The following is a 57,671-nucleotide window of genomic DNA, read 5'->3' as shown; positions in this document are numbered from 1 at the left end:
GACGGCACAACCGAGATCGTCTACACAGTAGATGAAGCGGAAGTTCCCGGCTTTGACAAGGTCATCAGCGGTACCAGGATTACGAATACGCTGAAGACAACCCAGGTTACCGTTGAGAAGATTTGGGACGATGATGACAACAAGAGCAATACACGTCCTGAAAAAGTTATGGTTCAGCTGCAGGCTGACGGAAATAACCTTGGCGCTGCTGTTGAACTGAATGAAGAGAATGGCTGGAAATATACCTGGAACGATCTGGTTAAGCTGGATAACAACAACGAGATCGTGTACACGGTAACAGAAGCCCAGGTGCCCGGATATAAGAAGCCGGTTATTACCAAAGTTTCTGAGAACGCATGGGCTTACACCATTACAAACAGTGTGACCCACGTAGAAGTGAAGAAGACTGACATTGCCAATGGCAAGGAAGTCGCGGGCGCGAAGCTGGTCGTTCTGGACAAGGACGACAAGGAATTCGATTCCTGGACCAGCACAGAGAACGGCAACCACATCATCGAAGGCCTGAAGACAGGCGAAGAAAACGTATACACACTGCGTGAGACCGTGGCACCGGAAGGCTACACCGTAGTAACCGACATCAAGTTCTGGGTGGACGAAACCGGTAAGGTAACGGTTGTTGGCGCGAGGACCGTGGACGAGAACGGCAAGACCGTGATCCTGGTTGAAGACGCCAAGACCCACGTGGAAGTGAAGAAGACTGATATTGCCAATGGCAAGGAAGTCGCGGGCGCGAAGCTGGTTGTTCTGGACAAGGACGACAAGGAATTCGATTCCTGGACCAGCACAGAGAACGGCAACCACATCATCGAAGGCCTGAAGACAGGTTCTGACAACGTATACACGCTGCGTGAGACCGTGGCACCGGAAGGCTACACCGTAGTAACCGATATCAAGTTCTGGGTGGACGAAACCGGTAAGGTAACGGTTGTTGGCGCGAGGACCGTGGACGAGAACGGCAAGACCGTGATCCTGGTTGAAGACGCCAAGACTCACGTGGAAGTGAAGAAGACTGACATTGCCAATGGCAAGGAAGTCGAAGGCGCGAAGCTGGTCGTTCTGGACAAGGACGACAAGGAATTCGATTCCTGGACCAGCACAGAGAACGGCAACCACATCATCGAAGGCCTGAAGACAGGCGAAGAAAACGTATACACGCTGCGTGAGACCGTGGCACCGGAAGGCTACACCGTAGTAACCGATATCAAGTTCTGGGTGGACGAGACCGGTAAGGTAACGGTTGTTGGCGCGAGGACCGTGGATGAGAACGGCAAGACCGTGATCCTGGTTGAAGACGCCAAGACCCACGTAGAAGTGAAGAAGACTGACATTGCCAATGGCAAGGAAGTCGAAGGCGCGAAGCTGGTTGTTCTGGACAAGGACGACAAGGAATTCGATTCCTGGACCAGCACAGAGAACGGCAACCACATCATCGAAGGCCTGAAGACAGGCGAAGAAAACGTATACACACTGCGTGAGACCGTGGCACCGGAAGGCTACACCGTAGTAACCGACATCAAGTTCTGGGTGGACGAGACCGGTAAGGTAACGGTTGTTGGCGCGAGGACCGTGGACGAGAACGGCAAGACCGTGATCCTGGTTGAAGACGCCAAGACCCACGTAGAAGTGAAGAAGACTGACATTGCCAATGGCAAGGAAGTCGAAGGCGCGAAGCTGGTCGTTCTGGACAAGGACGACAAGGAATTCGATTCCTGGACCAGCACAGAGAACGGCAACCACATCATCGAAGGCCTGAAGACAGGCGAAGAAAACGTATACACACTGCGTGAGACCGTGGCACCGGAAGGCTACACCGTAGTAACCGACATCAAGTTCTGGGTGGACGAAACCGGTAAGGTAACGGTTGTTGGCGCGAGGACCGTGGACGAGAACGGCAAGACCGTGATCCTGGTTGAAGACGCCAAGACCCACGTGGAAGTGAAGAAGACTGATATTGCCAATGGCAAGGAAGTCGCGGGCGCGAAGCTGGTTGTTCTGGACAAGGACGACAAGGAATTCGATTCCTGGACCAGCACAGAGAACGGCAACCACATCATCGAAGGCCTGAAGACAGGCGAAGAAAACGTATACACACTGCGTGAGACCGTGGCACCGGAAGGCTACACCGTAGTAACCGATATCAAGTTCTGGGTGGACGAAACCGGTAAGGTAACGGTTGTTGGCGCGAGGACCGTGGACGAGAACGGCAAGACCGTGATCCTGGTTGAAGACGCCAAGACCCACGTAGAAGTGAAGAAGACTGACATTGCCAATGGCAAGGAAGTCGAAGGCGCGAAGCTGGTCGTTCTGGACAAGGACGACAAGGAATTCGATTCCTGGACCAGCACAGAGAACGGCAACCACATCATCGAAGGCCTGAAGACAGGCGAAGAAAACGTATACACACTGCGTGAGACCGTGGCACCGGAAGGCTACACCGTAGTCCGACATCAAGTTCTGGGTGGACGAAACCGGTAAGGTAACGGTTGTTGGCGCGAGGACCGTGGACGAGAACGGCAAGACCGTGATCCTGGTTGAAGACGCCAAGACCCACGTGGAAGTGAAGAAGACTGATATTGCCAATGGCAAGGAAGTCGCGGGCGCGAAGCTGGTTGTTCTGGACAAGGACGACAAGGAATTCGATTCCTGGACCAGCACAGAGAACGGCAACCACATCATCGAAGGCCTGAAGACAGGCGAAGAAAACGTATACACACTGCGTGAGACCGTGGCACCGGAAGGCTACACCGTAGTAACCGATATCAAGTTCTGGGTGGACGAAACCGGTAAGGTAACGGTTGTTGGCGCGAGGACCGTGGACGAGAACGGCAAGACCGTGATCCTGGTTGAAGACGCCAAGACTCACGTGGAAGTGAAGAAGACTGACATTGCCAATGGCAAGGAAGTCGAAGGCGCGAAGCTGGTCGTTCTGGACAAGGACGACAAGGAATTCGATTCCTGGACCAGCACAGAGAACGGCAACCACATCATCGAAGGCCTGAAGACAGGCGAAGAAAACGTATACACACTGCGTGAGACCGTGGCACCGGAAGGCTACACCGTAGTAACCGATATCAAGTTCTGGGTGGACGAAACCGGTAAGGTAACGGTTGTTGGCGCGAGGACCGTGGACGAGAACGGCAAGACCGTGATCCTGGTTGAAGACGCCAAGACTCACGTGGAAGTGAAGAAGACTGACATTGCCAATGGCAAGGAAGTCGAAGGCGCGAAGCTGGTCGTTCTGGACAAGGACGACAAGGAATTCGATTCCTGGACCAGCACAGAGAACGGCAACCACATCATCGAAGGCCTGAAGACAGGCGAAGAAAACGTATACACACTGCGTGAGACCGTGGCACCGGAAGGCTACACCGTAGTAACCGACATCAAGTTCTGGGTGGACGAGACCGGTAAGGTAACGGTTGTTGGCGCGAAGACCGTGGACGAGAACGGCAAGACCGTGATCCTGGTTGAAGACGCCAAGACCCACGTGGAAGTGAAGAAGACTGATATTGCCAATGGCAAGGAAGTCGCGGGCGCGAAGCTGGTTGTTCTGGACAAGGACGACAAGGAATTCGATTCCTGGACCAGCACAGAGAACGGCAACCACATCATCGAAGGCCTGAAGACAGGCGAAGAAAACGTATACACACTGCGTGAGACCGTGGCACCGGAAGGCTACACCGTAGTAACCGACATCAAGTTCTGGGTGGACGAGACCGGTAAGGTAACGGTTGTTGGCGCGAGGACCGTGGACGAGAACGGCAAGACCGTGATCCTGGTTGAAGACGCCAAGACCCACGTAGAAGTGAAGAAGACTGACATTGCCAATGGCAAGGAAGTCGAAGGCGCGAAGCTGGTCGTTCTGGACAAGGACGACAAGGAATTCGATTCCTGGACCAGCACAGAGAACGGCAACCACATCATCGAAGGCCTGAAGACAGGCGAAGAAAACGTATACACACTGCGTGAGACCGTGGCACCGGAAGGCTACACCGTAGTAACCGACATCAAGTTCTGGGTGGACGAAACCGGTAAGGTAACGGTTGTTGGCGCGAGGACCGTGGACGAGAACGGCAAGACCGTGATCCTGGTTGAAGACGCCAAGACCCACGTGGAAGTGAAGAAGACTGATATTGCCAATGGCAAGGAAGTCGCGGGCGCGAAGCTGGTTGTTCTGGACAAGGACGACAAGGAATTCGATTCCTGGACCAGCACAGAGAACGGCAACCACATCATCGAAGGCCTGAAGACAGGCGAAGAAAACGTATACACACTGCGTGAGACCGTGGCACCGGAAGGCTACACCGTAGTAACCGATATCAAGTTCTGGGTGGACGAAACCGGTAAGGTAACGGTTGTTGGCGCGAGGACCGTGGACGAGAACGGCAAGACCGTGATCCTGGTTGAAGACGCCAAGACTCACGTGGAAGTGAAGAAGACTGACATTGCCAATGGCAAGGAAGTCGAAGGCGCGAAGCTGGTCGTTCTGGACAAGGACGACAAGGAATTCGATTCCTGGACCAGCACAGAGAACGGCAACCACATCATCGAAGGCCTGAAGACAGGCGAAGAAAACGTATACACACTGCGTGAGACCGTGGCACCGGAAGGCTACACCGTAGTAACCGATATCAAGTTCTGGGTGGACGAAACCGGTAAGGTAACGGTTGTTGGCGCGAGGACCGTGGACGAGAACGGCAAGACCGTGATCCTGGTTGAAGACGCCAAGACTCACGTGGAAGTGAAGAAGACTGACATTGCCAATGGCAAGGAAGTCGAAGGCGCGAAGCTGGTCGTTCTGGACAAGGACGACAAGGAATTCGATTCCTGGACCAGCACAGAGAACGGCAACCACATCATCGAAGGCCTGAAGACAGGCGAAGAAAACGTATACACACTGCGTGAGACCGTGGCACCGGAAGGCTACACCGTAGTAACCGACATCAAGTTCTGGGTGGACGAGACCGGTAAGGTAACGGTTGTTGGCGCGAAGACCGTGGACGAGAACGGCAAGACCGTGATCCTGGTTGAAGACGCCAAGACCCACGTGGAAGTGAAGAAGACTGATATTGCCAATGGCAAGGAAGTCGCGGGCGCGAAGCTGGTTGTTCTGGACAAGGACGACAAGGAATTCGATTCCTGGACCAGCACAGAGAACGGCAACCACATCATCGAAGGCCTGAAGACAGGCGAAGAAAACGTATACACACTGCGTGAGACCGTGGCACCGGAAGGCTACACCGTAGTAACCGACATCAAGTTCTGGGTGGACGAGACCGGTAAGGTAACGGTTGTTGGCGCGAGGACCGTGGACGAGAACGGCAAGACCGTGATCCTGGTTGAAGACGCCAAGACCCACGTAGAAGTGAAGAAGACTGACATTGCCAATGGCAAGGAAGTCGAAAGGCGCGAAGCTGGTCGTTCTGGACAAGGACGACAAGGAATTCGATTCCTGGACCAGCACAGAGAACGGCAACCACATCATCGAAGGCCTGAAGACAGGCGAAGAAAACGTATACACACTGCGTGAGACCGTGGCACCGGAAGGCTACACCGTAGTAACCGACATCAAGTTCTGGGTGGACGAAACCGGTAAGGTAACGGTTGTTGGCGCGAGGACCGTGGATGAGAACGGCAAGACCGTGATCCTGGTTGAAGATGACAAGACGCATGTCACGATCAGCAAGGTAGAAGTTGCCGGCGGACCCGAGCTGCCTGGCGCGGAGATTAAGATCCTGCGCGCAGCTGGCGAGAATGAACCCGAAGGCACCAAGTTCTATGGTGAAAACAATGAATATGTAATCGTTGAAGAGTGGACGTCCACGGAAGAGGCGCACAAGATTGACGGCCTGAAGACCGGCATCGAGTACATCCTGCGTGAGACGATCGCTCCGGACGGCTACACCATCGCTGCAGACACGAAGTTCACGATCGACGAGACCGGTAAGGTCAAGGCGAACGGAACAGAGGTCGCGGGCGGACATATTCTGATCGAAGACGCTCCGACAAAGGTGAAGGTCAGCAAGACCGACATCACGGGCCAGGAAGAACTGGAAGGCGCTGAGATCAAGATTCTGCGCGCAGCGGGTGAGAAGGAGCCCGAAGGCACTAAGTTCTATGGCGAAAACAATGAATATGTAATCGTCAGGGAATGGAAGTCCGGCAAGACTGCTGAAGTTATCACGGGTCTGGCGACGGGTGTTGAATACACGCTGAAAGAAACCGTTGCACCTCTGGGCTACACAATCGCTGCTGACACGACATTCACCATCGACGAGAACGGCGTTGTCCATTCCGGTGAAACCGTTGTTGAAGGCGGACATATCCTGATCAAGGACAGCCTGACGGAAGTCAAAATCAAGAAGACAGATGTTGTCAGCGGTGCTGAAGTTGAAGGCGCGCACATCCAGATTCTTGATTCCGAGGGCAAGGTAGTTGAAGAGTGGGATTCCAAGAAGGAAGCCCATGTCATCACGGGACTGCTGGTCGGCGAAGTTTATACACTGCATGAGACCATCGCTCCGAAGGATTACGCGATCGCCAGCGATACTACCTTTACTATTGATGCGAACGGCAATGTAACAGGCAGCGCTACCATCACCACCGGCGCGGACGGCAAGACTGTCATCCTGGTGGAAGATGATATGCTGACCCAGGTTACCGTGGAGAAGATCTGGGAAGACAGCGACAACAAGGAAGGCTTCCGTCCCGCAAGCGTGACAGTGAAGCTGCTGGCGGACGGTAAGGACGCCGGTACTGCGACACTGAACGCTGACAACGGCTGGAAGTACACCTGGACGGGCCTGCGGAAGTTTGCCGACGATAAGAAAGAAATCACTTATACGGTTTCCGAAGCTCAGCTGGCGAACTACAAGGTACCGGAAATCAAGAAGGTTTCCGAGAACGAATGGGCTTACACCGTAACCAATGCCCGTGACTACGAAGAGACCGAAGTGAAGGTCAACAAGGTCTGGGATGACAACGACAACGCAGAAGGCTTCAGGCCCGCCAAGGTCACAGTGCACCTGATGAAGGGTACAAAGGATCAGGGCTCTGTTGAGCTGAGCGAAGCTAACAACTGGAGTTACAGCTGGACAAAGCTGCAGAAGTACGAGAACGGCACTGCGGTGAACTACACGGTCACCGAAGATCCGGTCACGAACTATGGCACCAGTATTACGAAGGCTGATGACGGTACTTTCATCTACACGGTGACGAACAGCCGCACAACAGACAAGACTGAAGTCAGCGTAGAGAAGATCTGGGACGATAACAATAATATTGAAGGCTTCCGTCCTGACGATGTGACAGTGAAGCTGCTGGCAAATGGTAAAGAAGCCGGCACCGCTACGCTGAGCAAGGATAACAGCTGGAAGTACACCTGGACCAACCTGCAGAAGTTTGTGGGCGGCTCTGAGATTGATTACACAGTGGCCGAGGCACAGATCTCCGGATATAAGGTTCCCGTCATTGAAAAGGTGGCGGAAGATAAGTGGGCTTACACCGTTACCAACAGCCGCGACTACGTGGAGACCGAGGCTTCTGTGAAGAAGGTCTGGGACGATGCCAACAACCAGGATGGTATCCGTCCGACGAGCCTGACTGTGAAGCTTCTGGCTGACGGCGTTGATACCGGTAAGTCTGTGGTACTGAACGCGGAGAACAATTGGGAAGACAAGATTGAGCATCTGCAGAAGTACGCAGGCGGCAAGGTCATCAAGTATACCTGGTCTGAGGAAGGCCTGCCGACAGGCTACACGATGGTAAGCAATGATACTGTCGCGACAATCACTACTATTACCAATGAGCATATAACCGAAGAGACCGAAGTGAAGGTCACCAAGGTCTGGGACGACAGCAACAACAAGGAAGGCTTCCGTCCTGAAAAGGTAACGGTCCAACTGAAGAAGGGCAGCGAGGTTATCGACAGCGCTGAACTGAACGAAAAGAATCACTGGACGCATGCCTGGAGCGGCTTGGCCAAGTTCGACAACGGTCAGAAGATCATCTATACGGTTACCGAAGAGCAGGTGCCTGGCTACAAAGTCCCGGTCATCAAGCAGGTAAGCGAAACCGAATTCGAATATACCGTAACGAACAGCCGTGACTACGAAGAGACCGAAGTGAAGGTCACCAAGGTCTGGGACGACAACAACAACGAAGAAGGCTTCCAGCCTGCCAGCGTTACCGTCAACCTGCTGAAGAACGGCGGGAAAGTTGAGTCCGTTGTGCTTGATAAGAGCAACAACTGGAGCTACAGCTGGACGAAGCTGCAGAAGTACGAGAACGGTAAGGCGATCAACTACACGGTCACCGAAGATCCGGTTGCGAACTACAGCACGCAGATCACGAAGGCTGCTGACGGCACCTTCACCTACACCGTGAAGAACAGCCGCACCACCGAAAAGACTGAAGTCAGTGTTGAAAAGATCTGGGACGACAGCGACAACAAGGAAGGCTTCCGTCCCGCAAGCGTGACAGTGAAGCTGCTGGCGAACGGTGAGGAAGCCGGCGAAGCGACCCTGAACGCTGAGAATAAGTGGAAGCATACCTGGACCGGCCTGAACAAGTTCGAAGGCGGCGAGGAAATCACTTACACGGTTTCCGAAGCACAGCTGGCGAACTACAAGGAGCCTGTCATCACGAAGGTTTCCGAGAACGCATGGGCTTACACGGTTAAGAACAGCCGCGACTACGTGGAGACCGAGGCTTCTGTGAAGAAGGTCTGGGTCGACGCTGATAACCAGGATGGTATCCGTCCGGCAAGCCTGACCGTGAAGCTTCTCGCTGACGGCACTGATACCGGTAAGTCTGTGGTACTGAACGCGGAGAACAATTGGGAAGATAAGATTGAGCATCTGCAGAAGTACGCGAACGGTAAGGAAATCAAGTACACATGGTCTGAGGAAGGCCTGCCGACAGGCTATACGCTGACCAGCAACGAAACCGAAGGTACAATCACTACCCTGACAAATACCCATACCACTGAAAAGACCGAGATCGAAGTCACGAAGGCGTGGAACGACGCGGATAACCAGGACGGCAAACGGCCTACCGCGATCAGCGTTACACTGACGGGCACGATCCCGGGCGCCGCCGAGGGCGAAACTGAGGAAGTCTTCACGAATACCCAGACGATCAAGGCGGATAAGGATGGTAAGTGGAGCTACAAGTGGACGAATCTGGATGTGAACGCAAAGGGTCAGAAGATTACCTATGTGGTCACTGAAGCCAAGATTGATGACTACACCACGAGCATCGGCGATCTGAAGGCTGTTGAAGTGGAAGGTGTCATCACCGGATACACTGTAGTTATTACCAACAGCCATACCACCGAAGAGACCGAAGTGAAGGTCACCAAGGTCTGGGATGACAATGGCAACGAAGAAGGCTTCAGGCCTGCCAGCGTCAAGGTCAACCTGAAGAAGGGCAACACTGTCCTCGAAAGCGTTGAACTGAACGCGGAGAACAACTGGAGCTACAGTTGGACGAAGCTGCAGAAGTTCGAGAAGGGTGCGGAGATCAATTACACGGTCACCGAAGATCCGGTCACGAACTACAGCACGCAGATCACGAAGGTTGCGGACGGCACCTTTACCTACACCGTGAAGAACAGCCGCACCACCGAAAAGACTGAAGTCAGCGTTGAAAAGATCTGGGACGACAGCGACAATAAGGAAGGCTTCCGTCCGGCGAGCGTGACAGTGAAGCTGCTGGCGAACGGTGAAGAAGCCGGCGAAGCAACGCTGAGCGCTGACAACGAATGGAAGTACACCTGGACCGAACTGAATAAGTTCGACGGCGGCGAAGAAATCACTTATACGGTTTCCGAAGCACAGCTGGCGAACTACAAGGAGCCTGTCATTGTCAAGGTCTCCGAAACCGCATGGGCTTACACCGTTAAGAACAGCCGCGACTACGTAGAGACCGAAGTGAAGGTTACCAAGGTCTGGGACGACAACAACAACGAAGAAGGCTTCAGGCCTGAAAACGTCACAGTGCACCTGATGAAGGGCACAAAGGATCTGGGCTCTGTTGAACTAAACGAGGGCAACAACTGGAGCCACAGCTGGACGAAGCTACAGAAGTTTGAGAACGGAGCGGAGATCAATTACACGGTCACCGAAGATCCGGTCGAAAACTACAGCACGCAGATCACGAAGGCTGCGGACGGCACCTTCACCTATACCGTGAAGAACAGCCGCACCACCGAAAAGACCGAAGTCAGTGTCGAAAAGATCTGGGACGACAGCGACAATAAGGAAGGCTTCCGTCCGGAAAGCGTTACAGTGAAGCTGCTGGCGAACAGTGAGGAAGCCGGTGAAGCGACGCTGAGCGCTGACAACGAATGGAAGTACACCTGGACCGAACTGAATAAGTTCGACGGCGGCGAAGAAATCACTTATACGGTTTCCGAAGCACAGCTGGCGAACTACAAGGAGCCTGTCATTGTCAAGGTCTCCGAAACCGCATGGGCTTACACCGTTAAGAACAGCCGCGACTACGTAGAGACCGAAGTGAAGGTTACCAAGGTCTGGGACGACAACAACAACGAAGAAGGCTTCAGGCCTGAAAACGTCACAGTGCACCTGATGAAGGGCACAAAGGATCTGGGCTCTGTTGAACTGAACGAGGGCAACAACTGGAGCCACAGCTGGACGAAGCTACAGAAGTTTGAGAACGGAGCGGAGATCAATTACACGGTCACCGAAGATCCGGTCGAAAACTACAGCACGCAGATCACGAAGGCTGCGGACGGCACCTTCACCTATACCGTGAAGAACAGCCGCACCACCGAAAAGACCGAAGTCAGTGTCGAAAAGATCTGGGACGACAGCGACAATAAGGAAGGCTTCCGTCCGGAAAGCGTTACAGTGAAGCTGCTGGCGAACAGTGAGGAAGCCGGTGAAGCGACGCTGAGCGCTGACAACGAATGGAAGTACACCTGGACCGAACTGAATAAGTTCGACGGCGGCGAAGAAATCACTTATACGGTTTCCGAAGCACAGCTGGCGAACTACAAGGAGCCTGTCATTGTCAAGGTCTCCGAAACCGCATGGGCTTACACCGTTAAGAACAGCCGCGACTACGTAGAGACCGAAGTGAAGGTTACCAAGGTCTGGGACGACAACAACAACGAAGAAGGCTTCAGGCCTGAAAACGTCACAGTGCACCTGATGAAGGGCACAAAGGATCTGGGCTCTGTTGAACTGAACGAGGGCAACAACTGGAGCCACAGCTGGACGAAGCTACAGAAGTTTGAGAACGGAGCGGAGATCAATTACACGGTCACCGAAGATCCGGTCGAAAACTACAGCACGCAGATCACGAAGGCTGCGGACGGCACCTTCACCTACACCGTGAAGAACAGCCGTACCACCGAAAAGACCCAGGTCAGCGTTGAAAAGATCTGGGATGATAACGACGACGTTGAAGGCTTCCGTCCTGACGAAGTGACAGTGAAGCTGCTGGCGAACGGTACAGAAGCCGGCACCGCGACACTGAACGAAGACAACGAATGGAAGTACACCTGGACCGGCCTGAACAAGTTCGAAGGCGGCAAGGAGATCACTTATACGGTTTCCGAAGAGCAGCTGGCGAATTATAAGGTGCCTGTCATCGAGAAGATCTCCGAGACCGCATGGGCGTACACCGTCACGAACAGCCGCGACTACGAAGAGACTGAAGTGAAGGTCACCAAGGTCTGGGACGACAACAACAACGAAGAAGGCTTCCAGCCGAAGAACGTCACAGTGCACCTGATGAAGGGAACTGATGATCAGGGTGCTGTTGAACTGAACGCGGAGAACAACTGGAGCTACAGCTGGACGAAGCTGCAGAAGTATGAGAACGGCGCTGCGGTGAACTACACAGTCACCGAAGATCCGGTCGCGAACTACAGCACGCAGATCACGAAGGCTGCGGACGGTACCTTCACCTACACGGTGAAGAACAGCCGCACCACCGAAAAGACTGAAGTCAGCGTTGAGAAGATCTGGGATGACAACGACGACGTTGAAGGCTTCCGTCCTGACGAAGTGACAGTGAAGCTGCTGGCGAACGGTACAGAAGCCGGTACCGCGACACTGAACGAAGACAACGAATGGAAGTACACCTGGACTGACCTGAACAAGTTTGCCGGCGGCAAGGAAATCACTTATACGGTTTCCGAAGCACAGCTGGCATACTACAAGGTGCCTGTCATTGAAAAGGTCTCCAAAACCGCATGGGCTTACACGGTAACGAATGCCCGTGACTACGAAGAGACCGAAGTGAAGGTCACCAAGGTATGGGATGACAACAACAACGAAGAAGGCTTCCAGCCTGGCAGCGTCAAGGTCAACCTGATGAAGGGCAACACAGTCCTTGAAAGTGTTGAACTGAACGCGAAGAACAACTGGGGCCACAGCTGGACGAAGCTGCAGAAGTACGAGAACGGCGCGGCGATCAACTACTCGGTCACCGAAGATCCGGTTGCGAACTACAGCACGCAGATCACGAAGGCTGCTGACGGCACCTTCACCTACACCGTGACGAACAGCCGCACCACCGAAAAGACTGAAGTCAGCGTTGAAAAGATCTGGGACGACAGCGACAACAAGGAAGGCTTCCGTCCGACGAGCGTGACAGTGAAGCTGCTGGCGAACGATGAGGAAGCCGGCGAAGCGACGCTGAGCGCTGACAACGAATGGAAGTACACCTGGACCGACCTGAATAAGTTCGACGGCGGCGAGGAAATCATTTACACGGTTTCCGAAGCTCAGCTGGCGAACTACAAGGTGCCGGAAATCAAAAAGGTTTCCGAAACCGAATGGGCGTACACCATCACGAACAGCCGCGACTACGAAGAGACTGAAGTGAAGGTCACCAAGGTCTGGGACGACAACGACGACGAAGAAGGCTTCCAGCCCGACAGCGTCACCGTCAACCTGAAGAAGGGCGACAGCGTCATCGAAAGCGTTGAACTGAACGCGAAGAACAACTGGAGCTACAGCTGGACGAAGCTGCAGAAGTACGAGAACGGCACGGCGGTGAACTACACGGTCACCGAAGATCCGGTCGCGAACTACAGCACGAAGATCACGAAGGCTGATGACGGCACTTTCACCTACACGGTGACGAACAGCCGTACAACTGACAAAACCGAAGTCAGTGTCGAAAAGATCTGGGACGACAATGACAATAGGGAAGGCTTCCGTCCTGACGACGTGACAGTGAAGCTGCTGGCAAATGGTAAAGAAGCCGGCACCGCTACGCTGAGCAAGGACAACAGTTGGAAGTACACCTGGACCGGCCTGAACAAGTACGCTGGCGGCGAGGAAATCACTTATACGGTTTCCGAAGCACAGCTGGCGAACTACAAGACTCCTGTCATTGAAAAGGTCTCCGAAACCGCATGGGCCTACACCGTAACGAATGCCCGTGACTACGAAGAGACCGAAGTGAAGGTCACCAAGGTCTGGAACGACAACGACAACAAGGAAGGCTTCCAGCCGAAGAGTGTCACTGTCAACCTGATGAAGAACGGCGAGAAGGCTGAGTCCGTTGTGCTGAACGCGGACAACAACTGGAGCCACAGCTGGACGAAACTGCAGAAGTACGAGAACGGTACGGCAATCGAATACACGGTTACCGAAGATTCTGTAGCCAACTACAGCACAACCATTACAAAGGCTGATGACGGCACCTTCACCTACACGGTGACGAACAGCCGCACCACCGAAAAGACCGAGGCCAGCGTTCAGAAGATCTGGAACGACAGCGAAAATAAGGAAGGCTTCCGTCCGGAGAACGTGACCGTGAAGCTGCTGGCGGACGGCAAGGAAGCCGGTACCGCGACACTGAATGCCGGCAACAAGTGGCAGTATACCTGGACCGACCTGCAGAAGTTCAACAACGGCGCAGAGATCCAGTACACGGTCACCGAAGCCCAGGTGTCCGGCTACAAGGTGCCTGTCATCGAGAAGATCTCCGAGACTGAATGGGCCTACACTGTTACCAACAGCCGCGACTACGTGGAGACCGAGGCTTCCGTGAAGAAGGTCTGGGACGATGCCGACAACCAGGATGGCATCCGTCCGGAGAGCCTGACTGTGAAGCTTCTGGCTGACGGCGTTGATACCGGTAAGTCTGTGGTACTGAACGCGGAGAACAATTGGGAAGACAAGATTGAGCATCTGCAGAAGTACGCGAACGGCAAGGTCATCAAGTATACCTGGTCTGAAGAAGGTCTGCCGGCAGGCTACACAATGGTAAGCAATGATACCGTCGCGACAATCACAACTATTACCAATGAACACATAACCGAAGAGACCGAAGTGACGGTCACTAAGGTCTGGGAAGACAGCGAAAATGCTGAAGGCTTCCGTCCTGAAAAGGTAACGGTCCAGCTGAAGAAGGGCAGCGAAGTTATTGACAGTGCTGAACTGAACGAAAAGAATCACTGGACACATGCCTGGAGCGGCCTAGCCAAGTTCGACAACGGTCAGAAGATTATCTACACGGTTACCGAAGAGCAGGTGCCCGGCTACAAAGTCCCGGTCATCAGGCAGGTAAGCGAAACAGAATTCGAATACACCGTAACGAACAGCCGCGATTACGAGAAGACCGAGATCGAAGTCACGAAGGTCTGGGATGATGCTGATAACCAGGATGGCAAACGTCCTGAAAAGATCAGTGTCACGCTGACGGGAACGATCCCGGGCGCCGCTGAGGGTGAAACCGAGACCGTCTACACGGATACCCGTGAGATCAAGGCGGATAAGGACGGCAAGTGGAGCTACAAGTGGAACGACCTGGCAGTTTACGCAAAGGGACAGAAGATTACCTATGCTGTCACCGAAGCGAAGATTGACGAATACACCACAAGCATCAGCGATATCAAGCCGGTTGAAGTTGAAGGTGTTATCACCGGATACACAGTAGCGATTACCAACAGCCATACCACCGAAAAGACCCAGGTCAGCGTTGAAAAGATCTGGGATGATAACGACGACGTTGAAGGCTTCCGTCCTGACGAAGTGACAGTGAAGCTGCTGGCGAACGGTACAGAAGCCGGCACCGCGACACTGAACGAAGACAACGAATGGAAGTACACCTGGACCGGCCTGAACAAGTTCGAAGGCGGCAAGGAGATCACTTATACGGTTTCCGAAGAGCAGCTGGCGAATTATAAGGTGCCTGTCATCGAGAAGATCTCCGAGACCGCATGGGCGTACACCGTCACGAACAGCCGCGACTACGAAGAGACTGAAGTGAAGGTTACCAAGGTCTGGGATGACAATGGTAACGAAGAAGGCTTCAGGCCTGAAAACGTCACAGTCAACCTGAAGAAGGGCGCAACCGTCCTCGAAAGCGTTGAACTGAATGAGTCTAATGGCTGGAGCTACAGCTGGACGAAGCTGCAGAAGTACGAGAAGGGCGCGGCGATCAACTACACGGTCACCGAAGATCCGGTCGAAAACTACAGCACGCAGATCACGAAGGCTGCGGACGGCACCTTCACCTATACCGTGAAGAACAGCCGCACAACCGAAAAGACCGAAGTCAGTGTCGAAAAGATCTGGGACGACAGTGACAATAAGGAAGGCTTCCGTCCGACGAGCGTGACAGTGAAGCTGCTGGCGAACGATGAGGAAGCCGGCGAAGCGACACTGAACGCTGAGAACGAGTGGAAGCATACCTGGACCGGCCTGAACAAGTTCGAAGGCGGCGAAGAAATCACTTACACGGTTTCCGAAGCACAGCTGGCGAACTACAAGGTACCGGAAATCAAGAAGGTCTCCGAGACCGAATGGGCTTACACGGTAACGAATGCCCGTGACTACGAAGAGACTGAAGTGAAGGTCACCAAGGTCTGGGACGACAACGACAACGAAGAAGGCTTCCAGCCTGCCAGCGTTACCGTCAACCTGCTGAAGAACGGCGGGAAGGTTGAGTCCGTTGTGCTTGACAAGAGCAACAACTGGAGCCACAGCTGGACGAAGCTGCAGAAGTACGAGAACGGCGCGGCGATCAACTACACGGTCACCGAAGATCCGGTTGCGAACTACAGTACGCAGATCACGAAGGCTGCTGACGGCACCTTCACCTACACCGTGAAGAACAGCCGCACCACCGAAAAGACTGAAGTCAGTGTTGAAAAGATCTGGGACGACAGCAACAACAAGGAAGGCTTCCGTCCGGAGAACGTGACAGTGAAGCTGCTGGCGAACGGTGAGGAAGCCGGCACCGCTACGCTGAACGAAGACAATGAATGGAAGTACACCTGGACTGACCTGAACAAGTTTGCCGGCGGCAAGGAAATCACTTATACGGTTTCCGAAGCACAGCTGGCATACTACAAGGTGCCTGTCATTGAAAAGGTCTCCGAAACCGAATGGGCTTACACCGTAACGAATGCCCGTGACTATGAAGAGACTGAAGTGAAGGTCACCAAGGTCTGGGACGACAACGACAACGAAGAAGGCTTCCAGCCCGATAGCGTTACCGTCAACCTGGTTAAGGGTGAAACCGTCCTCGAAAGCGTTGAACTGAACGCGGAGAACAAGTGGAGCTACAGCTGGACGAAGCTGCAGAAGTACGAGAACGGTGCGGCGATCAACTACACGGTCACCGAAGATCCGGTTGCGAACTACAGCACGCAGATCACGAAGGCTGCGGACGGCACCTTCACCTACACTGTGAAGAACAGCCGCACAACCGAAAAGACTGAAGTCAGCGTTGAAAAGATCTGGGACGACAGCAACAACGCTGAAGGCTTCCGTCCTGACGACGTGACAGTGAAGCTGCTGGCGAACGGTACAGAAGCCGGCACCGCAACACTGAACGAAGACAACGAGTGGAAGTACACCTGGACCGGCCTGAACAAGTTCGACGAAGGTAAGGAAATCACTTATACGGTTTCCGAAGCTCAGCTGGCGAACTACAAGGAGCCTGTCATTGTCAAGGTCTCCGAAACCGCATGGGCGTACACCGTCACGAACAGCCGCGACTACGAAGAGACTGAAGTGAAGGTCACCAAGGTCTGGGACGACAACAACAACGAAGAAGGCTTCCAGCCGAAGAACGTCACAGTGCACCTGATGAAGGGAACTGATGATCAGGGTGCTGTTGAACTGAACGCGGAGAACAACTGGAGCTACAGCTGGACGAAGCTGCAGAAGTATGAGAACGGCGCTGCGGTGAACTACACAGTCACCGAAGATCCGGTCGCGAACTACAGCACGCAGATCACGAAGGCTGCGGACGGTACCTTCACCTACACGGTGAAGAACAGCCGCACCACCGAAAAGACTGAAGTCAGCGTTGAGAAGATCTGGGATGACAACGACGACGTTGAAGGCTTCCGTCCTGACGAAGTGACAGTGAAGCTGCTGGCGAACGGTACAGAAGCCGGTACCGCGACACTGAACGAAGACAACGAATGGAAGTACACCTGGACCGGCCTGAACAAGTTCGAAGGCGGCAAGGAGATCACTTATACGGTTTCCGAAGAGCAGCTGGCGAATTATAAGGTGCCTGTCATCGAGAAGATCTCCGAGACCGCATGGGCGTACACCGTCACGAACAGCCGCGACTACGAAGAGACTGAAGTGAAGGTTACCAAGGTCTGGGATGACAATGGTAACGAAGAAGGCTTCAGGCCTGAAAACGTCACAGTCAACCTGAAGAAGGGCGCAACCGTCCTCGAAAGCGTTGAACTGAATGAGTCTAATGGCTGGAGCTACAGCTGGACGAAGCTGCAGAAGTACGAGAACGGTGCGGCGATCAACTACACGGTCACCGAAGATCCGGTCGCGAACTACAGCACGCAGATCACGAAGGCTGCGGACGGCACCTTCACCTACACGGTGACGAACAGCCGCACCACCGAAAAGACCGAAGTCAGCGTCGAGAAGATCTGGGACGACAGCGACGACAAGGAAGGCTTCCGTCCTGACGACGTGACAGTGAAGCTGCTGGCGAACGGTGAGGAAGCCGGCACCGCGACACTGAACGAAGGCAACGAATGGAAGTACACCTGGACTGGCCTGAACAAGTTTGCGGATGGTGCTGAGATTGTGTACACAGTCGAAGAAACCCAGCTGGCGAACTACAAGGTGCCTGTCATTGTCAAGGTCTCCGAGACCGAATGGGCTTACACCGTCACGAACAGCCGCGACTACGAAGAGACTGAAGTGAAGGTCACCAAGGTCTGGGACGACAACGACAACGAAGAAGGCTTCCAGCCGAAGAGCGTCACAGTCAACCTGAAGAAGGGCGGCACTGTCCTCGAAAGCGTTGAACTGAACGCGGAGAACAAGTGGAGCTACAGCTGGACGAAACTGCAGAAGTACGAGAACGGCGCTGCGGTGAACTACACAGTCACCGAAGATCCGGTCGCGAACTACAGCACGCAGATTACGAAGGCTGCTGACGGCACCTTCACCTACACGGTGACGAACAGCCGCACCACCGAAAAGACCCAGGTCAGCGTTGAAAAGATCTGGGACGACAGCGACAACAAGGAAGGCTTCCGTCCTGACAACGTTACAGTGAAGCTGCTGGCGAATGGTACAGAAGCCGGCACCGCGACACTGAACGCTGAGAAAGAATGGAAGTACACATGGACCGGCCTGAACAAGTTTGCAGGCGGCAAGGAGATCACTTACACGGTTTCCGAAGCACAGCTGGCGAACTACAAGGTACCGGAAATCAAGAAGGTCTCCGAGACCGAATGGGCCTACACGGTAACAAATGCCCGTGACTACGAAGAGACCGAAGTGAAGGTTACCAAGGTCTGGGACGACAACAACAACGAAGAGGGCTTCCAGCCTGGCAGCGTCAAGGTCAACCTGAAGAAGGGCAACACAGTCCTTGAAAGTGTTGAACTGAACGCGAAGAACAACTGGAGCTACAGTTGGACGAAGCTGCAGAAGTATGAGAACGGCGCTGCGGTGAACTACACAGTCACCGAAGATCCGGTCGAGAACTACAGCACGCAGATCACGAAGGCTGCGGACGGCACCTTCACCTACACGGTGAAGAACAGCCGTACCACCGAAAAGACCCAGGTCAGCGTTGAGAAGATCTGGAATGACAGCAACAACGCTGAAGGCTTCCGTCCGACGAGCGTGACAGTGAAGCTGCTGGCGAACGGCAAGGAAACCGGCAAGACTGAACTGAACGAAAAGAATGAATGGAAGTACACCTGGACCGGCCTGAACAAGTACGCCGATGGCAAGGAAATCGTATACACGGTTGCTGAAGATCAGCTGGCGAACTACAAGGTGCCGGAAATCAAGAAGGTCTCTGAAACCGAATGGGCTTACACCGTTACCAACAGCCGCGACTATGAGAAGACTGAGATCAAAGTCACGAAGGCATGGGATGACAAGAACGACCAGGATGGCAAACGTCCTGCAGAGATCAAAGTCACCCTGAAGGGAACGGTACCGGTTGGCACCAGGGGTGAAACTGAAGAAGTCTACTCGAATACACAGACGATCAAGGCTGACGCCAAGAGTGACTGGAGTTACAAGTGGACTGATCTGGCTGTATTTGCGAAGGGACAGAAGGTTTCCTATGCGGTGACCGAAGCAGCGGTTGATGACTATACCGCGAGCATCGATGATATCACGCCGGTGGAAGAGGAAGGCGTCATTACCGGATATAAGGTAGCGATTACCAACCGGCATAAGATCGAAGAGACTGAAGTGAATGTCACGAAGGTCTGGAACGACGCGGATGACCAGGACGGCTACCGCCCGGATGGCGTAACAGTGAACCTGCTGGCGAACGGTGAAGTAATCGATACTGTCACGCTGAGCGAGGAGAACAGCTGGAGCTACAACTGGACGAAGCTCGACAAGAAGGCCTCCGGCAAGGATATCGACTACACGGTGACTGAGGACGAAGTGCCCGAGTACACCACGAAGATCGAGAAAGCCGCGGACGGAACCTTCACCTACACGGTCACCAACAGTCACAAGACCGAAGAGACCGAAGTAAAGGTCAGGAAGGTCTGGAACGACGCGGATGACCAGGACGGCTACCGTACGGATGACGTAACAGTGAACCTGCTGGCGAACGATGAAGTAATCGACACTGTCACGCTGAGCGAGGAGAACAGCTGGAGCTACAGCTGGACGAAGCTGGACAAGAAGGCCGCCGGTCAGGAAATCGACTACACGGTAACTGAAGATACGGTGGATAAGTACACCACGCAGATCGACAAGGCTGCTGACGGTACCTTCACCTACACGGTTACGAACAGCCACACAACCGATAAGACCGAAGCCTCTGTGAAGAAGGTCTGGGACATTACCGCCAGGGAAGAAAAGAAGACTCCCGACAGCCTGAAAGTGACTCTGCTTGCCGATGGTAAAGAAACCGGCATGACAGTCGAACTGAATGAGGCGAACGGCTGGACCGGCAGGATCACTGAACTTCCGAAGTACAGGGATCACGGTACGGAAATCGTGTACACCTGGAGTGAAGATAAGCTGCCTGACGGTTATGCGCTGACTGGCACCAGCGAGGATGGCACAGTTACAACACTGACGAATACCTATACGGTGAAGCCGTGTGAACTGCCGCTTGAAGCAACGAAGATCCTGACAGGCCGTCAGTGGACTGCAGAAGACAACTTCGAATTCACGCTGGCCGCGGATGCGGGCAATCCGGATGGCGCTGTGATGCCGGAAGTGAAAACCAAGACTGCGGATATCAACAACAAGACCGTGGTATTCGACAAGATCGTCTTCAACAAGTACGGAACCTTCAAGTTCACGATCACGGAAACCGAAGGCCATATCAAGGGTGTTACCTATGATACAGAGCCGAAGGAATTCACTGTTGTGATCAAGGATGACGGCAAGGGAACGCTGTTTGTTGACAGTGTAACCAACGACGGGTATGTCGATATCAAGAATCCTTACGACTCCAAGGGTGAAATCCAGTTCTTCGCAAAGAAGGTCATGAACGGACGGCAGCTGACGGAAGGCGCATATTCCTTCGAACTGAAGGACGAGAACGGCCAGGTTCTGCAGACCGTGGCGTGCGATGCTGAAGGAAAGGTCGAGTTCGCTCCGATCACCTATACCGAAGAGGATATGCTCGTTAACGGAGCCTGGGTCGAGAAACGGCAGTACACCTATACCATCAGCGAAGTGAAGCCCGAAGACGAGAAGCTTGACAAGGCTGTCATCTATGACGGCGCCGTCAAGGAAATCACGGTAACGCTGACTGATGATCAGGAAGGCACAATCACCACGGATCCGGCAACCGGAGACCTGGGCATCACCTTCATCAACACAGTGGTCAGGATCCAGAAGACGGATGCCGCGACCGGCGATGAACTGACCGGCGCACATCTCCAGGTTCTGGACCAGACCGGTACAGTAGTGGATGAATGGGATACCGAGACCGGTAAGATCCATGAAGTGAAGAACCTGAAGATTGATGAAGAGTATACCCTGACTGAAACCATTGCTCCGAAGGATTATGCTTTCGCGGCAGACGCAACCTTCACGGTTGACAGGAACGGCAAGGTTACCAGCAGCGGCCTGAAGTCCCGCGAGGACGGCACACTGCTTCTCGAAGATAAACTGGCTGAAAAGCCGAAGTTCAAGAAGAAGATCAAGGATACCAATGATACGACAGGCGAGACCAGCGGATGGCAGGACAGCGCTGACTATGACATCGGCGATGCTGTACCGTATCAGCTGAAGGCGACCCTGGCGGACAATGTGACCGACTACCTGGCCTACCACATCACGTTCCACGATGTGATGGAGAAGGGACTGACCTTCAACGGCATCGACATGGTGACGGTGAACGGTGAAGAAGTGAAGGCAGACAAGTATACGCTGACTGCTGATGAACACAGCTTCGACCTGACACTGGCCTGGGGCGATGGCACGCAGAAGATTACGGATACCACGCTCAACAAGGCGGCGGTTGAAGTATACTTCACCGCAATCCTGAATAAGGACGCGGTTCTGGGCGTACAGGGCAACGTGAACACCGGCAAGCTGGAATACAGCTGCAACCCGAATGTGAACGGTGAAGGCAAGCCCAGTGAGGATACGGAAGAAACCAAGGAAGATTCGGTCATCGCCTTCACTTACAAGGCTGAAGTGAACAAGGTGGATGAGATCGGTGATCCTCTGGCGGGCGCTGAATTCAAGCTGGAGAAGATCCTGCCCAACAAGGGACTGAAGCTGGTTGAATGCGTCACAGCAGAAAGCGGCGACATGTTCACATTCAAGGGTCTGGATGACGGCGACTATATCCTGACTGAAACCAAGCATCCCGAAGGATATAAGGCCATTGACCCGATCACCTTCACGGTAACGGCAGAACACACGGTTGTCTGGGAAGACGCGGCACGGGATACGATCCTAACCAGCCTGACCGGCACCGTGACAACCGGCGAACTGACCTTCGCAACAGAGGATGAACTGGCCGGCCTGACTGCTGAAGTGAAGAATGAATCTGAGCTTACATCCGCCTCGGTGAAGAAGATCTGGAAGGATGACGAGAACCGCGACGGACTGCGGCCGGTAGCCCTGAACATCGAACTGCTGGCTGACGGCGCAGGAACAGGCATGTTTGTGAAGCTTGATTCCTCCAATAACTGGGTCGCCATGATCGACGGACTGCCCAGGATGAAGAACGGCAAGCCTGTCACCTACACCTGGAAGGAGCCCGCGGTTGTCGGCTACACGCTGACCAACAGCAAGACCACAGGCACGCTGACCACGCTGACCAACAGCTACGGACCGGCTGAAACTGAAGTCAATGTCCGGAAGGTCTGGACAGACAACAACAACGAAGCCGGAAAGCGTCCCGTGGACATCACAGTTCAGCTGTACGCTGACGGACAGGCCTTCGGTACAGCAGTCACGCTGAACGCGGCCAACAACTGGAGTTACAGCTGGACCAGCCTGAAGAAGAACGTCAATGAAAACGGCCTGACCAGGGAGATCAAGTACACGGTTGCTGAAACCGCGATTCCGGAAGGCTATGTGGCCAAGATTACCGGCAATGCCTCCACAGGTTATGTGATCACAAATACCTATGAGAGCGGCAAGCTGATTATCCAGAAGGAATTTGACATTGAACCCTGGGAGCCTTTCGTCCCGGATGACAGTCCGATGGACATTCCGGTCACCAAGACCTGGAATGACAACGACAACAAGGACGGCAACAGGCCCGGAGCCGTGACAGTGAGACTGCTGGCGGACGGCCAGGAAGTGGCCAACGCGCAGCTGAGCGAAGCGAACGGCTGGAAGACCGTATTCACCGGACTCCCGAGAATGACGGATGAAAAGGTGAAGATCAATTACACGATCACCGAAGATCCGGTCGAATGGTACGAGGCGGAGATCCACGGATTCAATATCCGGAACAACTACAAGCCCGTACTGACCAGCGTGACGGTCCGGAAGCTGTGGAACGACAACAACGACGCGAAGAAACTGCGGCCTACCAGCATCGCGATGACGCTGAGCAACGGTATGAGCGTCGTGCTGAGCGCACAGAACCACTGGACAGCCACCATCGACAACCTGCCGACCAGAGTGAACGGACAGCCTGTCACATATACCTGGACCGAGCAGCAGGTGCTCAACTACAACCTGACGGATATGGTGACGGAGAACAATGTGACCACCTTCACCAACACCATCTGGACACGGCCTGAACCGCCTACCACAGGCGGCAGGAAGCCGAAGACACCCGGTGAGACAGTTGAAGTGTTTGAAGAGTACGAAACACCTCTGGGTGTGGAAGTAATGATCAACCACGTGGGTGACTGCTTCGACTAAGCCAAAAACAAGGACCTGCGGGCCGGCTGAAAAAGCCGGCCCGCTTTCTGTATCAAAGCAGAAGGAGAACAGGAAAACACAGGGAATGTTGCTTGACAGGGGAAAACCACAATCTTATAATAGTTTTTAGTGATTAACCACTATATTTTGTGGATAGAGAGGAAAATGCATATGAAATACCTGCTTGGGATTGACCTGGGTACGTCAGGTACAAAAACAGTATTGTTTGACCAGAACGGCAAGGGTATCTGCTCCGCGACAGTGGAGTATCCGATGTATCAGCCGCAGAACGGCTGGGCAGAGCAGGATCCCAAGGACTGGTATAATGCCGCGGTCAGCACCATCCGTACAGTGCTGACAAAGAGCGGCGTCGCGAAAGAAGACGTTGTTTCCCTCGGTATCAGCGGACAGATGCACGGCCTGGTGATGCTGGATGAAAAAGACGAAGTCATCCGTCCCTCCATCATCTGGTGCGACCAGCGTACCGCCAAAGAATGCGAAGAGATTACCGCCAAGGTCGGTTATGACAACCTGATCAGGATCACGGCCAACCCCGCACTGCCGGGCTTCACCCTTTCCAAGCTGATCTGGGTGCGGAACCATGAGCCGGAAAACTACGCGAAATGCAAGCACGTGCTGCTGCCCAAGGACTATGTCCGCTTCATGCTGACAGGCGACTTCGCCACAGAGGTTTCCGATGCCAGTGGCATGCAGATGCTGGACGTTCCGAACCGCTGCTGGAGCGATGAACTGCTTGGCATCCTGGATATCGACAAGAACCTGCTGGCCAAGGTATATGAGAGTTGCGAAGTGACCGGCCACATTTCCGCAAAGGCTGCGGAACTGACCGGACTGAGCGAGGATACACTGGTGGTCGGCGGTGCCGGAGACAACGCGGCCGCTGCCGTGGGTACCGGTGTTGTGGAAGACGGCAAGGCCTTCACGACCATCGGAACGAGCGGTGTTGTGTTCGCCCATACCGATAAGCTGGCGATCGACCCGAAAGGCCGTGTGCATACATTCTGCTGCGCGGTTCCCGGTGCGTGGCATGTGATGGGTGTTACCCAGGCTGCCGGCCTGAGCCTGAAATGGTTCCGGGATAACTTCTGCGGCGCTGAAAAGATCACCGCTGAAGCCATGGGTGTGGATACCTATGAACTGACCAATCAGGAAGCGGCCCAGAGCCCCATCGGCGCCAACAAGCTGATCTACGCGCCGTACCTGATGGGCGAGCGGACTCCTCATCTGGACAGTGACTGCCGCGGCATCTTCTTCGGCCTGAGCGCTATGCATCAGCGCAGGGACCTGCTCCGTGCGGTTATGGAAGGTGTCACCTACAGTCTGAACGACTGCCTGGGTGTGCTGGCCGGAATGGGCGTTGCTCCCGAAACAATGCTGGCCTGCGGCGGCGGCGGAAAGAGCCCGCTGTGGCGCCAGATGCTGGCTGATGTGATGAACTGCCCCGTGGCCACCACCGTGAATACGGAAGGTCCGGCACTGGGCGTGGCGATCCTGGCGGGCGTCGGCGCAGGACTGTACGGCAGTGTACAGGAAGCCTGCAGGGCTATGATCCATGTGAATCCCGCCCAGGAACCGATTGCTGAGAACGTGCCGAAGTATGCGAAAGTATACGAAGTATTCAAGAAGCTCTATACGGCGAACAAGGAACTGTACAAGGACCTGGGGTCAATCGAATAATGAACAATTAACAATGAACAATGAACAATTGTTTGTTAACCACGATAACGTCCGAAAGATATCAGTGGAGGGATGATTTATGAAGTGTCAGTACTGCAGCTGCCTCGACAGCAAGGTGATTGACTCCCGGCCTACGGATGACGGAAACAGTATCCGGCGCAGAAGAGAGTGCACCAACTGCGGAAGACGGTTTACGACCTACGAGAAAGTTGAACTCAGTCCCCTGTTTGTGGTGAAGCGGGATGGCCGTCGTGAAAGCTTTGACAGCCAGAAGATCAAGGCCGGTATCCTGCACGCCTGTGACAAACTGCCGGTGAGCATGCAGCAGATCGATGACATCGTTACCCGGGTTGAGCAGAAAGCCTATGCCACGATGGACGGGGAGATCCCTTCCGAAAAGATCGGCGATATGGTCATGACGGAACTGAAGAACCTTAATGATGTAGCGTATGTGCGGTTTGCCGCGGTGTACCGGAAGTTTACGGACGTCGGAACCTTCATGAACGAACTGAAGAAGCTCGTTGATGAGAAAATGTGAAGTTAATCCGGAATATATCAGTCCGGATTAATGATGGGAAGCTAAAAAAACAAGATATGGAGGAACCGTAATATGATTTTCAGCTGGATTATCAAGATTGCTCTGTGGGCCCTGGCCGGTTTCGCTGCCAGCAAGATTATGAAGGGCCGTCCGGACGGACTGCTCAGCAACATCCTGCTGGGCCTGGTCGGCGGTGTTGTCGGCAACCTGCTGTTCAGCCTGATCGGACTGGACTCCATTAACGGCATCGGAAACATCATTGTTTCCGTGATTGGTGCCTGCGCGGTCCTGTTCTGCGTAAAGAAGTTTGCGAAGTAAGAAGCAAGGTAAAAAGTCCGCTGCATTCTGCAGCGGACTTTTTTCAATTAACAATGAGATCTCTCCGCGCGGCCATAAATGGCCTTGGTCGAGATGACATCAAGAGGGGGAAAAGAGATCTCTCCACGCGGCCATAAATGGCCTTGGTCGAGATGACAACGAGAGGGAGAAAAGAAAAGTTAATAGTCATGGATGACATAGAGTCGCTGCGTTGTTCCCGTCACACGTTTTTTCAGTGATGTGAGCAGGATGATTGCAGACTAAGAAAAAGCCCCTCTGCATAGAAGCAGAGGGGCTTGATAAGAATCAAGGATTATTCATCGTCCGCACGGAAAGCGTAGATCGTGGTGGTGTCGTATTTCTCTCCGGGACGAAGAATGGTTGTGCCGGGGAAGTTGGGATGATTGGGATCATCCGGGCAGTGCTGGGTCTCGAGGCAGAAACCGGAGTAGTGGCCGTAGTCAGCGCCGTCCTTGCCGCCTTTGATATCTGTGGTGCAGGCGGTGTAAAGCTGAATGGCGGGCTGGTCGGTCAGCACTTCCATGTAGCGGCCGGTTTCTTCATGGTAAACGCTGGCCGCGGCTCCCATGACCTCACCCTTGCGGAGAACGAAGTTGTGATCGTATCCGCCGGCGGGAATCATCTGGGGGCAGGTTTCATAAACTTCCAGGCCTTCCTCCAGCAGCAGGCCGTCACGCAGGTCCAGGGGCGTGCCGACAACGGGCATATAATCGCCGGTGGGGATCAGGCCCTTATCCACCTTGGTGATGACATCGGCATCGATGGCGACTTCATGATCCTTGACGGTGCCGTGCTTATGGCCGCCCAGGTTGAAATAAGTATGGTTTGTCAGGTTGCAGAGGGTGGGCTTGTCGGTAGTGGCTTCGTACCGGATGATCAGGTCGCACATATCATTCCAGGTGAAGGTAACGGTCACATCCAGGTTGCCGGGATAGTTTTCCTCACCATCGGGAGAGATCCGGTGGAAGGACACGGAATCCTCATGTTCACCCTCTTTGGGAGTGCCGGTCCAGAAGTGAGCGGCAAAGCCCACGTTTCCGCCATGCAGGTGATTGATGCCATTGTCATTCAGGGCAACCTGGTAAGCTTTTCCATCGATGGTGAACTTACCGGCGCCGATTCGGTTGCCATAGCGGCCGACGGTATCGCCGAAGCAGCCATGGGGTCCGATATAGCGGTCCAGGGAATCAAAACCAAGGGCAATATCATCCATGTTGCCGCCGGCATCCGGAACGATAATGGAGGTGACGATGGCGCCCCATTCCATAACCGAGACGGACGCTCCCATGCTGTTGGTCATGGTGAACTTATGAACATCTTTGCCTTTCGGGGATTTTCCCCACACTTCTGTTTTGATGGACATAATAATCCTCCTTATGGGGTTTTCCGATCGCTCCGTACCATTATCGGCTGTTGATCGCAGCCGGGGAAAGAAGGCGATTTAAGACCCGTTTATTAAGATTTGGAATCCGTTTCCATTGTAAGAGATTCAGGTGGATTGTCAAGTATCGGCCCTGTTTCGAGAACAGAGAGTTTGCGCTGGATCGTGCGGGATTTTGTAACCGCGGAATCAATGGATTCACCTGCCTGGTCCAGACGGCGGCGGGTGTTCTCCAGCATTTCAGCAAAGCGGGTGAAATCCTTTTTGATCTCACCCAGCAGGAGCCAGACTTCGCCGGAACGCTTTTCGATGGCCAGTGTACGGAAACCCATCTGCAGGGCGTTGAGCATAGCGGCCAGCGTTCCGGGACCCGCAATGACAACCCGGTAATCCCGCTGCAGTGTCTCCACCAGTTCCGGTGTCTGGAGCGCTTCGGAATAGAGGCCCTCCACGGGCAGGAACATGATGGCAAAGTCTGTGGTATGGGGCGGGGAAATATACTTTTCAGCGATCTTCTTTGATTCGGATTTCAGACGCTGAATCAGCGCCTTCCGGGCGGCTTCAGCACCGGCAGCATCTCCCTGCTGAGACGCGTCCGACAGGCGGATATAGTCCTCCTGGGGGAACTTGCTGTCCACGGGGAGATAGATCGTGTTTCCACCCTGATCCGGCAGGCAGATGGCGAATTCCACACGTTCCGCTGAACCGGGAACGACAGTGACATTTTCCTCGTACTGGCCGGGAGCAAGCGTCTGACGGATCAGGTTGCCCAGCTGCATTTCTCCCCAGATACCACGCGTCTTGACATTGGTCAGGACCTTTTTCAGGTCACCTACGCCTGAAGCCAGGGTATGCATCTCACCCAGGCCTTTATAGACTGATTCCAGCCGTTCGCTGACCTGGGCAAAGGATTGATCCAGCTTTTTATCCAGGCTTTCCGAAAGGCGGGCATCTACGGTTTTGCGCATCTCAGAGAGCTGACGCTCGTTTTCCAGGCGGAGATCATTGATCTTCTCCTCCTGGTTGCGGGTGGAAAGGAGCACCTGGCGCTGCATGCTTTCCAGCAGGGTGGACTGACCCTGACCCATCTGGGAAAGCGTGGTCATCAGGGACTGGTTGGCTTCATACAGCGATTTTGCCGCCTCATCATGCTGGGCATCCAGTTCATCCAGAAGCTTGTTGCCCAGGTTGACCAGACCGTGCTCCTGGGTCAGTTTGTCACGCTCCTGTTTATGGTCAAGCGCAGACTGCCTGACCAGGAGAATGATCAGGAGCAGGAGACACAGAACCAGGAGAAGGGGAGTAATTAATTCATAAGTCATATTATCAAGGGATCCCTCGACTACGCTCGGGATGACAATGAAGGCACAGCCTTCATTGCGGCCAATATGTGAAGTTGACAGGATTACATATCACGGCGGCCTTCAAGCGCCTTATAGAGAGTGACCTCGTCCGTGTACTCCAGATCGCCGCCGACGGGGACGCCGTGGGCGATGCGGGTACATTTGACGTTCATCGGCTTCAGAAGGCGCGCGATATACGTCGCGGTAGCCTCGCCCTCCACGTCCGGGTTGGTCGCGAGAATGACCTCGTTGACCTCTTCTGTTCCAAGACGGGCAAGCAGCTCCCGGATATGGATATCATCCGGGCCGATGCCTTCCATCGGTGAAAGCGTGCCATGAAGGACGTGATACAGGCCGTGGTATTCATGCATCCGCTCCAGGGCGGCCACATCCCGGGGGTCACGGACCACGCAGATCTGTCCATTGTGACGGGCGGGATCCGCGCAAATGGGACAGGCATCCCCCGTGGCATAGTTGCCGCAGGTTTCACAGAAACGGATCGCCTTACGGCCCTCCCAGAGGGCAACGGAAAGCGCACGGACGTTTTCCTGCGGCTGAGAAGCCAGGAAATACGCCAGCCTCTGGGCTGTCTTGGGTCCGATGCCCGGCAGCTTGGCCAGTTCCATGGCCATTGCCGCAATCGGTTCAAACTGACTGCTCATCTCAGAACAGACCGCCCATTCCGGGAGCCATACGGCTCATCGTGGTTTCGCGGGCTTCCTCGCCCTTGCGAAGCGCTTCGTTGACCGCAGCCATGATCAGGTCCTGCAGCATTTCGATATCATCAGGATCCACAACCTGGGGATCGATGGTGATGGAAGTCAGTTCACGCTTGCCGCTGACTTTGACGGAAACCATTCCGCCGCCGGAGGCCGCTTCGTATTCCGCCTCATCGAGACGTTCCTGGGCTTCCTGCATCTGCTGCTGCATTTTCTGAGCCTGACGCATGAGCTGCTGCATGTTGGCGCCTCCGCCGAAGCCGCCGAAATTCTGTCTTGCCATTGTGATAATCCTCCTAAATCAATTCATAATTCATAATGCATAATGCATAATTGATACCGTGACGGCATTATACCATATCCGGGGTTTCCGGTTCCTGAGTTTCCGGGGTTTCCTGCGTTTCCACAGACGTTATGCCGGTGACGATGTCGTCCAGGATCGCCATGACGTAGGGCATTCCCTTGCCGGAACGGTTCTGGAGCAGGATATCATCCCGTGAAAGCTTGCTGAGCGGACTGCGTGCCTGGCTGATCAGCAAGCTGCAGGACTTATCACGGTTGATGCGGCAGACACCGGCGATATTCCGGCCATTGGAACCGTTCTTGTTGAAGTAGAAACACCTGACACCCTTACCGGCGCGGTTCTGGGGTTCGAAGTCCAGCTGCGGAATGCGCTTGGCCCAGCCGCGTTCAGAGAAGAGGACGAGTTCATCGGTTTCCTCCAGCTGGCTGACCCAGAGCACTTCGTCTCCGCTTTCCACACTCATGCCTTTGACGCCTGTGGCGATCCGGCCCTGAACAGGTACGGTGGACAGGGGAAAACGGATGCTCATGCCACCCCGGGTAACGAAGAGCAGATCGCCTTCACCGGAGGCGGAAAGGATTGTGAGCAGGGAATCACCCTTCTTCAGGGAAAGCGTGGGATACTTACGGCTGCGCACATCGTAATCCGCAGCGGCCGTACGCTTGATCATACCGTTCTTTGTGATGAAAAGGAAGTCCGGCAGGTCTTTCACCTTCGCGGGATCGCTTGTGAGCATGAGCAGGGGCAGTTCATTTTCCTCAATGCCCATCAGCACACCGGAAAGGAGCTGACCGCGGTCCTTCGGTTTACATTCCGCGATCTTTCCCACATTGACGGGATAACAGTTGCCAAGGTTGGTGAAGATGTACAGGTTTTCGGCTGTGGTGGTCGGGAGCAGCCAGCGGGCACTTTCCGACGGATTCTCTTCCGCTGTGGGAAGGGGAGTGCGCTTCAGCTGGGCCGGGGAGACCCGTTTCAGGTAGCCGCCTTCGGTAAAGACCAGCGCCGCGTCTTCCGGTTCGGGCGTATTGTCCGGCAGTTCAACCTGGACATCTTCCGGCACTTCCAGCGTGGTCCGGCGGTCATTGGCGAACTCTTCCGCAATGGCTTCCATTTCCTTACGGATGACTTCGTTCAGCTTTTTGCCGCTCTTCAGGATTCCTTCCAGGCGGGAGATCAGCTTCAGGACATCGGCGTATTCTTTTCGAAGGGCTTCGACTTCCAGGTTGGTCAGGCGCTGCAGGCGCATATCGAGGATGGCCTGGGCCTGGATCTCACTGAGGGCGAAGCGCTCCATGAGGCCGATACGGGCTTCCTTTGGGCTCTTGCTCGCGCGGATCAGGGCGATGACTTCGTCCAGGTTGTCCAGGGCGATCATCAGGCCTTCGAGGACATGGGCGCGGGCTTTGGCCTGCTTCAGCTCGTATTCGGTACGGCGGGTGACAACCTGCTTCTGGTAGTCAATATAGCTGGAAATCAGTTCCTTGAGGCCCAGCAGCTTCGGCTTGCCGCCGACGATGGCGACCATGTTGACGCCAAAGGTGACCTGCAGGTCGGAATACTTGTAGAGGTAAGACAGGGTCCGCATGGGATCCACATCGCGCTTGAGCTCGATAACCGCGCGCATACCGGTACGGTCGCTCTCATCGCGGATGTCATAGATGCCGCCAAGGGCGACTTTCTTGTCTTCACTCAGCTTCTGGATCTTCTCCAGCATGGCAGCCTTATTGACCTGGTAGGGGATCTCTGTGATCACCAGGAGCTTGCGGCCGGAAGCACCGTCCTCCACATGCACGCGGGCACGGAGGGTCAGCTTGCCTTTGCCGGTCTCATAGCCGCGGCGGATTTCCTCATTGCAAAGCAGGACGCCGCCGGTGGGGAAGTCCGGTCCCGGAAGAATCTTCATCAGGTCGTCCAGGGAAATATCGGGATCCTCCATCTGGGCAACAACGGCACGGACCGCTTCGCCCAGATTGTGGGTGGGAATGTTTGTCGCCAGGCCGACCGCGATACCGTTGGCGCCGTTCACCAGGAGGTTCGGGAAACGGGCGGGCAGCATGTCGGGCTCTTTCAGGGTATCATCGAAATTCAGACGGAAGGGCACGGTGTCCTTCTCGATATCCCGGAGCATTTCCATGGCCAGGGGCGTCATCCTTGCTTCGGTATAACGCATGGCAGCGGCACCGTCTCCGTCAATGGAACCGAAGTTGCCGTGGCCGTCCACCATGGGGCAGCGCATGGAAAAATCCTGCGCCATATGAACAAGGGCACCGTAGACAGAGGAGTCTCCGTGGGGATGATACTTACCGAGACAGTCACCGACGATACGGGCACATTTCCGGTGGGGCTTGTCCGGCGTGGTACCCAGTTCCATCATGGTATAGAGGATACGGCGCTGAACGGGCTTGAGACCGTCTTCCACGCGGGGAAGGGCGCGCTCCAGGATAACGTGTTCAGCATAGGGCATCATGCTGTTGTGCATGACGTCTTCCATGTTGATATCCAGTATGCGGGAAGGATCGTCTTTCACGATGGGCTTTTCAGGCTCTTTACGCTTTGCCATGATTTACTGCCCTCCTTCCTGCACGCTGTGGCCATCCAGCTCGGCATCGAACGTGTCGGCTTTGTTGAAGTCAGCATGCTCACTGATGTAATCGCGGCGGGGCTCGACCTTGTCTCCCATGAGGACGGTGGTGAGGCGGTCCGCCAGGGCAGCGTCCTCAATTCCGACGCGCATGAGCTTGCGCTGGGACGGATCCATGGTGGTTTCCCAAAGCTGTTCCGGGTTCATTTCACCCAGTCCTTTATACCGCTGCAGGGTATATCCCTTGCCCACGGAGCGGGTGGCTTTCGCAAGCTCCTTGTCATCATAGGCGTAGATTACCTTCTGGCCCTTCTGGATCTTATAAAGGGGCGGCATGCCGATGTACACATGCCCGCCGGTGATCAGGTCCTTCATATAGCGGAAGAAGAAGGTGAGCAGGATGGCCCGGATGTGGGCACCGTCCTGGTCTGCATCGGAAAGGATGATGACTTTTCCGAATTTGAGGTTGTCCAGGGTGAAGCCTTCATCAATACCGGTTCCAAGGGCTGTGATGATGCTGCGGAATTCCTCGTTGGCGAGCACCTGGTCCAGGTGCTTCTTCTCAACGTTCAGCGGTTTGCCGCGGAGGGGCAGGATGGCCTGGAAACGGCGGTCGCGGCCCTGCTTGGCACTGCCGCCTGCGGAATCGCCTTCCACGATGAAGAGCTCGTTATCCTCCCAGTGACGGCCGGTGCAGCTGGAGAGCTTACCGACCAGGGGAGCGGCCTCCAGCTGGCTGGCTTTGCGGATGTTATCCCGCGTCTTGCGGGCAGCTTCCCGTGCCTGGGCGGCACGCATCGCCTTGGATACGATGGCGTTGGCTACTTCCTGGTTTTTCAGGTTATCCAGCCAGTCCAGCAGCTGCTGGGTGACAATAGCTTCCACGGCGGGGCGGACTTCGCTGTTGCCGAGGCGGCCCTTGGTCTGGCCTTCGAACTGGGGATTCTTGACCATGGTGGTCAGTACACAGGTCAGGCCCTCACGGAAATCCTCACCGGCCAGGTTGTTGTCCTTTTCTTTCAGGAGGCCGACGCGGCGGGCATAATCGTTAAAGCACTTGGTGAAGGCGGATTTAAAGCCGGCTTCGTGGGTGCCGCCTTCCGGCGTGTTGATATTGTTGACATAGGAGAAGAGGCTTTCGGTGTAGCCGTCGGTATACTGGATCGCGGCACGGCAGATGACCGTGTCCCGTTTGCCTTCGATATAGATGATGTCTTCCTGAAGAGCGTTTTTGCCGGCATTGAGGTACCGGACGTAATCGGAGATGCCGCCGTCATAGCAGAAGACGCGGGTGCGGTTTTCCGCTTCAGCGATCCGCTCATCCGTGAAGGTGATGCGAATTCCGCGGTTCAGGTAGGCCAGCTCCTGCAGGCGGCGGGCAACCGTTTCAGTCTGGAAACGGACGTCCTCAAAGATCTCATCATCCGGCAGGAAACGGACCAGGGTGCCCTTCTTCCGGGTGTTGCCGAGCACTTCAAGCGGACCTTCGGGTTTGCCGGCATGGATTTTGCCCGTGACAGGATCCACCGTGCTGGTGAAGGCCATGCGGTAATGGGTCCAGTTAAGGAAAACATCGACGGTGAGCCACTTGCTCAGGGCATTGACGACGCTGGCGCCAACACCGTGGAGACCGCCGGAATAATCGTAATTCTCACTGTTGAACTTGCCGCCGGCATGCAGGACGGTGAAGATGACTTCAACACCGGGTTTGTGCATGGTCGGATGATCGTCCACGGGCATGCCGCGGCCGTTGTCATACACACTGGCGGAACCGTCTTTATGGAGGGTGACGGAGACCTCTGAGGCAAAGCCGTTGGATGCCTCATCGATAGCGTTGTCCACGATCTCCCACAGGAGATGATGCAGACCGCGGGAAGAGGTGGTACCGATATACATGCCGGGACGCATACGAACGGCTTCCAGGCCTTCGAGAACCTGAATATTCCCGGCATTATAGGTTTGGGATGCCATGGGTTCACTCCTTTGGGGCTTTCACCGGAAAGGCCCGAATGATGACAGTATATTATACCATAAAATGTGCCTGAAAAGAAAGGGGAACACTAGATTTTGTAAATGCTGAAGCATTTACAAAATCAATGAAATATGTGTCCGCAGGCGGACACATGTGAAATATTGAACGGCAAAGCCGTTCAATGTGAAATATCCTGCTTCGCAGGATGTGAAATATTCGCCCGTAAACGGGCGAATGTGACAGTTGGTTTTATCTGCCGGACAGAGAGAAACATTGATTATGAAAGCCTTATGACTGCTGGAGACACATAAAAATCAATGAAATATGCGTCCGCAGGCGGACACATGTGAAATATTCGCCTGTAAACGGGCGAATGTGATGATTACTTTGGAACTAATGATGCCTAAACTGCGTCTATAGAGCAGTTCAGGAATCAGGGAGGTGAGGAAATGAGGAGCTTTTTCGCTGAGAGAGGAAAGATAAGCCGGGCCATTTTATCGGATGAGTCATTTATTTGGAAAAACGCGGGGCATATAATACGGTCAGGATGAGGGAGAAAAACCAAAATCCTGATCTGCAGACCATACGGGAACAAAGGAGGAATGTGAATCGTTGAAGGTATGGAGCTCAGCCGCCTGAAGCGAAGGCGCGGTTGACATGTATACGAAAAAAAGGGATAATAATTTCGTATACGATGAAGGAGGACATGCTGCTCATGAAGCGCATTTTGTGCATTATACTTGCCCTGGGCCTGCTGGCCGGAACCGTTTCTTTTGCTTATGCGGAAGAGGATGAAATCCAGTTTACCGACGAAGAGCTGAAAGAGATGGAAGAAGAGGAACAACAGGCTGAAAACTACATTGAAGCCGACGTCCAGGGTGAGGTGTACCATGAAAAGACCCGGGAAGATTTCGATATGAACTCTCCCGCACTGTACAGAGCCAAAATACGGTCGGATTTCAACGGCATGATCTACTCTGAAAAGTGGAAAACCGAGAAAGACATCACTTCCAAGATGAAGCTGCTGGACGCCAGGGGCAAAAAGGTTGACATCCTGTATGTGGGCCTGATCTGGTTCATCGTCCGGCGGGACAACGTTATCGGGTATGTCAGACGGCAGCAGATCGCCAAGAGCGATATTGAGGCGGTTGATCCGGTCAACACCCCGCCGTTCAACGTGCAGAAACACACCTATATCGCCAAAACCGCGACGACCTGCCATGTCCGGAAGAGCATGACGCCTTCCAAAGGTGACGGGGATGACGGAAACAACTGGGTTATCCTGAATCCCGGTACGGAACTGAGCATCTGGAAGTTCTACAACGGCTGGGCTATGGTGAACTACTGGCGTGAATACGGCTATATCGATCCCAACGAACTGACGGACCTGATCCCTGTTTCCCCAACGGATGAGGAACTGTTCCCTGACAGCCCCATCGCGGCCTATACCAGTTACTATAAGATGACAAAGGATCAGACCAACCAGAACCGGATCCATAACATTAAAACCGGATGCAAATATATCTCCCAGGTGCTGCAGCCCGGTGAACGGCTGGACGCGAACAAGGCCATGGGCCCTTACAACGGCGGCAAAGGTTATAAACAGGCCGGCGTTCTGACCGCCGGAACATCCAAACTGGGTTACGGCGGCGGCACCTGCCAGGTTTCCAGCACGCTGTACAACGCGATCATCCAGCTGCCGGACATTGAGATCAACCATCGCAGGCCGCACGGCGGAAACGGTGCGTCCTACCTGCCGATCCACTGTGACGCGGCTGTAGGCAATCCGGAACTGAACCTGATCTTTACCAACTGCTACGATTTCCCCATCCGGGTGCTTGGAACATCCAGCGATGACGGCGCCCTGTTGATGAGGATCTACCGCTACCACGGGGAAGATACGGAAAACACAGAAGAATAACAAATAACCATATACAATCATTACAGGAGGAAAGAATATGAACTCAGTACTTGGCATTCTGGTCGCACTGATAATGGCTTTTTCTTCCATCGGGGGAACCCCTGTACAAACTGAGGGACCTGTGTCCTTCGACGCAAAGATCAGCCTGGACGCGCAGTCCCTGCTGAACCTGGCCGGTGCCGGAGCGAGTGTTCCGGAAGAAACTGAAAAGACAATAACGGTCGTGAGCGACATCCTGGACGCGCTTACCGTGAAGGGTGTTGCGGATAAGGACGCGGGCGAGATCAACCTGTATGCCGGAAACGACCTGCTGCTTTCCCTTGGCGCCAGGAACACGGAAGAGGGAATGCGGATCGCCAGCTCGCTGCTCGGCAGCCAGGTAATCCTCATTTCCGCTGAGATGATGCAGGCCTCGCGGCAGCAGATAATGGCCAGTGCCCAGGGCATGAATCTCCAGGCACTGGTGGACGCGCTGAAGAACCTGGACGAGGAACAGCTCAAAAAGGACTACATTGAGATCTGCGGAAATATTGTCAAGGCCGTGGAAGAGAAAAAGGGTGAAACAGAGAACGGCTCTTTCACCGTGGACGGCCTGACCTTTACCGCCAAGACGCCTGTAAACATCACCTACACGGAACTGATGACCGTTACCCTGAACGGCCTGAAGGAACTGGTCACCAAGGATTATATGAAACCTGTCATCGAGGCGCTGAACAGTGATCAGGATCTTGCCTCCTCCATCGATGAATCGATTAAACGGCTGAACGACCAGCCCGAAGAGGAAAAACCGGAGCTGCAGGTTACTGCCTACTCAGATGAGAAGGGCAACACATACAATGTATATGATATGACCCAGGTCCAGAAAACAGAAGCGACGGAAACAGATACCGCGGAAACGGTGAACCTGCATCTGGGCAACGGTAAAGTTGACGGCCAGGATAAAGGCTGTCTCACCTTTACGATGAAAAAAGGCGGAGCCGATATGACCTGGACCCGCGCGGAAGACGGTTCTGTGAATGTCGCGGCGAAAGTGGACGACGGCAAAGACACCGCATATATCACATATGTCAAGGACAATGCCGGCAAGGCTGAAATGAACTGCAAGATCAAATCCGCCGGAACGGACGCGATGATCGTGGCCAAAACTGAACCGGCAGAGAATGAACGGACGCAGTATTCGATGGAAGTTTTCTTCGGAAACACCGAAAAAGCGCTGCTGACAATTACCGGCACCGCGGGCAAGGGCGGAGAAACCGTATCTGTGTTTGAAGGAGATGGAATCGGGGCCATTCCGGTTGAAAAGTTTTCAGATGGAGAGGACCAAACTTTTACCACCCAGATGACCATGACGCTGGCAACCAATGCCTTAAAGGCAATGAACACCCTGGTCAAGAACCTTCCGGATGAAAGTGCCGCATGGGTGAACAATCAGCTTACGCAGCTGATGAATCCCAAGACAAAGACGCCGTAAACATAAGAATACTCAAAGAGGAGAGAACTGATCTCTCCTCTTTCTCTGTTTCAGAACAGAACGAAAACAAGCGGAAACCCATCCGCCAAAAACAGGAAAACAGGATAATCCGGAACCGGCAGAGAAATTATACAGTATCCGATGACAGAAACGGAGTATATGAACATGAACAAAATAGCCAGCTTTCAGGTAAACCATCTGGACCTGCTGCCGGGACTTTACCTGTCCCGCCAGGACAGGCAGGATCAGTGCGCCGTGAGCACGTTTGACCTGCGTGTTACAGCGCCGAACCGGGAACCGGTCATGGACACACCCGCGATCCATACCATCGAGCACCTGGGCGCCACTTTCCTGCGGAACAGCAGCCGGAAAGAGGAAATCATCTATTTCGGACCCATGGGGTGCCGGACGGGGTTCTACCTGGTGGTTTTCGGCGATCAGACCGCGGAGGATGTATACCCGCTGGTGCTGGAAATGTGTGATTTTATCCTTGGGTTTGAGGGAGAAATCCCCGGAGCCAGGCCGGAGGAATGCGGCAACTGGTCAGAACAGAACCTGAATATGGCTAAGTATTATATCCGGCGCTACCGCAGTGAACTGACAGAGAACAAACGCACGCAGTATCCGGAATAAACCGGCCCGCAAAATGGGGAGCAGAGCGACAGAAAAGGGGTGCGGCCAGATGAAGAGAGACCGTGGCAGACGCAGGACAATCCTGTCGTTACTGCTTTGTGCTGTGCTGCTGTCGGGCAGTGTCAGCATGACCGCTGCTGAGGAATTATTCGTTGCCACACCCACTGACCTGGCCGTGGAAGAGGAACCTTTCAGGATGACAGAAACCCTGGAAGGAGCCCAAATAACCGTTACAGCCGAAGCCGGTGTTATTCCGGAAGGTTCCGCACTGACAGCGGCCCGGGCAGGCCATGCGGAGTTTGTACAGGCAGCTGAAGCCGCACTGAACATTGACCAGGACAGGGAGATTATCGCTTTCCATAAGGTTTACCGTATTTCAGGCGCTGAAATAAACGGAAACGCCCAAGTCAGGATTGACGATCCGGAATTGTCAGAACTGCAGATTCGTTATGCTGACGGCGAAGTCAGCGCCTTTGTCATGCGGTATGATGAGAGTGGACAGGCACTTCGGGACCGGGTAGTCCGGGTTCCGGCCAAAGTGAATATCCAGCGGAATACCGTGAGCTTTTCGATCAGCGGAACGGGCCTGTATGACGTGATCGCAGTTGTGCGGATGCCGGAACAGGAAGAAACGGTTCCGGAAGAGGAACATCCGGAACCTGTACAGAAAGAACCTGCCGCGGAGGAAGCGGAAGAGGAAGTGCCGGAAACGGAACCCGCGCAGGATGATGTGGTTCCGGAGGAGCCTGCTGACGAACTGCCAACTGCACAGGAGGCGGAGGAACCCGCTGTAACCGAACCGCAGCCTGTACAGCCTGAAGTGAACCAGGAGCCTGAACCCGTACAGCCGGAAACGGCAGTGGAACAGCCGGCAGCTGCAGCGTCACAGCCGGCAGAGGCAGCGAAAGAAACGCCTATACAGACGGCAGCCGATGAGGCCCCGGAACCCGCAAGGGAAGTGTTTGATCCGGAAGGAGCGACTGCTGAAACGGACAAGGTCCGTGCCTTTATTATCCGGTGTTACTGGCTGATCCTGGGCCGGGAACCGGACCAGACAGGAATGGCCTACTGGGAAGACAAACTGAAGAATAAAAACGCCACAGCGGCCGAGATCATATCGGGCTTTGTGGGAAGCACTGAGTTTTCCCGCATGCACAAATCTTCAGAAGAACTGATCGAGATCCTGTACAGGACCATGCTGAACCGCGCCTCAGATGAGACGGGAAGAAAGTACTGGAACAAGATCATTGCGGACGGAGCTTCCCTGAACCAGCTGGTCAACGGTTTCTGCGACTCCAATGAGTTTAAGGCGATCTGTTCCAGCTACGGCATAGAGAGCGGCTCGCTCGGAACCGGCGGAGCGGCGGAGCCTGTCGCCTTCAGCGAGCGGCAGATCGCGTTTGTGATCCGCTGTTACCGGCAGGCACTGAACCGGGAACCGGACGCGGGCGGACTGCAGTACTGGTGCAGAAAGCTGGCGACAAAGAAAGCCTCCTTTGCGGAAGTTGCTTCCGGCTTTGTCTTTTCCGATGAGATGAAAAATAAAAAGCTGGACAATGAAGCGTTCATCAAAATGCTGTACCGGCTGTACCTGGACCGGGAGGCGGAACCGGAAGGCCTGAAATACTGGAAACAGAAAATGAGCGAGGGGATGACGCGGGAACAGGTTAATGAAGGATTCGCCGAATCCCTGGAATTCGCAAACCTCGTATCGGTCTATGATCCCGAAACGGGAGCAGAACCGGAATACAACTACATCATTGTGCCGGATGAGACTTCCATGACCATCAACAACGGCGCGAAAGTCAAGGCGCAGGTCAGCCCGGAACTGGCGGAAGCCGGAACAAAACTGCAGTGGTCCAGCAGCGACAGCAAGATCTTTACCGTGAACCAGGAGGGAGAAATCCTGGGCTGTTATCCCGGTAAAGCGGTACTGCGCATTGCCGACGGGCAGAGCAAAGTGATCACGGAAATCACGGTTAACGTCATGCCCAATTACCGGGCCATCCTGTTCTCTGAGTCCACCTTTGCCGGTGGAGTGATCAAACGGAACAGGGGCGACGTCCGGCTGATGAAGAACATGCTGTCCACGGTGACCGCACCGGACGGCGGACAGTACAAGGTTTATTCCTATGACGACCTGGTCGCGAGTGAAGTATACCAGAAAATAAACCAGTGCCTGGTGGCACCTTCCCGGGATGGCGACGTATCCATCTTCTTCTTCGCGTCACACGGCGATTACCGGTCCACTTCCCAGCAATACGCGGGAAGACTCTGGTGCAAGAACAAGGCAACCTGGCTGGAACTGCCGGAACTGGCCCGCGTGCTTTCCAACGTCAAGGGCAAGGTGATCGTACTGCTGGAATCCTGCGGCCCCGGCGCGGCAATCCGTGAGTTCAGCAGCCTGGACGGCAGCACACAGAGCGAAGAGGGACCGGTTGACAATCAGAATATGACAGGTGCCGTAATCAGCGCGTTTGCGGCCGCGGATCCGGGACTGACTGAGTACCGGACGAGCCCCACCCCGTTCTTCCCGGACACCGCAGGAAGCGCCATGCTGGATGAAGCGGAAGCCGGCACAGCGGGCAGGTCATACGCGACGGAAGGAGCCGGGAATCTGTTCCTGACTGAAAAGTTTATTGTAATGACCGCTTCCGCGTACCTGCAGACTTCCTATTCCGCGGGCCAGGACGCCTGCAACCTTTTCCCCAAATGGCTGACCAAAGGCGTGGGGACAAGCGGTGCCATGCCGGCGGACACGGAATGCGGAAACAGCGACGGCAAGCTGACAGTGAATGAACTGTTCCAGTATGTTTACAAGCATACGATCTACCGTCAGACACCCCAGGTTTATCCCCAGAACAGCAGCTATGTGCTGTTCCTGAGAAAATGATGCAATAACGGAGACTGAACAATGAACAGGAAACTGGCGGTAGCTGAACCGTTTCTGACAGAAAGACACCGGAAGATGATCCGTGAGACGGCTGAGAAAAAAGGATTTGAAGTCCGGATCATGGATTCACCGGAAGAAGACAGGAATTTCCTGAATGAAGCGGAGGTTATCTTTGGACAGGCGCCGGAAACCGCCAAAGTATCCACCGCGCTGAAATGGATCTGCACCCCCTTCGCCGGGGTGGACAAGTTCCTGGCGGAAGATGCCTTTGCGAATCCGGAAGCAATGCTGTCCAACTCTTCCGGCGCTTACGGCGTTACGATCGCAGAGCATACCGTGATGATGCTGCTGGACATCCTGCGCCGGCAGCCTGAATACAGGCAGATTGTGGCGGCCCATGAGTGGAGAAGGGATCTGCTTGTGCGTTCCATCAAAGGCAGCCGGATCACCCTGCTGGGAACCGGTGATATCGGACAGGAAACCGCGGTCCGGCTGAGGGCCTTTTCCCCGGCCTGCCTTACAGGCGTCAACCAGAGCGGAAAGAATCCGGGCGGCTGCTTTGACCGGATCCTGACACGGGAACAATGGGAAACGGTGCTGCCGGAAACGGATGTACTGCTCATGTCGCTGCCTGGCACAAAAGAAACATTCCATATGGTGGGTGAAAAGCAGCTGAGCCTGCTGCCGGACGGCGCGGTGATCATCAATGTGGGCCGCGGAACGGTCATAGACCAGGAAAAGCTGATCCGGGAACTGAAGGCCGGAAGGCTTTACGCGGGACTGGATGTATTTGAAAAGGAACCGCTGACGAAGGATGATCCGGTCTGGGAGCTGCCGAACCTGCTGATCACTCCCCATACGGCAGGCAATATGACGCTGATGCATACAGTGGATCGGATCACGGAAATGTTCCTGGCGGACCTGGAACGGTACTGCAGGGGCGAAAAGCCTGACCACCTGGTGGATCGGAAAAAGGGATACTGACGGAGGCAGAAAAACGTGGAAAAACAATATACGATCATCCGGGCAGGAAGCAAAACCCGCCCGGATGATATTCCGGAACTGACGATGGACCAGGTTCTGTGGGAACCGGATTGCGGTATCCGTGCCGGAGGCCGCATTTTTCATGACGGCGAAAACCTTCTGGTTTTATTGCGGGCAAAAGAAAGAGACATCAGGGCGGAGTATACCGCGCCGATGTCTCCCGTACATGAGGACAGCTGCCTGGAATTCTTTTTTATGCCCGCAGGGGAGGAAAAGTACCTGAATTTTGAGATCAATCCCAACGGCTGCCTGCATATCGGCTTTGGCAGGGACCGGTATGACCGGGAACGGATCCTGCTGCCGGATCCTGCTGCGTATTTCCGGATCCGGACCAGCCGTACCGCTGACGGATGGGAAGCGGAGTACCGGATTCCAGGCGAATTCCTGCGCCGCTTTTATCCGGAATTCCGGTTTACAGGGATCCTGAAAGCCAACGTATACAAGTGCGGGGACAAGACGGTGCATCCCCATTACCTGGCCTGGAATCCGGTTGATTCTTCTGTGCCGGATTATCACCGGCCGGAAAGCTTCGGCACCATGATCCTTGAATGAAGAACAGGGAAAGGGGAACAGAGATGACTGATCCCGAAAAGCTGACGGAAACGGAAGGCCTGCCGGAACTGATTCGGTTCATGAACGGTGAACCGGTCAGGACCCCTGATGACTGGAAAAGAAGGCGGGAGGAGATCCTTTCGCTGTATTCGGAATACGTGTACGGTTATATGCCGGACAAAGCCGGAGAAAGCCTGGCCTGGGCCCTGAAGAAGGATCCGGAGACCGGCGGGATCCTGATGGATATTACTGTTTCCGCCGGAAACCGGAGTGCTTCTTTTTCTGTGCTGGCAGGCATTCCCGCGGCTGAAAAACCGGAGGGCGGATATCCCTTTTATATTGAATACTGGCCCTGGCATTACCAGAACTGGTTTACCAAAGAATGGGTCACCGGCTTTTCCGATAACTGCAAATACGCGATGGAACGCGGATACGCCGCGATCCAGTATGACTGTTCACGGGTGTCCCGGGATGACAGCTCCTATACCGGGGCTTTCTATACCCTGTATCCGTATGAGCCGGAAAATCCCACAGGGCAGCGCGGAGCACTGCTGGCCTGGGCATGGGGTGTCAGCAAAGTGATTGACGCCCTGGAAAACGGAGCCGGGAAAAAGCTGGGGATCAACCCGGGATTATCCCTTGTGGGCGGTGTGTCCAGATACGGAAAAAGCGCCGCTGTGGCCGGCGCCTATGACGAACGGATCCGGGTGACGATCCCTTCCTGCTCCGGAGCGGGAGGAACAGCGATCTACCGGACGAACAACCAGGGAAAGACTTACGACCTGAGCAGCCTGGGCGGCCCGGAGCAGTGGACCAACGATTCACAGAATGAACCGCTTTCCAACCTGCAGGGCGGGGAAGGATACTGGTTCTGCGGAAACTTTGCCCGGGTACCGTCCGCACGCGCTTTCCCGGTGGACCAGCATATGCTGTGCGCCCTCGCGGCAGGAAAAAACCGGCACCTGATCATGGTGACCGGTATCACATCTGAAGGATGGAACAATACAGAGGGGCAGTGCCTTGCCTTTGCAGCGTCCCAGCCGGTCTGGGACCTCCTGGGCTGCGGGGAACAGAACAATATGATCATCCACCTGGACGGCCATGCCATCCTGAGAACGGATATGGAGATGATCCTGGATTACTGCGATGAGCATCTTCTTCACAAGCCGGTAAAGGACATGCAGGATAAAGCACAGCAGATGAAGGGAGAGCTTTTCCTGCGGTACAACAGGGAAGTGCTGGATCCGCTATTCGCTCCGTATCTCCGATAATCAAAGTGTTTTGACCAGGTCCGGGAAGTTTTCCGGAACTGACGTAAAGCATAACCTGAAATCATTTCCCTCCTGGCTGACAATCTTTGCATAAGCGTCCCTGCCCCCGATCCTGAGCATCAGGTTCTGGAAGGGCTTCAGTTTGCTGCCGGTTGCCAGCAGGGCAAAACGGTTATCGGCGGAGATCCGGGTCAGGGATCCGGTGTGTTCCGTGTGATCCACGGTCTTTTCCTCCAGCACATAGAAAACCAGTGCTTTCCCGGAAAGGGTGATCCAGTCTGAAACACCGGAGGCATCATTCAGTTTACAGCTTCCAATGCCGGAAATGTCATAAAAGCGCATATCATGAGTGGCTCCCTTGGGCAGGAAACTGCTTTCGGATTTGACCGACACTTCCTCCGATGCCCGCTCCCGGGTGCTTTCAGAGATGAAGACCTGACCGCGGACTGTGAAGGATTCCAGACGGCCGGCCAGGTTGACGGCTTCGCCCATACAGCCGTATTTCATTTTCTTTTCGGAACCGATATTGCCTACAACGACCGTGCCGGTATTGACGCCGATTCCCATATCCAGTTCCGGGTAACCGTTTTCCCGGTTCCAGGCGTTTACCGCCTCCATGGCATTCTGCATCTCAATGGCGCAGCGGACCGCGGCAGACGCGTGGTCCGGAAGTTCCTTCGGGGCGCCGAAGACGACAAAGATGCCGTCTCCCAGGAATTCGATGATGGTTCCCCGGTGACGCTCAATGACGGCGGACATGCTTTCAAAGTAATGATTCAGGACGGAGACAAGCTGGGTGGATGAAAGCCGAGAACTCATGGCTGTAAAGCCGCGCAGGTCACTCATGAGGATGGTGACTTCCTGCGCCTTACCGCCCTGTTTTTCCCCGTCCGGAGCTGTCAGCACGTAATCAGCGATATCCTCGGAAGTGTAGCGGGCAAAGGCCGATTTCACCCTGACGGACTGGGTCAGGTCGCTGATGACGACCAGGAACAGACCCGGGTCGCTTGGCTCACAGGTCAGGCTGACATGCAGGCGGAAAAGACGGCCTTCGTTGTTGACATAATCCACGAGCGCGTTGAAGGATTTACGCTTCTCCATCACGCTGTCGATAAACAGCTGGATCAGTTCATCGTTTCCTTCCACATAAGGGATGGCTTCCCAGAGTTTGGGACGATCTCCGGCACGGAGCCCGAACAGCTTTTCAGCGGCAGGATTGGCATAGAGCAGTTCTCCGCCCATTCCTGTGATACAGACGGAATCGTCCATGTTCCGGAAGATATACTGTATCCGTTCCGAATTCAGTTCACGCAGCATCTTTTTCTCCTGTCAGCGGTTAGCCGCATACAAGGTTTACCTGCCTGAAAGTTCGCACAGGTATTCGATATCCCGGAAAAGCGGGTCTACGTAATTATCCGGCCTTGTATACTCAATGATAAAGGGGACATCGGGAGTGTATTCGTTCATCAGGGGAATGAGTTCCCGGTAGTCAACGGTTCCGTCCCGGAGCCGGCAGTGGAGGTCATGCATCCCGTCATTGTTATGCAGATGGAAGCCGCCGATGAGCTCCCGCAGGTCCATGATGAGCTTCCGGATATTCCAGCCGTTGGCATTGGCATGACCTATATCGATCAGTACCGGAAGGCCCCGGCTGAGGCAGAGAATGGTAAATTCAGCCTGGTCCAGGAGCAGGGTTCCGTCCGCACGGATGCCGGTGTTTTCCACCAGGATCTTTACATCCGGGAACAGATCCCGCATCTCATCCAGGTTTTCAAGGGTAGTTTTCAGCATCTGTTTCTTCGTGTCGAGGGAGACAGGACAGTTGCTGAGATGATAAACCATGGAAGCCGGATGCAGGATATCTGCGTATTTTTTTGTCAGCAGGATGTGATACATGCCTTCCTCATAGGCAGGACTGCCTTTCGGCGCGGAATGCTCAACACCCCAGACAGGCTCATGGAACAGAAGCGGCCCACCGCCGAAAAGATCAAGGTTCTTTTCCAGATTTGCCTCAAAATCGGGGAGATCAAACATGGGAAGGAGTTCAAATCCCAGGGAGGAACCGAAACGGTCGCGGTAAACCCGGCCCGCTTCCAGCCTGGCGCGGGGCAGTACGCAGGTATCGATGTAAATGTTTTTCATAACCTATCCTTTTCAGCAGGTGATAACAGAAATCCCGGGAAACCGGTTTGGTGCCGGAACCCGGGAGAAGAAGGCCGGTGATTCACATCAGGACTCCTGAACGGCTTCATCACAGGCTTTCACATAATCGATGGTGAGCTTTTTCAGACGACTGGAAAGATGACGCAGGATCATATCCACTTCAAGCGGATTGGCTTTGAAGAGATCCTGCAGGTTTTCGGCACTGATGATCTCCAGGATAGTACCGTTTTCCTCGGCAACCGCAGTCGCGCTGCGCCGTTCGTGATCGATCAGGCTCATTTCACCGAAGAAGGAATTGGGGTAGAGCGTTGTCAGTTTCTTTTCCAGTGTGGAGCCGTAACCGGTATAAATGCCGACAGTACCGCCGTGGATCGCGTACATAAACGTGCCGCTTTCCCCTTCGCGGAAAATGATCTGCCCTTTATCGCAGGATTCCACGGGAAGCGGGGAGGCCTTGGGCTTATCCTGGATCTTTACCTTAACCGTTTCTTCCACGGTGTTCCTGACAGCGTTCTTTTTCGCGAGAGCGCTGATCTCCCGGTACTTTTTCAGTTTTGCCAGGAAGCCTTCTTTTTTCTCCGCACCGTCATCCTTCTTTTCCTTCAGGAACGCGGTGACCTCATCATATTCCTCGGTCAGCGTGCGGATCCGGCTGCCGATCTGTTTCATGATGGCCAGGATCCTGTCAGGCTGTTCCGTGAAATATTCGTTCAGACCGGCTTCAGTGATCTCCGTAACGCGCAGGTCCTCTTCCGCGACGATGGTCGCGGTGCGGGGCCACGCGCCGATGACAGCCATTTCACCGAAATACTGACCGGGCTTCATCTCTGTCAGTTTCCGTTCATCCGCTTCTCCGTAATGAAGGTATACGCCGGCTTTGCCTTCCATGATCTGGAAAAAGCTCTCGCCAAGATCGCCTTCACGGAATACAACTTCGTTTCTGCTGAAAAGCTTTTCTTTCATTGCGTATTTTCCTTTCTGTATTCAGATAGATAAAACATATGAAAACGGCTCTTTTTCTAAATTGTAACTATGTTGTATGTGCTTGTCAAGACATATCAGACATGGCAGGAGATAAGCCGGGAACGGACAAAACAAAAAAAACTGCGGCAGGACTGCCGCAGTCAAAACAGATACTGGTGTTATTACGGAGCGACGTAGTTATCGCGCCATGTGTAGCCGCAGGTTGAACAGGTGTGTTCTGTCCAGCCCCATTCGCCGTCGGCCGGCGGGATCTCTTTTTCCTCGTAAACCGGTTCTTCGCAGGTTTCGGGGAGAAGAACCTTGCGGAATTCCTTGGTTTCCTTCCGGGTGAATCCTTTGAGGTTGTTGGGCTTGCGTGAGGTGAGCTTGGTCAGCGTTTCGCCCACGTCTCCCTTGCAGTAAGCCCGGCGGTCCGGATTGTGCTCAAAGAAATAGATCCGCCCGGTAACAGTATTATGGTTGACAACGCGGTTCTCCAGCCCGAGCGGATATTTGGTTCCGCTGGTATAGAACAGGCCCATGAGACCGCCGTTATGGCAGTAGCCGAAGCAGGAAACGTATCCGTCAATATCCACGGTGCAGTGCTGCACTTTCGCGTAGCCGGTTGCCATCATGGCGCCGAGGAACTGCTCACACCGGGAATCCCGGTTCAGGTCGTTGAAGATCAGCTCCACCCTGGCATTGCAGTTGTCAATAATCCCGCTGCCGAAACCGGCGATGCCGGCTACACCGGACATCACGCCCTCGTTGTTCAGGCGTACATATCCGTCCACGGTCACGTTATCAAAGGTGCAGTGCTGGGCATATCCGGCCAGAATAGAGGCAAAGCAGTGGGTTTTTCCATCGATGGTCACATGGGCGCCGATGACTTTCAGGTTCTTTACGGAAGAAGCTTCCATAACAGAGAACAGGCCGGCAAAGCAGGTATCATATTCCTTCCTGTTGCCGTCCACGGTGATCCGCCTGTCTTCCCCGACACGGGTGACGGTCAGGTTGTAGATTCCGAAGCCGTTTCCGTCCAGGTCGCCGGAGAAGGGAATGGGCGTCCAGTCCACATCCTTCAGGTCAATATCGTTCATGAGACGAAAACTGGCACCGGGATGATTGGCCGCGTCCCGCAGGCCGGCGATGTCATAGATTTCGATCACCTGCTCATCCGCGGCTGCTGTGCCGGTCAGGATGACCGCCAGTGCCAAAAGGAGAGAGAACAAACGTTTCAGCATACAGAGCCTCCATCATGATCATGCTGCCGATGGGCTGCGTTCGCTGACTCATCCGTATATCCGGACAAAGGACACAAACTCATCTGAGATAAAGCATGTTCTGTGCTACCCATCAATATACATCAAAAATGATGAGATTTCAAAGAGTGAAACCGGACAGAAGGCAGATATCAGGAATATCTTTTCTGCCGGCCGGTTTTGTGATAAAATTTTCCGGATACAATCATGGCAAAAGATGGAAAAGATGACAGAACAGGAAAGCGAAGGACAACGCGATGAGGATTCTGATATGTGATGATGATCCGGTGTTCTGCGATGAACTGGAAAGAGACCTGGAGCAGTATGAAATCATACACCGCCTGGAATTTGAGATCCTGAAGGTGTTCTCCGGGGAACAGGCACTGGATGCACTGGCACAAGGGGACTGGGATGTCCTGTTCATGGATATTGAAATGCCGACGATCAACGGAGTGGAAGCCGGCAAACGTGTCAGGGAACAGCTGCAGAACTACAGCCTGAAGATCATCTATGTTTCTTCCAGGCAGGAATACGCGATGGACCTGTTCAAGGTGGATACGTTCGATTTCCTGATCAAACCGGTGGCATATGAAGAGCTTGAAGCAGTGCTGGACAAGCTGCAGAAAACACTGGACCGGAACGGGGAAATGTTTGTTTACCGGAAAAAAGGCCAGGCAGTGCGGTGTCGGCTGGAGGATATTCTGTATTTTGAAAGCTGGCTGAAGAAGACCATTATTGTGACGAGGCAGAAGGAAGACGAATTCTATGCCCCGCTGAAGGATATCTATGAGGAGCTGAAGGACAAGAAATTCTTTTACTGTCACAAGAGCATTCTGGTGAACTATGACCGGGTGGCGGAATTTCACTATGACCGGCTGGTGCTGGACAACGGAAAGGAACTGGAGATCAGCCAGAGCAAACGAAAGGAAGTCCGCCGGCTGAGCGGCGAGATGGGGATGGAGTCATGAGCGTTACGCTGGTGTACCTGATCACAAGCGCGCTGTGCGTTTTGTCCACGGCCCGTTTGTTCCGCTACGGCGCGGAGACAAAGCCTCCGTTCCTGAAGGAAGCGGCGGCTTATGTGGCTTACCAGGCGGTGGTCGATACATGCTTTCTGCTGTTTCGGATCCCGATGCTGAACATGGCGCTGAACCTGACCGGCTTTTTCCTGCTGAACCGGTTATATGAGAAGTCAGTGAAACGGAATATTATGATGGTTCTGGTGACGTATGTGGCCATGATCCTGGCGGAACTGGCAGCTGTCTGGGTCAGCGGCTTTGTGCCGAACGGCCTTCTGGAACGCCAGCAGGACAGCCTTTCGCAGATGGCAATGATTATCCAGTGCGTGATCGCGTCACTGATTGTCCAGGTCCTGAAGCGGTTTAAAGGGCTGGCAAGAAGCACAGAAGGGGACTGGATCAGCTGGGCAGGGGTCATCCTTCTGCAGATTATGCTGATCGGCCTGATTTCCATCATTACCTTCAATTATCATGGAGATGTGCTGGTTATTGCTGTGCTGATGCTGGCGGTGATTGACTATGTGGTGATCTATATCTATGACCGGCTGATCCTTTCCGAGAAGGAGCGGGTGAAGAACCTGCTGCTGGCGGAACAGAAGGAAAGCTATGAGCGGGAAGTGGAAATCCTGAAGGATTCCCAGAAAAAAATCCGCGGCATATACCATGATATCAAGAACCATATCCTGATCCTGCGGTCCTACGCGGAGCAGGAGCAGTATACGGAGCTGAATGACTACCTGGGGCGGTTGCAGGAGGAAACCCGGGCGGCAGCGCCGCAGGTTTACACCGGACAGCCGGCGGTGGACAGCATGCTGCACTATAAAATCAGCAGCGCGAAGGATATTCCCATCCAGGTGGAGACGAGCATTCCGGAGCAGCTGAAGATCGATGATTTTGACATTTCGGTGATCCTGGGGAACCTGCTGGACAACGCCATAGAGGCATGTGAAAAGCTGGAAAAGGAAAAGAGAAGGATCCTGGTTTCCTTGAAACTGGTGAAGAACCAGCTGTTTATCCGGATGGAAAACCCCTATGCCGGACTGCTCCGGCGGCAGGGGGAACGGCTGCTGACGCTGAAGGCGGACAGGGGCAGCCACGGTATCGGGCTGGAGAACGTCCGGCGGATCGTGGAAAAGTACCACGGGCTGATGGAAACGGAGACGGAGGACCAGGTTTTCCGGACCAAAGTTATGCTTTATCTTGGATGATGGCAAAAAAACATTGGATTGTGGCAAAGACGGCCGCAATCCTTCTTTTTTTGCTACTATACAAACGGAACAGGAGGAGAGATACCCCGAAAGGAAGGGAGAAGAATGGAGACAGTTATTAACGTTCAGGATGTTGTGAAAACCTACGGAGAAAAAACGGTACTGGATCATATCGGATTCCGGATACCGGCTGGGGAGACGGTTGCGGTTGTCGGTCCGAACGGAACAGGAAAGACAACCCTGCTTGAGATCCTGATGACGCTCCGCAAAGTGGATTCCGGCAGCGTGAGCATCCTTGGAAAGAATGCAAATGAGCAGAAGGTTGTGGATGAGATCCGAGGCAGGATCGGCGTGATGCTCCAGGAAGGCGGCATGTACAGCTATATCAAGCTGAAGGAAGCCCTGGATCTGTTTGCGTCTTTCTATTCTGTAGGACAGGACAAGATCGGACAGCTGGTGGAGTATTTTGAACTGCAGCCGTACCTGAACACCAAGTATGAGAAGCTTTCCGGAGGATGGAAACAGCGGTTCCTTCTGGCGATCGCGTTCCTGCATGACCCGGACCTGGTTTTCCTGGATGAACCCACAACAGGTCTGGATCCCAAAGCTACGCAGCTTGTATGGGAAAAGATCAGGGGCGGGGTGCAGAAGACCAAGACGATTCTGCTTTCCACCCACTCGATGGAGGAAGTGGATAAGTTCTGTGACCGTGTGATTGTACTGAACAAGGGAAAGATCGCAGCCAATGACACGCCCGCAGCGATTAAGGAGAAACTGAAGGTTGATTTCTTTTCCGACGCGTATTTCAGGCTTGTGGAAGGAGATGACAGACGGTGAGGATTTCCATGAAATGCATCTGGAAACAATTCTGGTATGATCTGGTCATCTTCTTCCGGGAACCGTTTTTCGCACTGCCGATCCTGCTGCTGCCCGGTGTGTTTTTTATCGTCTACGCGGGCTCCATGGCGAAGGACGCGGCGAGCATCGAAGGATTCGCCCAGTATCTACCCATGTATATGATCCTGATCTCTTTCCTGACGGTTTTCTTTAACATCGGAACACAGTATGTGACGGACAAGCAGAGCGGTATTTTCAAACGTCTGCTGCTGAGCCCCATCAGCCTGTTCAATGTAGTGCTGACCTATTCCCTGCGGGGGCTGCTGATCTCTGTACTCGGATTCTTCGAAATGATCGCGATTGCTGCCCTGGTGTTTGGAATTCCCCTGAGCAGCAATATGATCCTGTTCTTCCTTGCGTTCCTGGTGACGGTAATGATCATGATGCTGCTGAGCCTGACGCTGCACGGCTTTTTCAAAAACAGCCGCCAGGTGATGCCCTTTACGATTATCGGTTTCCAGTATGTGCTGTTTGCAAGCGGGATGATCATGCCGGTGGAAAAAATGCCGACAGTGCTGCGGTATCTGGTTTACGTGAATCCGGTTTACCATATGAACCAGATCCTGGTGAGAGTATGGTACAACGCGCCGCAGAAGGTGATCCACATTGCCGCGCTGGCCATTTGGGTGGTGATTTGCCTGGTGCTGATCCGGTTCCAGAAAGGATTCGCGACAGATAAATAAGGACAGGATGGAAAAGAAAAGAACGCTGTGTTTTCATAAACACAGCGTTCTTTATATGGCGGAGAAGCCGGGATTTGAACTATATTACTCAATGCTAATTTATTGGGGAACGTAGTAAAATCAATCAATTCAGGGGACAATAGTTTCATTTTCACGCCAAATGTTATAGTTTTATAAGGGTACAGATAAGGGTACAATTCTCTGCTTACAAAAGAGGCTGTCAAAGAGACAGTCTGAAACGCCGTATCGGATACGGCGCTTTTGCATGGCAGGGAAGCCGGGGCTGCGCAGGCGGGAAGGAAACGACGCGATGGCGCGGGATCACAGGCTCCCGCGGCGAATCAGTGCGTCAGCCAGTTCGGCCATCTGAACGGCGGGCTCCGCACAGTTCCGGTTTACCCAGGCGCGGATCAGCCCGGCGGCACCATAGATCACAAAACTGAAGCGGTAATCAAAATCCGCTTCATTTTTTTTGTCCACCGCGGCGGCGTATGGAAATCCGGTGAGACATTTTTCCCGGATCACATCGTACAGGCGGTGCAGGAATTTCATGTCGCCGTAGGGGCTGAGCAATACCCGGACAATCTCCTGGTTTTCTTCGATAAAACGGAATACATCCAGCAGGATCGGTTTGGTTTCCTGTCGGGCCGCGTCAGTTTCATGCAGGGCGGCAATGCTGTCCAGGGCCTCAAACATGCTGTCCTCCAGCTTTTCCAGCATGTCGTACACATCCCTGTAATACAGGTAGAAAGTACCCCGGTTCATATCCGCAAGGTCTGTCAGCTCCTTGACTGTGATCTCCTTGATCTGTTTTTCCTGCATGAGCTGAGTCAGGGCCTGGGTCAGCATCTTTTTGGTGCGCCTCACACGCCGGTCTTCTTTTTTTTGCTCTTCCATGGGTCTCCTTCTTTCCTGAACAATATTGGCTTTTTTGTTGATTATCCGGATGGCGGTTGAACCGGTGTTGATTAACAAACGATCGATAATCAATCTGATTATTGATTTCGATCACGGGGGTCATTATAATTCACGGCGTTGAGAAAGTCAACACGGTGTTCAAAACAAGCACCGAACAGGAGGAAGACAAACATGAAAGGATTTACCAAGGGACTGGTTCAGCACCGGATACTGATCATCATCCTGTGCATTGCGCTGGTGGTGCCGTCTGTGCTGGGCATGGTCCGGACAAAGACCAAATATGACCTGCTGTATTACCTGCCGAAGGACCTGGAGACCGTCCAGGGCCAGGAGATTCTGATGAAGGATTTCGGCAAGGGCGCTTTTTCCCTGCTGGTTACGGAGGGTATGAACCTGAAGGACCAGGCGGATATGGAAAACGCCCTGAAGGAAATACCGCATGTGGACTCCGTCATCGGGTACGCTTCACTGACGAAGGGAACGCTGCCCGTGGAAATCATCCCGGATGATATTCGGGAGAAGTTCCAGCGGGGCGACTGTATGCTTTCCGCCGTCTTCTTTGATGAAGGTTCCTCCTCTGAGGAAACCATGGAAGCTATCAGTCAGGTACGGAAGGTTGCCGGTGAAAAAACTTTTGTGAGCGGCCTTTCTGCGGTCGTGACCGATACCAGGCAGCTGGTGGAGGACCAGGAAGCGATCTATGTCGCCATTGCCGTGGCACTGTGCGCCGTTGTGCTGATGCTGACAATGGACTCGTTCCTGCTGCCGATGATCTTCCTGCTCTGCATTGCCGTTTCCGTTCTGTGGAACATGGGCAGCAATTATTTCCTGGGCGAGATCAGCTATATCACCAAGGCGGTGGCTGCCGTGCTGCAGCTGGCTGTGACGCTGGACTATTCCATTTTCCTGTGGCACAGCTACAAGGAGCAGAAAGCCCTGACGGACGACAAGGATGAAGCCATGGCGAATGCCATCCGGGTGACCTTCACTTCCATCCTGGGCTCCTCCCTGACCACGATCGCCGGCTTTGTGAGCATCTGCTTCATGAGTTTCACCCTGGGCAAAGACCTGGGCATTGTGATGAGCAAGGGCGTAATCCTGGGCGTGCTTGGCACGGTGACGCTGCTGCCCTGTGTGATCCGGGCGCTGGACGGCGCGATCGAAAAAACGAGCCACAAACCGCTGCTGCCTGATGTGAGCGGCATCGGCCGGTTCGTTACGAAACACTATAAAGTGCTGGCTGTGATCCTGCTGGTTATGATCATCCCGGCGTTCTACGGATACCGGAATGTGAATGTCTACTACGATATGAGCAAGGTCATGCCGCCGGAACTGGAGTCTGTCCAGGCCAATAAAAAGCTGGAAGAAACCTTTGATATGTCCACCACGCATCTGCTGCTTGTCGATGCGGATGTATCCCAGAAGGATGTCCGGGACATGACGAAAGAAATGCAGCAGGTGGACGGCGTGAAAAGCGTCATCGGGATTGACAGCCTGCTGGGCGCCGGGATTCCGGAATCGATCCTGCCGGAGGACGTGCTGTCCCTGGTAAAAGGAGACCGGTACCAGCTGATGCTGGTGAACAGCGCTTACGTTATCTCTTCGGATGAAGTGAATGCGCAGATCGACAGCCTGAACGCAATCCTGAAGAAATATGACAAGGGCGGCATGCTGATCGGCGAAGCACCCTGCACGAAGGACCTGATTGCCTGTACGGATCGGGACTTCACGGTTGTCAGCCTGATCTCGATTATCGCGATCTTTGTGATCATCATGCTGGTGCAGCGGTCCGTCTCGCTGCCTGTACTGCTGGTGGCAGTGATCGAACTGGCCATTGCGGCCAATCTGTGCATCCCGTATTACCTGAAGCAGGAACTGCCCTTCGTGGGGCCAATCCTGATCTCCACCATCCAGCTGGGCGCCACGGTGGACTACGCCATCCTGATGACGACCCGCTACAAGCAGAACCGGCTTGCGGGCAAGGATAAAAAAGAAGCGGTTCAGGACGCTGTCGCTTCCGCCGCGCAGAGCGTGCTGGTCAGCGGCCTGGGCTTCTTTGCGGCCACCTACGGCGTGGGCCTCTATTCCAACGTGGCTATTATCTCCTCCATGTGCAGGCTGATTGCCCGCGGCGCGCTGCTGAGCGTGGCAGTTGTATTGCTGCTCCTGCCGGCGGTGCTGCTGATCATGGATAAAGTCATTGTTCACACGACAGCCGGAATGAAAAAAGCTGCCTGCTGATTTGGAAAGGAAGGATCATTATGAGTAAGAAGATTATTGCGATGCTGACAGCGCTGGTCATGATACTCGGATGTACCGGCGCGCTGGCCGAGAATACGAAGCATGAACGGGTTTATGTGGTCGCAGGCGCTGACGGCTCTGTGAAAAGCATTACCGACAGTATCCGCCTGGAGAACACGGACGGGCTGGATGAACTGACTGACCGTACTATGCTGACAGACATTCTGAACGTTGGCGGGAATGAAACCTTTACCCTGGAAGGCGAAACACTCGTCTGGAAAGCAAACGGAAAGAACGTGATCTATCAGGGAGCATCGGCTAAAGCCCCGGCTGTAGTGCCGGTTGTGACCCTGACGCTGGACGGGGAGGAGATCTCCGTGGCAGACCTGAAAGAAAAGACCGGGGAAGCTGTCCTGACCGTAACTTACCGGACAGAAGGGCAGGCACCCGCACTGGTGCTTTCCGCGCTGCTGCTTCCCGAAGAAGGCATTTCAGACCTGAAAACGGAAAACGCGGCCGTGCTTACGGAAGCGGAACGGTCCGTACTGGTAGGATGGGCTGTGCCGAACATGGATCCGTCCCTGCAGCTGCCGGTATCCTTTTCCGCAGTGTTCCATGCGGATCACGCGGATCTTGGCTGGATGATGACATTCTGCTCCTCCGATCCGCTGGAAGCTGCCTGCAGGGAATTGGACGCGCGGATCGACGGTATGGATCCTGAAGCGCTGCTGAAGGATGTCACAGTGCTACTGACAGCGCTGAAGGACGGTGCTGATTTGCCCGAGACCGAAGGAATGACGAAAGAAATCGTCGGTAAGATTAATGAACTGAATAAAGGATTGAAGGATCTGGATGCCAGCGCTTTACAACTGGCAGAAGGTGCGCAGCAGGTGGCGGAAGGCTCAGCTGCTCTGGACACAGGCCTTGCTGCGCTGAAAGGGAATAATGATACACTGAACAACGGAGCGGAACAACTCTTTGCAGCAATCCTGAACACGGCCAATGACCAGATCGCTGCTTCCGGCCTGGCTGACGCCGGCATCACGATACCGGTGCTGACCGCAGAGAATTATGCCGAAATCCTGGATGGTGTGATAGCGCAGCTTGATCCCGATACGCTGAAAGCCGCTGCCTCCGCTAAAATCGCGGAGGAAGTCCGGAAACAGGTCGCAGCCAAAGAAGACCAGATCAGGGCAGGCGTTCTGGAGGCCGTAAAAGGCAAGGTGCTGGAAGCCGTTCTGAAGGCTGCCGGGTTTGAGATGACTGCCGAACAGTATGCCGCCGCCCTGAAAGGCGGATTGGTGTCAAAGGAACAGGCCGCACAGGTAGACACCGCTGTGGAAGCTCAGATGAAAAGCGAAGCAATTCTGGCTCAGACCGAAGCGGCCGTACAGGAACAGATTGAAAAACTGGTGACTGAGAACACAGAGGCTTATCTGGCGAAGGACGAAACGATTACTGCGAAACTGGCACAGGCGGCAGCGGCCCGGGAGCAGCTCCTGGCTCTGAAAGAGAAGCTTGATCAGGTGAACACTTTTGTAACCGGTCTGAAAGATTATACGGACGGTGTGGCCCAGGCTTCTGACGCTGCAGTAACGCTTTCCGCCGGCGCAACGCTGGTATCAACCGGCGCGTCCACACTGCAGGAAACCGGAACAAAAACGCTGAAAGACAGCATTCTTACCGCCGAAAAGAGTGCGGCCGTGAATCTCCTTCCGCTCGTGGAAAAGAATCTGACTGGTGTTTTGAACGCCTGGAAGACGACAAAGGATCATCTGACAGATACCGGATATGACCTCAAACCGGAGGGTATGGATGAA

The 57,671-nt window shown here is 54.2% G+C and carries 30 protein-coding genes (2 of these 30 only partly in view); 19 read left to right on the top strand and 11 right to left on the bottom strand.

The window, feature by feature from the left end:
* The 6 genes from JYE50_RS07665 to JYE50_RS07640 all read left to right on the top strand — a co-directional run.
* Positions 1-2,496 carry the 3' portion of a SpaA isopeptide-forming pilin-related protein gene (locus JYE50_RS07665; protein WP_369413451.1) on the top strand. It extends 426 nt beyond the left edge of the window, so 2,496 of the gene's 2,922 nt are visible here — the last part of the coding sequence; its start codon lies beyond the left edge, outside the window; it ends in the stop codon at positions 2,494-2,496.
* On the top strand, positions 2,480-5,551 hold the full coding sequence (locus JYE50_RS07660) for a SpaA isopeptide-forming pilin-related protein (protein WP_304588397.1): 3,072 nt from the start codon (positions 2,480-2,482) through the stop codon (positions 5,549-5,551). Before JYE50_RS07665 ends, JYE50_RS07660 begins: the two co-directional genes overlap by 17 nt.
* Positions 5,436-23,834, top strand: a complete 18,399-nt coding sequence (locus tag JYE50_RS07655) for a Cna B-type domain-containing protein (RefSeq protein ID WP_304588416.1) — start codon at positions 5,436-5,438, stop codon at positions 23,832-23,834. The genes JYE50_RS07660 and JYE50_RS07655 overlap by 116 nt, the downstream gene beginning before the upstream one ends.
* 171 nt (positions 23,835-24,005) lie before the next feature.
* Positions 24,006-25,532 carry a xylulokinase gene (xylB, locus tag JYE50_RS07650; RefSeq protein WP_084096713.1) on the top strand — a complete coding sequence of 509 codons (1,527 nt, stop codon included), beginning with the start codon at positions 24,006-24,008 and terminating at the stop codon, positions 25,530-25,532.
* Between the two features lie 79 nt (positions 25,533-25,611).
* A complete protein-coding gene (nrdR, locus tag JYE50_RS07645; RefSeq protein ID WP_084096714.1) occupies positions 25,612-26,070 on the top strand; it encodes a transcriptional regulator NrdR in 459 nt (152 codons plus the stop codon).
* A 72-nt stretch (positions 26,071-26,142) separates the two neighbouring features.
* Complete coding sequence (locus JYE50_RS07640; protein ID WP_084096715.1) at positions 26,143-26,388, top strand: GlsB/YeaQ/YmgE family stress response membrane protein; 246 nt, start codon at positions 26,143-26,145, stop codon at positions 26,386-26,388.
* 313 nt (positions 26,389-26,701) lie between these two features.
* On the opposite strand, the gene JYE50_RS07635 is transcribed toward JYE50_RS07640, so the two are convergent.
* The 6 genes from JYE50_RS07635 to JYE50_RS07610 all read right to left on the bottom strand — a co-directional run bounded on the left by JYE50_RS07635 (position 26,702) and on the right by JYE50_RS07610 (position 34,711).
* Positions 26,702-27,772: an aldose epimerase family protein gene (locus JYE50_RS07635; RefSeq protein ID WP_084096716.1), complete on the bottom strand. Its 1,071-nt coding sequence runs from the start codon at positions 27,770-27,772 to the stop codon at positions 26,702-26,704.
* 92 nt (positions 27,773-27,864) lie between these two features.
* Positions 27,865-29,112, bottom strand: coding sequence for a DNA recombination protein RmuC (locus JYE50_RS07630; RefSeq protein ID WP_084096717.1), 1,248 nt, complete (start codon positions 29,110-29,112; stop codon positions 27,865-27,867).
* A gap of 83 nt (positions 29,113-29,195) precedes the next feature.
* The gene (recR, locus tag JYE50_RS07625; RefSeq protein WP_084096718.1) at positions 29,196-29,795 is read right to left on the bottom strand and encodes a recombination mediator RecR; all 600 of its coding nucleotides are present in this window, start codon (positions 29,793-29,795) and stop codon (positions 29,196-29,198) included.
* A 1-nt stretch (position 29,796) separates the two neighbouring features.
* Positions 29,797-30,135 (bottom strand): YbaB/EbfC family nucleoid-associated protein, encoded by a 339-nt coding sequence (locus tag JYE50_RS07620; protein ID WP_084096719.1) that lies wholly within the window; start codon positions 30,133-30,135, stop codon positions 29,797-29,799.
* A gap of 67 nt (positions 30,136-30,202) precedes the next feature.
* Entirely contained in the window at positions 30,203-32,719 is a 2,517-nt protein-coding gene (locus JYE50_RS07615) for a DNA gyrase/topoisomerase IV subunit A (RefSeq protein ID WP_084096720.1), read from the bottom strand.
* 3 nt (positions 32,720-32,722) lie between these two features.
* Entirely contained in the window at positions 32,723-34,711 is a 1,989-nt protein-coding gene (locus tag JYE50_RS07610) for a DNA gyrase/topoisomerase IV subunit B (RefSeq protein WP_084096721.1), read from the bottom strand.
* 716 nt (positions 34,712-35,427) lie between these two features.
* On the opposite strand from JYE50_RS07610, the gene JYE50_RS07605 reads away from it, so the two are divergent.
* The 7 genes from JYE50_RS07605 to JYE50_RS07575 all read left to right on the top strand — a co-directional run bounded on the left by JYE50_RS07605 (position 35,428) and on the right by JYE50_RS07575 (position 44,497).
* Positions 35,428-36,633, top strand: coding sequence for a VanW family protein (locus tag JYE50_RS07605; protein ID WP_179138410.1), 1,206 nt, complete (start codon positions 35,428-35,430; stop codon positions 36,631-36,633).
* 37 nt (positions 36,634-36,670) lie between these two features.
* On the top strand, positions 36,671-38,104 hold the full coding sequence (locus JYE50_RS07600) for a hypothetical protein (protein ID WP_084096723.1): 1,434 nt from the start codon (positions 36,671-36,673) through the stop codon (positions 38,102-38,104).
* A 165-nt stretch (positions 38,105-38,269) separates the two neighbouring features.
* On the top strand, positions 38,270-38,737 hold the full coding sequence (locus JYE50_RS07595) for an S-ribosylhomocysteine lyase (RefSeq protein WP_084096861.1): 468 nt from the start codon (positions 38,270-38,272) through the stop codon (positions 38,735-38,737).
* Between the two features lie 49 nt (positions 38,738-38,786).
* Positions 38,787-41,630, top strand: coding sequence for a DUF4214 domain-containing protein (locus JYE50_RS07590; RefSeq protein ID WP_179138411.1), 2,844 nt, complete (start codon positions 38,787-38,789; stop codon positions 41,628-41,630).
* Positions 41,631-41,651: 21 nt separating this feature from the next.
* Positions 41,652-42,614: a D-2-hydroxyacid dehydrogenase gene (locus tag JYE50_RS07585; RefSeq protein WP_084096725.1), complete on the top strand. Its 963-nt coding sequence runs from the start codon at positions 41,652-41,654 to the stop codon at positions 42,612-42,614.
* A gap of 15 nt (positions 42,615-42,629) precedes the next feature.
* Positions 42,630-43,226 carry a carbohydrate-binding family 9-like protein gene (locus JYE50_RS07580; RefSeq protein WP_084096726.1) on the top strand — a complete coding sequence of 199 codons (597 nt, stop codon included), beginning with the start codon at positions 42,630-42,632 and terminating at the stop codon, positions 43,224-43,226.
* 23 nt (positions 43,227-43,249) lie between these two features.
* The gene (locus JYE50_RS07575) at positions 43,250-44,497 is read left to right on the top strand and encodes a glucuronyl esterase domain-containing protein (protein WP_143763670.1); all 1,248 of its coding nucleotides are present in this window, start codon (positions 43,250-43,252) and stop codon (positions 44,495-44,497) included.
* Here JYE50_RS07575 and JYE50_RS07570 read toward each other — a convergent pair whose 3' ends face one another.
* The 4 genes from JYE50_RS07570 to JYE50_RS07555 all read right to left on the bottom strand — a co-directional run bounded on the left by JYE50_RS07570 (position 44,498) and on the right by JYE50_RS07555 (position 48,867).
* Positions 44,498-45,814: an adenylate/guanylate cyclase domain-containing protein gene (locus JYE50_RS07570; protein WP_084096728.1), complete on the bottom strand. Its 1,317-nt coding sequence runs from the start codon at positions 45,812-45,814 to the stop codon at positions 44,498-44,500.
* Positions 45,815-45,850: 36 nt separating this feature from the next.
* Entirely contained in the window at positions 45,851-46,639 is a 789-nt protein-coding gene (locus tag JYE50_RS07565) for a sugar phosphate isomerase/epimerase family protein (RefSeq protein WP_084096729.1), read from the bottom strand.
* Between the two features lie 87 nt (positions 46,640-46,726).
* Complete coding sequence (locus JYE50_RS07560; protein WP_084096730.1) at positions 46,727-47,623, bottom strand: cyclic nucleotide-binding domain-containing protein; 897 nt, start codon at positions 47,621-47,623, stop codon at positions 46,727-46,729.
* 182 nt (positions 47,624-47,805) lie between these two features.
* Positions 47,806-48,867 carry a M26 family metallopeptidase gene (locus JYE50_RS07555; protein ID WP_084096731.1) on the bottom strand — a complete coding sequence of 354 codons (1,062 nt, stop codon included), beginning with the start codon at positions 48,865-48,867 and terminating at the stop codon, positions 47,806-47,808.
* Positions 48,868-49,142: 275 nt separating this feature from the next.
* Between JYE50_RS07555 and JYE50_RS07550 the strand changes: the two genes are divergently transcribed.
* The 4 genes from JYE50_RS07550 (at position 49,143) to JYE50_RS07535 (ending at position 52,692) form a co-directional block, all read left to right on the top strand.
* On the top strand, positions 49,143-49,853 hold the full coding sequence (locus JYE50_RS07550) for a LytR/AlgR family response regulator transcription factor (RefSeq protein WP_084096732.1): 711 nt from the start codon (positions 49,143-49,145) through the stop codon (positions 49,851-49,853).
* Positions 49,850-51,112, top strand: a complete 1,263-nt coding sequence (locus JYE50_RS07545) for a sensor histidine kinase (protein WP_084096733.1) — start codon at positions 49,850-49,852, stop codon at positions 51,110-51,112. Before JYE50_RS07550 ends, JYE50_RS07545 begins: the two co-directional genes overlap by 4 nt.
* A 105-nt stretch (positions 51,113-51,217) precedes the next feature.
* On the top strand, positions 51,218-51,949 hold the full coding sequence (locus tag JYE50_RS07540; protein ID WP_084096734.1) for an ABC transporter ATP-binding protein: 732 nt from the start codon (positions 51,218-51,220) through the stop codon (positions 51,947-51,949).
* 8 nt (positions 51,950-51,957) lie between these two features.
* The gene (locus JYE50_RS07535; protein WP_143763671.1) at positions 51,958-52,692 is read left to right on the top strand and encodes an ABC transporter permease; all 735 of its coding nucleotides are present in this window, start codon (positions 51,958-51,960) and stop codon (positions 52,690-52,692) included.
* A 321-nt stretch (positions 52,693-53,013) separates the two neighbouring features.
* Here the strand turns inward: JYE50_RS07535 and JYE50_RS07530 are convergent, their stop codons facing one another.
* Positions 53,014-53,589, bottom strand: a complete 576-nt coding sequence (locus JYE50_RS07530; protein ID WP_084096736.1) for a TetR/AcrR family transcriptional regulator — start codon at positions 53,587-53,589, stop codon at positions 53,014-53,016.
* A gap of 192 nt (positions 53,590-53,781) precedes the next feature.
* Here JYE50_RS07530 and JYE50_RS07525 point away from each other — a divergent pair, with 192 nt between their 5' ends.
* Both JYE50_RS07525 and JYE50_RS07520 read left to right on the top strand, forming a co-directional pair.
* Entirely contained in the window at positions 53,782-55,851 is a 2,070-nt protein-coding gene (locus tag JYE50_RS07525; protein WP_084096737.1) for an efflux RND transporter permease subunit, read from the top strand.
* A 20-nt stretch (positions 55,852-55,871) separates the two neighbouring features.
* Positions 55,872-57,671, top strand: the 5' portion of a protein-coding gene (locus tag JYE50_RS07520; protein WP_084096738.1) for a hypothetical protein. The gene runs 36 nt beyond the window's last position; 1,800 of the gene's 1,836 nt are visible here — the first part of the coding sequence; the start codon lies at positions 55,872-55,874; the stop codon falls past the right edge of the window.

It is taken from the genome of Aristaeella lactis (assembly GCF_018118585.1).
Lineage (GTDB): Bacteria > Bacillota > Clostridia > Christensenellales > Aristaeellaceae > Aristaeella > Aristaeella lactis.
This window is presented reverse-complemented; position numbering and strand designations above follow the sequence as displayed.

Excerpts from the sequence above, each read along its gene's own strand:
- xylB (WP_084096713.1), top strand. The coding sequence starts at position 24,006 with ATGAAATACCTGCTTGGGATTGACCTGGGTACGTCAGGTACAAAAACA.
- nrdR (WP_084096714.1), top strand. The coding sequence starts at position 25,612 with ATGAAGTGTCAGTACTGCAGCTGCCTCGACAGCAAGGTGATTGACTCC.
- JYE50_RS07640 (WP_084096715.1), top strand. The coding sequence starts at position 26,143 with ATGATTTTCAGCTGGATTATCAAGATTGCTCTGTGGGCCCTGGCCGGT.
- JYE50_RS07635 (WP_084096716.1), bottom strand. The coding sequence starts at position 27,772 with ATGTCCATCAAAACAGAAGTGTGGGGAAAATCCCCGAAAGGCAAAGAT.
- JYE50_RS07630 (WP_084096717.1), bottom strand. The coding sequence starts at position 29,112 with ATGACTTATGAATTAATTACTCCCCTTCTCCTGGTTCTGTGTCTCCTG.
- recR (WP_084096718.1), bottom strand. The coding sequence starts at position 29,795 with ATGAGCAGTCAGTTTGAACCGATTGCGGCAATGGCCATGGAACTGGCC.
- JYE50_RS07620 (WP_084096719.1), bottom strand. The coding sequence starts at position 30,135 with ATGGCAAGACAGAATTTCGGCGGCTTCGGCGGAGGCGCCAACATGCAG.
- JYE50_RS07615 (WP_084096720.1), bottom strand. The coding sequence starts at position 32,719 with ATGGCAAAGCGTAAAGAGCCTGAAAAGCCCATCGTGAAAGACGATCCT.
- JYE50_RS07610 (WP_084096721.1), bottom strand. The coding sequence starts at position 34,711 with ATGGCATCCCAAACCTATAATGCCGGGAATATTCAGGTTCTCGAAGGC.
- JYE50_RS07605 (WP_179138410.1), top strand. The coding sequence starts at position 35,428 with ATGAAGCGCATTTTGTGCATTATACTTGCCCTGGGCCTGCTGGCCGGA.
- JYE50_RS07600 (WP_084096723.1), top strand. The coding sequence starts at position 36,671 with ATGAACTCAGTACTTGGCATTCTGGTCGCACTGATAATGGCTTTTTCT.
- JYE50_RS07595 (WP_084096861.1), top strand. The coding sequence starts at position 38,270 with ATGAACAAAATAGCCAGCTTTCAGGTAAACCATCTGGACCTGCTGCCG.
- JYE50_RS07590 (WP_179138411.1), top strand. The coding sequence starts at position 38,787 with ATGAAGAGAGACCGTGGCAGACGCAGGACAATCCTGTCGTTACTGCTT.
- JYE50_RS07585 (WP_084096725.1), top strand. The coding sequence starts at position 41,652 with ATGAACAGGAAACTGGCGGTAGCTGAACCGTTTCTGACAGAAAGACAC.
- JYE50_RS07575 (WP_143763670.1), top strand. The coding sequence starts at position 43,250 with ATGACTGATCCCGAAAAGCTGACGGAAACGGAAGGCCTGCCGGAACTG.
- JYE50_RS07570 (WP_084096728.1), bottom strand. The coding sequence starts at position 45,814 with ATGCTGCGTGAACTGAATTCGGAACGGATACAGTATATCTTCCGGAAC.
- JYE50_RS07565 (WP_084096729.1), bottom strand. The coding sequence starts at position 46,639 with ATGAAAAACATTTACATCGATACCTGCGTACTGCCCCGCGCCAGGCTG.
- JYE50_RS07560 (WP_084096730.1), bottom strand. The coding sequence starts at position 47,623 with ATGAAAGAAAAGCTTTTCAGCAGAAACGAAGTTGTATTCCGTGAAGGC.
- JYE50_RS07555 (WP_084096731.1), bottom strand. The coding sequence starts at position 48,867 with ATGCTGAAACGTTTGTTCTCTCTCCTTTTGGCACTGGCGGTCATCCTG.
- JYE50_RS07550 (WP_084096732.1), top strand. The coding sequence starts at position 49,143 with ATGAGGATTCTGATATGTGATGATGATCCGGTGTTCTGCGATGAACTG.
- JYE50_RS07545 (WP_084096733.1), top strand. The coding sequence starts at position 49,850 with ATGAGCGTTACGCTGGTGTACCTGATCACAAGCGCGCTGTGCGTTTTG.
- JYE50_RS07540 (WP_084096734.1), top strand. The coding sequence starts at position 51,218 with ATGGAGACAGTTATTAACGTTCAGGATGTTGTGAAAACCTACGGAGAA.
- JYE50_RS07535 (WP_143763671.1), top strand. The coding sequence starts at position 51,958 with ATGAAATGCATCTGGAAACAATTCTGGTATGATCTGGTCATCTTCTTC.
- JYE50_RS07530 (WP_084096736.1), bottom strand. The coding sequence starts at position 53,589 with ATGGAAGAGCAAAAAAAAGAAGACCGGCGTGTGAGGCGCACCAAAAAG.
- JYE50_RS07525 (WP_084096737.1), top strand. The coding sequence starts at position 53,782 with ATGAAAGGATTTACCAAGGGACTGGTTCAGCACCGGATACTGATCATC.